The following is a 57412-nucleotide window of genomic DNA, read 5'->3' as shown; positions in this document are numbered from 1 at the left end:
GTCGAGGGCAGCGACCTCGACACACTGGCCATTGGCGCTGGAACGGCTGCTCTTCTTCCAGTTTGCGTCGTTGAGGTTAGGCAGGCAGAGGCCAGCCGGCGAACCACCCTGCTGACCGGTCAACAGGCCGACGACGATGCTGGCGGCTGGCAGTGCTGCGGCCTGGTCCGCTGGGACGGTCAGCCGCCAGTCTTCGCCACTCCCACGAGGTGCTTTCCGACGAGATCTCCGGCCTGCTTGAGGTTGTCCACACCCTCCTCAAGCTGAACGGGTGCCTGCCGGCAAGCGCGTACCGCGCTGTTGAGAAGGTTGTTCTCTCCGCCGCGACTGACTTTCTGGAAGTGGGCCTGGGCCTTGTTCACGGCGTCGATGGCATCGCCGACGCTACGGCCCACCTGCTCCAACAACCGTAGCGTCGTGATCAACTCCGCTATGACCGAGTCGATCGGGCCACCGCCGCCCCGTCCGGCAGTGATCCGGTCGAGCCCGGTGTTCATCGCGCGACCGACGAGTCCGCCAGCCTTCATGCCGGCGTAGGCCGCGCCAACCGCAATCAGCGGGGATGGGTGGTAGCCGGCAGCGTCCACGGCTGCCGTGGCCGCTATCGCCATCCCACCGCCAGTTGCCTTGCCGATCTTTTCGCTGGCCTTGCTAATGCCATCTCGCGCCGATTCGACGGCGGTGTCACGGAGAGCGCCCGCAACGGCGGTCAGGGCTCCGGCAGCCTTTTGCCGTGCTCCAGGTCTACCTAGATCGCTGGTGCGCCTTCGCTGGTAGCGCCCTCTCGTCCACGCCATCGACGCTACCGAACTTGATCCAGGAAGGCGCAGCCGGACGCGATCAGCATTGGCAAGATCCCAGCAGTTTCGCCTGCAACCTCGGCTGCGGTGGTCTCCGCTATAGCCTCGCCAGCCGCACGTTGTTCCTTGGAGCCTGCTTCAAAGTCGATACACGCGTCCCATAGAGATCCGATGCTTGACGAGTAGGCCCACATCCCATAGATGGTTGAGTTGACCTTGACGTGTGCCTGGCCGTTGTGGCCGATGTGGCGGCGGTCTGGTTCTTCGGGGGTGTTGCCCATCCCTTCGGCGAGTGGGTGGAGCTTGATGCGACGGAACGGCTTCTCCAGCTCCCCGTTCGGATCGAACTCAATCAGTAGGCCGCGGTCGAGGAGCTGGTCGATGACTGGTCCTGGGTTGGTGGGGCCGGCGCCGGCGGCGAGGAGGTCGCGTTGGAGGGTTTCGCGGGTGATCTCCAGGCGGGCATGGCGCTCGGGGTCGAGGAAGGCGCGCCCCCACACCTGGAATTCGTCGTCGGTGAGCTCCTCGGAGTCGTTGCCGAGCCGGACCTCCCAGAACTCCGGGTTGGGGTCGGGTGGGGTGACGTACCGGTAGGAGGGGCCGAGGTTGAGGCCGACGGGGACGATGACGGTGGGCATCGGGGGACCTTCCGAGGGTTCGGTGTCAGAGGACGGCGTTGTACTTCTCGGTCTGTGCGACGGCGGCCTGGATCAGGCCGGCGCCCTCACCGAACTTCTGCTTGGCGGCGGTGAGCTTGCCGATAGCGCCCATGACGGCGGGCTGCTGGGTGCCGGCGGCGAGGGCTTGGAGCACAGCGATGGCCTTGTCGACCTGGGCGTTGGCGCCGGCGAGCTGAGCGAGAGCCTTGTCCGCCTCAGTCTTGCCGTGGGCCAGGCCCGCCTTGATGTCTCCGATGGTGGCCATTGACTTTCCTCCCTGGGTTGTGGGGTTCAACGCCCTGCCGTCGGTCGCAGGTGCGCCTGGTGTCAGCCGCGGGTCGCGGCGATGAAGATGAACCACAAGATCGGCATGCCGACGAAGCAGATCGCGCCGCCGACTTTCCTGGACCGGGTGCCACCACCCCCGATGCGGGGCTGCCCGACGAGGCTGATGGTGAGATAGCCGGCGAAGAAGGCGAGCGCGGGCAGTCCACACAGGGACCAGGGCACCAGGTGCAATGGGATGCGACCGAGGTCCTTGTCGGGGCTGAGGGCAAACATCAACAGCGACGCGAAGGTGCCGACTATCGCCGCGACGGTGTAGACGAGGGCATTGCGGGCCAGCGGGGTGAACCCCGGCAACAACGGTGGCTGGGCTGCTCGCCGGTGGGCGTTCTCGGCGGCGGCGTCGGCGGCGTTGGCGGCGGTCGTCGCTCGCCGCAGCGCCTCGGCCGGGTCCGGGATGGGGCCGGGCGCGATCCGGCCGAACTGCGGGGCGGGTAGGCGCAGGGTGGCGGCGAGGTGGTGCAGGTGCTGCCGTTGCGCCGCCACCCGCTGGGTGAGCTGGTCCACCGCGGCCTGCCCGTCGCGGCTGGCGGCGGCCTGCTGCTCGCCGCGGGAGCGTTCCTCCTTCAGCAGGGCGGACAAGCGGCGGGCGTGATCGGTGTAGGCGGCCCAGCCGCCATCGCGGGGCAGTGGGGTGTCCGGTTGCTCAGTCATGCGTACTCATCGATCTGGTCGAGGGTGCCGGGGCGCACGTAGGGGACGATGAGGGCGCGGCGGTTGTCGTGCCGGTCGATCAGCAGCGCGCGGTTGGGGCGGGACTGCCACTCCGAGGCGTAGTCGCCGAGCAGGGAGCCGACCTCGTTGCTGGGCAGGTTGAGGGCGACGAGGCAGGCGACCTCGTTGCCGCCGGTGGGCCCGAGGTCGCTGCTGAACCGGCTCACCGAGCGCCACCAGCCGAGCAGGTGGACACCGTGGGTGGGGCCGTTGGCCAGCACGTCGCGCAGCTCGTCGTGCCCCGAGCGGTAGGTGGTGGGGTCGCTGGTGGCCAGCAGGCTGCTGGCGATATCCGCGCCGAAGATCACCAGATGGGTGGTCGGCCCACCATCGGAAACGGTCGGCTGGGCGAGCTCCGCCAGCCGCGCCCGAAGCTGGGTCGCGTTGATCGTCTCGTACGGGTGCCCGGCGGCGGCGACCGCCTCGACGGTGGCGTCGGAGGCCTCGTCGGCGGCGGCGACCAGCGGCGCGATGAGGAACCGGGCCGTGCCGGGCGCGTACTGGCGGGCCAAACTGGCCGTGGCCGCATAGAGCACGTCGGCCCCGACCGGGGAGGTACCCAGGACCGCCAGGTGACTGCCCGGGGTCGCGTCGAGGGTGAAACCCGCGGTGGGCAGGCCGACGGCCACGGTCCGGCCGACCAGGGCTCGCCGTCGCCTAACGTCGGGGGTCAGGGCGACGAAGGTGGGATCCTGGTCGGGATGCTGCTCGGCGTAGCCGGCGAAGACCGTCGGCGGGGTGCCACCCGGACGGCGGGCACTCCAGAGCAGGTGCCGCTGGGTGGCCACCGACCCCGCGTCGGCGTTCGGGAAGCGGATGACCCGGTTCGCTCCCGGAATCCCGGCCGCCGAGTTGATGACCGCCCCGCCGACGGGCAGGTTGTCCGCGCCGTCGTTGAGCTGGTCGAGGACACCACCGCCACCGGCGAGAGCGACCCGCAGCGGGAACTGGCCAAAGATCGAGTCGGTCTTGGTGAAGAGCGCCTCCACCCCGGAGATCGTCTGCGACGCCAGGATCAGGTGGACGCCGTACGAGCGGCCCTTGCGCGCCAGCTCCTCAAGAAGCGCCACCGCCTGCTGGGCCACCGCGTCGTTGCCCTCGAAGAGCACATGGAATTCGTCGATCACCGCCAGCAGCCGGGGCATCGCCACATCGGGGCGACCGGTCCGCAGATCGGCCAGCTTGGTCACGCCGGCCCGCTTCAGCTCAGTCGCCCGGCGGGTCATCTCCCGTGACAGCGTTCGCAGCACCGCCAGCCCGTACTCCCGGTCGGACTCGATGCCGACCGTGTGGGCGTGCGGAATCCAGGACGGGTCCACCACCGTCGGGGTGAACTCCGCGAACGACACGCCTTCCTTGAAGTCCAAAAGGTAGAGCGACAACTCGTCCGGCGAGTAGCGGGAGGCCAGGCCGTAGAGCACGTCGAGGAGAAACACCGTCTTGCCCGACCCGGTACGCCCCCCCACCAGCCAGTGCGGCGTCGCGTCGTCCAACGCCAGCACGCACTCGGTACGCCCCTCCCGGCCCACCACCGTCCGCAGGCCGTCGATCGACGACTGCTGCCAGATCTCCTCCGGCATCAGCATCGTGAAGTCTGTAGCCGTCTGCACCCGAGCCGACTTCGCCAACCGGCGGCAGACCGCCTCCACCAGCGTGTCCGGCGGGCCGGCGTCCAGCCGTACCGGCACCGCCAACCCCGAGTCGTCCGAGCTGAACCGGTGCTGCCCCGGCGGGTCGGAGACCGCGAACACCCCACCGCTCGACGCCGTCAGCGCAGTGGTGCCCTCCAGGCGCGGCGCCGTGTTCAGCCCGCCCGGATGTTGCGGCGGTGGGTAGCCGGCGAGCAGCAGGAACACCCCGGCCGCCGGTCCCGCGTGCGCGATCGCCGCCAACCGGGACCATTCCCTACGCCCGGCACCTTCCGGCATCGCCGCCACGCACACCAGCAGCACCGAAGGAACCGACTGGCCGCCCTGGGCGCGCTCGATCCGCTCCTCCGCCTCGGCCAGCACCTGCTGAAACCCCGCCAGGTCGATCGCCGGACGTGGCCACGCCTCCGCCTCCACCATCTCGCGGAACGGACCGAAAACGGTCCCGAGGGTCGCCCCATCCACCGCCGCGACCTGAAGCACGCCGTCCGGCAACGCCGCCAACACCCGCAGCAGTACGCCGCGTAGCCAGCGCGCCACCGCCGGATCGCGGGCGTCACTGTCGACCGTCAGGTGACCGGCGCCCACGAATGGCGTCACAACGCTGAACCCGCTCCCCGCCACCGGCGTCGTGTCACCCAGCCGGATCAGTATCGGACGCCCCAGTGCCGCGTCCACGCCGGTGGGAAGATCCGCAGCCGAACCGTCCAGTCGGCAGCCCAGCCAACCGGGCGTCAGCCCCTCGGCGAGCCGCTGCATCCGGGCCGTGAAACGTTGCGCTTCCTCGCGGGCCTGCGCCGAGACGCCGTTTTGCGCGGTGCGGTCGCGCAACCTAGCCCGAGCAGCCTCAATGTGAGAGACGGCATCCCGGTGCGCCGCCACCGCCCGACCGAACGCTGACGCCACCGACTCCAACGCACGCCCCCAGCTCACCGACCACGGCTACTCGCGCAGACCCTACCCAAAGTGGCCACTGCGAGTCAGCCCCCACGTCGCCCTCAGCTACGGCCGCCATCGGCGTACGCCGATGGCTGTGATCCCGCCAGGGGCTCAGGAGCGTCCGGACGCACGCCGACCCCCGGGACGCCGGTCATCGGCGTCGCGGGGGTCAGGGCGGGATCAGAAGCCGTGATTGATTCCGGTGAAGGTGTGTGTGACACCGCCGGCGATGGTGTAGTCATTTCCCCAGCCGCAGTACCAGGTCACTCCGTTGTCCAGGCAGAAGTGCATGGCGGTGGATCCTGGAATTGGGGTGCTGGTGTCGGTATAGGAATAATACTGATCGGCCGTACCGTATGGGCCGAAGCGGCTCTGCCACCCGTTTCGCTCGAACCAGACGGATGCCCGCCAGCCGGCATAGTTGCTCTTGAAGCCGCCTTGGTAGTAGTTGTTGTCATTGCAGGTGCCGGCGATCGGGGTCTCGACGACGGCGGCGGCTGAGCCGATGTTCAAGGTGCTGGTAATGCTGTTGCCGACGCCGTTGCACCGTGCCTGTGCGGCACTGGGGGACACCGCCAGTGACGCGAATGTGGCACCGACAAGCCCCAGCATCGCGGTGATCGCACGCACCTTCGTTTGTCGCCTGAGCATGAGTTCTCCTTTCCTGGCACGGTTCGGGAACCGTGTCGTGCCGGGCCTGACTCTCGATGCGTCCAACCAACGGCACCGCTGTTGCGCGGCGGTTGTGGCGCTGTTGTGGGGGTGGCCTGCCCGGTCCCTCGGTGGCGTGCCGCGGAAGCGGGACGGCACCACAACCGCGCCACAACAGGTAGGGGCTAATCCTGGAGGACACCCGTTCGACCGGCGCCGATCGGGCGCCAAGGAGGTGGACCCTTTGAAGGGCATGGCACGGCTAGTTGCGGTCGGCGCAACACTGGTCCTGGCGGTGGCCGCAATTTCGGTCGGTCCGGCTGCGGCGGACGACATCTGTGCGCCGCGCAGCATCGGCGTAAGCGACGCCACTCAGTTCGAGGGCGGGTTCTTCCCGGCGGAGATCACGTTCACGGTGACGTCGGCCGGCTGCGCGGGGGGAACAGTCCAGTTCGCGACGGGGGCTGCCCCCGGCGGTGGGATGCCGATGGCCGAACCCGGACTCGACTACACGCCGGTATCCGGTGAGTTGTCCTGGCTGCCGGGGGAAACCACCAACCACACCGTCGTCGTGGACATTGTGAGCGACTACGGAATCGAGCCGGACGAGGTGTTCACGCTAGAGCTGTTCGACCCGGTCGGGCTGGGAATTGTCGACCCGGTCGGGCTGGGCACGATCCGCAACGACGACGTCACGATCACGCCCCTTGGAAAGCCACATTGCCTGGAATCATGTGTGGGCTGCCGGCTGAGCGTGACCATATCGGAGCCAGCGCCGGTCGACCTGACCATCCATTTCGCCACCCAGAATGGTACTGCGACGGCCGAATCGGACTACACCGGGATCTCCAACGGGCAACTCACCGTACCGGCCGGGGCATCAACAGCGGAGCTCAGCATCCCAGTCCGGGACGACCGGGAGGTGGAGGGCGACGAGCACTTCTACGTTCACCTCTACGCACCCTCGAACGGGAAGATCACCCAGGATCAGGTGGCCATGGGCATCGTCGACGACGACTGACGAGATCGCGGGGAAACGGGGACGGCACCCAGGTCGGTTTCGTCGGTCAGCTTGCCGGCGAGCTGCTCCGCCTCATCGGTCGCGCTCGCCTCGTGGTAGAGGCGAACAGCCGTTGACCAGTGGCGTTCTGCGGCACCTCGGCTGCCGGTCAGCTCCGCGAGGTCGCCGAGGTTGCGGAGCACGTGTGCCTGCTCGTACAGGTCGGGCACGGCCCGCCGAAGGCTGGCGCTTGCCGTCAGGCAGCGGCGGGCCGCGTCAAGGTTCGCCAGGCGCAGATGCGCTTCGCCGAGCTGGTTGAGGGTGCGTGCCTCGATGTGTCGATGACCCAGGCTCCGACTCATCGTCAGTGCCCGCTCGAAGTGCTCCACCGCGGACGCGGGGTCGCCGTGGGCCAGGTAGGTGCGTCCGAGGTCGCCCAGCGCGACCATCTGGTAGCGGCGATCGCCGGCTTTGCGGCTCACGGCGAAGGCTTCGTGGAAGCAGTCGAGCGCCCGACCGTGTCGCAGCTGCTGCAGGTGCGCCTCACCGAGGCTGTTCAACGTGCTCGCCTCGAGCCGGTAGAGACCGATGGATCGGCTGGTGGCCAACGCCGCGTTCAGCGGGGCGAAGCTGAGATCGGCACAGCCCATCCGGACGTGGACGTAGCCGAGGTTGCGCTGGGCGGTCGCCGCGCCGGCCCGGTTCCCACAGTGGCGGTGCAGCCGCAGTGCGGTCTGGTACGCCTCGATCGCGGCGGTGAAACGACGCATCTCTACGAACGCCCCGCCGATGTTGTTGTGGACGTACGCCAATCCGCGGTTGTCCCCGAGCGACCGCAACAGCGCCAACGCGTGGTGGTGGCTGTCGAGCGCCTGGCTGAGCTGATGTGTCGTGCGGTAGGCCACGCCGAGCGCCCGATGCATCTCGGCTTCGAGGACCGGATCGCCGAGCCGACGGGCGGCCCGGACCGCGTGCTGGCACATCACCACCCGCTCGGACCAGTCGCCGTGCACGTCGAAGTAGCTGGTCAGTAGGTAGGTCAGCTGGCATGCCGCAGCGGGCTGGTCGTGCTCCGCCGCGTACCGCACGATCGGCAGTAGATTGTCGCGTTCAGAGTCGAGAAACGCGATCGCGTGCTCGCGAGTGGCGGAAAAGGGGAGCTCCGGAGCCGGGTGACGCAGCGTCGCGGCTACACGGTCGAGGTTGCTGTCGAGTACCTGGGTGGCCGTTGCGGCACCGACGAGATACCAGTCGAGCAACTTCTCGGCCACCTCGGCACGCGTACTCGCGGTCTCGTCGGCCAGCGCGCACCGCCGCGCGAAGAGCCGGACCAGGTCGTGGAACTGGTATCGACCGGGCCGTGGCTCGGCAACCAGGTGCGCCGCGACGAGCTCGGCCAACGCATGTTGCTGCACGTCGGCGGGCAGGCCGCAGAGCGCGGCAGCCAGTGCTGCGCCGAGGTGCGGCCCGGGATGCAGGCCGAGCAGCCGGAACAGCCGCATCGCGGGTACCGACAGCGATTGGTACGCACTGGCGAACACCACACTGACGTCGCGGCTGCCGTTCTCGATGGAGAGGTGGGCCAACCGGTCGCCGCCAGACAACTCCTCGACGAGCACCTCGATGGGCTGAGCCGGGCGCAGCGCGAGCTTTGCCGCCGCGATCCGTAACGCCAGCGGAAGCCGACCGCACAGGTCGGCGAGTCCGGCCACCGCATCGCACTCTCGGCCTACCCGCTCGGCGCCGAGCATCTTCGCCATCAGATCGGTCGCCTCGTCCCGGCTGAACAGGTCAGGGAGGATGGTGTGTACCCGGGTGTGCGTCACCAGAGCGACGAGGCTATTACGGCTCGTCACCACGAGCAGGCTCGCGGCGCTGCCGGGGATCACCGGCAACACCTGCTCGGTGGAACCGACGTCGTCGAGCACGACCAGCATGCGCTGGTCGGCGAGGATCGTGCGATACAGGGCGACTCGCTCGGCCAGCCCGGTAGGAAGCCGATCATCCGGTACCCCGAGGCACCGCAGCAGGACTGCCACCACCTCCGCCGGGGCAAGCGCATCGGCCCGGCTGTGGCCATGGAGATTGACGAAGAGCTGACCGTCCGGAAACCGGTCAGTGACGCTGGCGGCCCACTGCACCGCGAGCGACGTCTTGCCGATCCCGCCCTGGCCGCTGATCAGCACCACGGGCCGGACATCGTCGTGGCCTATTTCGATGACACTGCTCAGCTCACCCAGCTCGGCGAGGCGGCCGGTGAAGTACCCCACCGGTGCCGGCAGCTGCGCCGGTCGGGGCAGCGTCGCCGCTACCGAGTTCCGGCCTGTCGCCGCGACGGAGTTCCGGCCGAGAACCGTACCCGGTGCCCGCAGCTCACCAGGCGCGGCGCCACGGAGCAGCGCGGTGTGCAGATCTGCCAGTTCGGGCGACGGATCTACCCCGAGCTCATCGGCGAGCCGAACGCGTAGCCGTTGGTAGACGTTCAGCGCCTCGGTTGGCCGCCCGGATCCCGCCAGGGCGAGCATGCGCAGGCCCACCAGCCGTTCGCGGGTCGGGTCTGCTGCCAACAACCGCTCTACCTCGCCGAGCGCCTCATCCGATCTGCCGAGGCAGGTCAGTACCTCGCAGCGGTCCATCCGCGCGGCCAACCGCAGGTCCTCCAAGCGCGCTGCCTCGGCTGCCGTCCATCCGATCGGCTCCGCGTCGGCGAGTGCGTCACCGCGCCACAGAGCCAACGCCTGTTCCAAGGTGTCGGCAGCCCAACTGGCCATTCCGGCGGCCAGGCCGTCCCGGGCCGCCCTCGTTTGCTGTTCGAAGCGGCAAGCGTCCACCACCGTCGCATCGGTGGCGAGCAGATAGCCCGGCTCCCGGGTCTGCAGCACTCCGCCCAACCCGCTCACGTCGAGCGCGAGACGCAGCCGCGCCACGTGGCTGTGCAGCGACCGGACAGCGGTGCGCGGTGGACGCTCCCCCCACAGCGCCTCGACGAGCCGCCACAGCGGCAGCACCGCGCCGGGCCGCAGGGCCAGGGCAGCCGCCAAGGCACGGTGCCGTCGTCCCACCAACTCGGTCCGGCCGCGCGGTCCGATCACTTCGACGCCGCCGAGAATATTGACCTCAACACCCGACATCATCGACCTCTCCCGCTAGGGCAGCCCCGGCCGTTGCGGCTTCCGACGAGCTGGCATCGATACCGCGAATGATCTCTGGCTTCGAGACCAACCCTCGATCCAAAGGATAGGTAAGGAGCGGTTGGGGTGGGCGGCCAGCGCCGGTACCGGACAGTCCAGATCACAGCGGGCGGCACAGCACCTTGTGCTTGCCCCTCACGTAGCGGCATGTCCCATAGTCGACGCCGTGGCGGATCACCTGACTGTGGGGCAAGCGGCCGAACTGGCCGGCGTAACCGTCCGCACGCTGCATCACTACGACGAGATCGGCCTCCTGCGGCCGTCCACCCGGACCGTGGCGGGGCACCGGGCCTACTCGGCGGGTGACGTGGAGCGGCTGCGGGAGGTGCTCGCGTACCGGCGGCTTGGTTTCGGGCTGCGGGAGATCGCGGACCTGGTCAACGATCCGACCACCGACGCGGTCGCGCACCTGCGTCGGCTGCGCGGGTTGCTGCTGGACCAGCGGGACCACGCCGCCGCCATGGTGACGGCCATCGACCGGGAGCTGGAGGCACGGGCAATGGGAATCAGGACGACACCAGCGGAGCAGCTGAAAGTGTTCGGCGCGCAGTTGTACGACGCGATCGGGTCCGCCTATCCAGCGACGCGGCGCACCGAGCCACGGATCGCCACCCGGATCTGGGATGCGTTGGGAGACGCCCGTACGGTGCTGAATGTTGGGGCGGGCACGGGCTCCTACGAACCCCACGACCGTGAGGTCACGGCGGTGGAACCGTCGGCGGTCATGCGCGCGCAGCGTCCCGCGGGTGCGGCACCATGCGTGGCCGCCGCCGCGGAGAGTCTGCCGTTCGAGGACCAGTCCTTCGACGCCGCGATGGCGGTCAGCACCGTGCATCACTGGCGGGACCCCGTCGCCGGGCTGCGGGAGATGCGGCGGGTCGCGCGTCGGGTGGTGGTGTTCACCTACGACGCTGAGGACACCGGCTGGGCTCAGCGGTTCTGGCTCACCCGCGACTACCTACCCGAGTTCGGGAATCTGCTCGTGGGCTGGCCGTCCCTCGCCGACCTGACCCGTGCGATCGGCGGACGTGCGGAGCCGGTGCTCGTCCCATGGGACTGCGCTGACGGCTTTTTCGAAGCCTACTGGCGCCGGCCCGAGGCGTACCTGGACGAACACGTACGCCGGGCGGTGTCGGTCTGGACCAGAGTGGGAGCGCAGGCAGAGCAGCGGGCAGTCAGGTCGCTCCACGAAGACCTGTCGTCCGGCCGGTGGGCCGAGCGGAACCGGGACCTCGTCGCCCTCGACACGGCCGAGCTCGGCCTCCGGCTGCTCGTAGCCGACGGCAACGGCGGCGCCGGCACCTCGGCGCGGACCTGAGCTGATCTCGCCGCCGCCGCGACCCCCGCCGTCGTGATCCCGAGCCGCGACTGGCCCTCCAGAAGGTAGCCGTCCGGTGGTAGCTGATCAGCGGGGTGTGACGGACTCGCGCCCGTGCAGCGAAGCCTGGTCGGCCGCGGCCCGGCCGGACGCCCAACCGGCCCGGTTGTTGATGGTCGTTGTCTGCTGGGTCAACTCGGGAAACTGTTGGTTGAAGACATCGCGTACGGCGTCATCCCGGGCGGCGAGGACCGGAAGGAACTGGGCGGCCTGCGCCGACTCGGCCATCTCCTGGTCCACCCCGCCGGTCGCGGCCTCGAGTCGTTCGCCGATCCGCGACGCGTACGCGGTCAGGAACGACTGTCGGAACGAACGGGTCGTGTTGCGCCCGTACCGATCGGTGCTGGGCTTGGCCTGGGTCATCGCTCGCGTAGCCTGCACCAGCAGCGAGGTGAACAGCAGCTCGGTGGACTCCAGATCGGCCGGGAAGCCGACGACGCTGGTGAAGCCGAAGCGCTTACTCCACACCGCACGGCAGCTGTTGGCCTCGGCGACCACCTGCAACAGCAGGGTCTTCGGTGCCTCGTACGGATTGTCGATGCCCACCCTGCGGGTGGCCGGCTGCTCGCGTTCACCGCTTGCGGCGATGAGCAGGGCATGGTCGATGCGGTGCCGGGCCATCAGTTCCTGGGCCTTGGCGGTGAACGCCTCCGCCTCCTCCGGGAAGTCGGTGGACTCCGCCTTGGCCAGCAGGGCCCGAACCCGGTCGAGGATTCGCTGATCCAGGTCGGCCGGCGGTGCCGTCCTGGCCGGCCGGGCGGTGCCCGGCATCGGCCCGACCTGCTCGATCGGCGGTAGCGTCGCGAGCAGGTAACACACGTCGATCATGATTTCGATGACCGCGCTTCGGTCTAGGCCCTGCCGCTCGCCCCACACAGTCGGATAGTGGTCGTCGTGCTCCCACCACACCCTCGCGTCGAGGGAAGTTAGCTGCGACTGCCACCGCGGATCGACGGTCGCCGCAGCATAGCCGCGCATCTGCGCCGCGATTACATCGATCATGAGCCGTCCGTGTCGCGCGGCGTGTTCGCGGCGGGCCACCCGTACCAGCTCGGCCGGCTGCCACCCGCGCCGCCAGGCCTGCTCGACCTCGTGGAGCAGGTAGGTCAGCAGCGCCCGGTTGACGACCTGGAGCCCGGCGGCGCCACCAGGGCCGGTGATCAGTAGGCGGAGGCAGTCCTCGAATTCGGCGGCATCGTCGTGCTGCCGGGCGAACATCGCCTGGTTGATGATCTGGTCCGCGAGTTGCCGCTGCGTCGGCATGCTCGACCCGTCATACCTACCCAGTGGGTCGTCCTGCCCAGTCGCTGCGGCCCGCCGACGTTGAGCTGCCGCGGCGGCCTTCCGCTTGGCCTTGTGGCGCTCACGGCTGTTCTTGCCCATCGGTATCCTTCGGGGTCCGCGAGATCGAGCAACGGACGTTACCAACCGGACGGGCGGGGCCACGGGCGGCCCGCCGCACCTACCGGAAGGCAATCAAGGCTGCTCGCGGGACTCCGGATTGCTGCTGCGGCCGCGTATGGGCTGGGGTGAGAGCGGACATCTTATGCATCAGCTGATCCGCGGCTGGCGGAGTCTAGGGCGATGCGGCGTCGGATCTCCTTGAGGCTGACCGTGTCGCCGCTGAGTACGTCGGTGGTGTGCCAGAAGTCGAGCCCGTCGGTGGAAATCGTCGAATCCTGTGCCCTGGGCCCGCGGGCCGCCAACTTGACAGCTCGGCCAGCCGCTGACGGTGAGGGGTAGACGTGCCCGTTGCATTGGATTCGACCGTCGGCGAGCAACTCACCGTGGTGGGTTACGTCGAGATACGTTCCGCTGAGTTTGGCCCCCGGTTGGAGCCGGCCGGCGGCGATCATGTCGGTCACCTTGATCCGTCGCTCCGTCGAGGTCACTGTCGGTCTGGTCGCACGACCAGTGGTGGCGGACCCGGATCGCTCGGCTTGCGGCGGCACGGCCGAGGGCCGCGACGGTGGGCTACCCGTTGCGCTGGAGAGTGGAACCCGGCGTTCGGCTAGTGCCGGAAAGTCAAACCTGGCGTGGGCCCGGGTCAGGCTTGTCCGGATCTCGTCAATGGTCAGCCGGGGCAGGCGCTGGTTGAGTAGAGCGACAAGCTCGGCTGGTGGTTCGACGTCGTTGAAAACGCTGCTCAGCTCGGCCTGGACTTGGCGATCGACGAATAGCGTTGTTGCCAGCCGACCGATGCGATTGACTCGCATGTTGTCCTTGCTCAGTAGGCTGAGTATCTTGACCGCATCTTCCGGATGTAGCGGAGCGCGTCAAACTATGTGCGACTGGGGCAGGGTCGCGGCCTGCAGGTATGTGCTGTCTAGCCCATGGTGCGCCTCGCCGTGCCGAGGCTTGTCTGTGGGCCCCACCGCCGTGCAACGGTGCCGCTGGTGTCAACCGCCCTGCGGTCGGAACGCGCCCGGAGCTACGGCGTTCACCCGTACCACCCAGGCGGGCCCGGAGCGGAGCCGGCGATCGGGTAGCCTGGTGCCCCAGCGGGCCGTTAGCTCAATGGTAGAGCTGAGGACTTTTAATCCTTAGGTTCAGGGTTCGAGTCCCTGGCGGCCCACCACCAAGAAAGTCCCCTTGAGCTGGGGCTTCTGGAGCTTCGTCGATCTTCCTCTTCTGCGGGAGTCGATTTGTGTGGCCGATGTGAGCCCGAGGTGAGCCCGGGAGTGTATTGCCGTGCCATCGGGCGGTGGGAGCTCCCACCGCTTCAGGTGGCGTATCCATCGGTGCTAGTCGAATTTCTGGGCCCGGGTGAGCCGGGAGCGGTTCCGCCTGGGCACCAGACGCGCGGCGGCCTCCGCCGCCACCTCCGGCAGGACGGAGGTGTAGGTGTCCGACGTGGGCCCGATGGACGAGCGGCCCAATGTGTCCTGCACCACCTTCCGGTCGACACTGGCTGCAAGGGCGATCGTTGCGGCCCCATGACGAAGGTCATGCAGCTGGATCGGCGGTAGCCCAGCCCTACGGGTCAGCCGCTCGAATCGATCCGTCAGTCAGTCCGGTTCGATCCACGCTCCGGCGGGCTGGGTGAAGAGCTTGCCGAAGGTCATGCCCGCGTAGATGCGGACCGGCTTGGCGACGCGGACCTCCAGGGTCCAGCGGATCCCGTGGTCCTGGTGGCCGAGGGGTGCAGAGACGTGCACCCAGCTGTCGAGGGCTCCGATGGCGCGGTCGCCGTTGAGTATCTGCGCGAACGTCTCCGAGCCGGTCCGCTTGTGGGTGACCGTCAGATAGAGCAGCCCCGGCTGGGATGGTCTGTTCGGTGAACGCGGTGGGGGCGGCGGTGTCCAAGTCGCCGTCACAGACGCGCAGGGTGCTGCCGAGCCGCCAGTTGCTGGCGTTCGGGGAGAGTCGAGCGGGGGCCTAGGGGGCGATGGTGATCTCGCCGGTGTGGACGGCGACGGCGATTGCGGGACTGATGAGGACGACGAGGCCATCACCGTGCGGGCTGTGTCCCACCAGGCTCTCGGATCGCTGCCGGCCCGTCGCCCTCATGCATCATGCATCGGGTGGCGGTACCTCCTGGCCGGGTTCGAGGATCAGTTCGGCTTCCTCTGCTGGGGCGCCGTCCGCCGTTATAGGTACGGCGCCTCCGCGTTCGGTCACCAGCCAGCCGACGATTGCCTCCGTCTCAACGCCGGCAAGGGGGTCGCGCCAAAGAACTCGATACCCAGGAGTGGCCGGAATTGCGCTGACTACTTTATGTGCATAAATCAAGCGCTGAAAGTCTGGGTAATCGGTAACGGGTCGTAGAATTCCCTGCTCGGGATCGACGACCAGGGCTGTGCGCGTCACCAGGTCCCATCCCTCGACGTTTGCTTGATGATTCCCAAAGAGAGCGATCCAGCCAGAGGTGCTAAAGTCTGTCATGCTTCCCTTGTGTTTCTTTTGCTTGTCGCGAGGGGCGTGATCCACGCCCCTCGCGACGTACTTTATCTAGCCTTGACTGCCTTCGCTACTCATCGAAGATTTCCTGCCGATTTTACGAAGGGGGGTGTGCTGTCCGCAAACTTCCATACTCGTTGAGGGTGGCGTGCATCATTGTGGTGGTGGTCTGATTTCCGGTCAGGCCATACTCTTTGACCTCCCATGGTGAGAGCCTGTCAACCTTGTTGGGCTGGCCGAAATCCCAATCATATACCCATCCATCGCGCTTCGAACTATCTGGGTTGGTGCCCCAGTTGCGTTTTGGTGTCCCTCTGTTCACGGCTTCCTGGATTCGCCTTTTGAACCTTTCAGGTTTCTTGACGAAGTCGCCCTCAAAATTTCTTTCTTCTCAGTGGCGAGATCTCCGCCGTTGCGATGCTTCCCAAGCATGTCCAGGTAGTCGTTGCCAAATGTAACGACCGGGCGGAAACCGTAGGCCCCTCGACCAGCTCATCGCACCGGCGCGAGCAGTTGGCCGGCCTCTAGGGCCGCCTCGGTGCCGGTCCAGTGCTTCCGGAACATCCGGTCGTGCGAGACCACCACCACGGCGCCCGGGTACTCGGCCAGCGCCCGCTCCAACTGTTCGACCAGCGCCAACGACAGGTGGTTGGTGGGCTCGTCGAGTAGCAGCAGGTCGGCCTCGCCGGCCAGCAGGCGGGCCAGCACCAGGCGGCGCCGCTGCCCGACGGACAGCGCGTTGACCGGCTTACCGAAGTCGCCGGTGCGGAACAGTCCCAGCGATTCCAGCTGCTCGCCGTGCTCTTCAAGGGTGCCTGGGCGGCCGGATGCAAACGCCGATAGCAGGCTGTGCGCCGGGGCGCCGATCCTGCTCTCCTGCGGCAGGTATCCGAGACGCCCCCGGCGCTCCACAGTCCCCTCTTCCGGGGGGAGCACACCGGCCAACACGTCGAGCAGAGTCGACTTGCCAGCCCCGTTCGGCCCGGATACCAGCATCCGCTCACCCGCGGTGACGGTCAGCTCAGGCGCCCACAGTCGGCCCCCGACCCGCACGCGGTGCGCTGAGAGCACGGTGCCCTCCCGGACCGCCGCATCCAGCGGCGCGTTCAGGCGCAACGGGTCCGGCGGCCGGGGCACCGGCTCGGCGTGCAACCGGTCGAGCCGTTCGGCCGAGTTGCGCACCCGAGTGGAGATCGACGCCTGGACTCGGTGGCCGTCGCTGTGGTACTTGCACTTGTTGTTGTCCTTGATGGGGCGGCCCGGCGCCACCTGGTACGCCGTCGTCGCGCCCCACTCGGTCCAGTGCTTGATCTCGGCGGTCCACTCCGCGTAGGCCTGCTCCCACCGCCGCCGTGCCGCCTGGTTCTCGGCGAGGTAGCCGGCGTAACCGTTGCCGTAGCGCACGATGGCGGCCCGATCCCCGTCGACCTCCAGGATCGTGGTGGCCACCCGCCGTAGCAGCAGCCGGTCGTGGGTTACCACCACAAGCGTTCCCCGGTGCCGGTGCAGCCGGTCCTCCAGCCAGGCCAGCGCCGCCTCGTCGAGGTGGTTGGTGGGCTCGTCGAGTAGGAGCAGCTCCGGTTCGGCCGACAGCACACCGGCCAGCGCGAGCCGCGCCCGTTGCCCACCGGAGAGTGTGCCGAGCGTGCGATCTGGTGCCAGCTCGCCGATCCCCAGGGTGGACATCGCTGCCCGCACCCGCGCGTCGGCCCGATATCCGTCGCGCAGTTCAAAAGCGGTCAACATTTCTCCGTACGTGTTGAGTAGCTCCGCCTCGCCGGTGCCCAGCATCTGCTCCGCCTCGGTGATCCGGCGCTGGAGGTCGCGCAGGTCGGAGAGCGCCGCGTCGATTGCGTCTCCGACCGTGGCCGTGTCCGGTAGCTCGAGGACCTGGCCGAGGTAGCCGATCCCGCCGTCGGCGGTGGCCACGACCTCGCCCTCGTCCGGAAGCTCCTGCCCGGCAAGCAGCCGCAGGAGGGTGGACTTTCCGGCGCCGTTCTCACCGACCACGGCGGCCCGTTCTCCGTCGCGGACCGTGCCGGTCACCGCGTTCAGCACCAGACCGTGGGCGTACGCCTTGCTCACCGCGTGCAGTGTGAGTTGGGTAGACATGAGACTCCTCGTGATCAATCCCGGATACGGCCGTCGATAGAGGCCGAAGTTCGGGACCCTGCCGGCCACGGGCGCCGCCAACGGGCGTGGGAGGCGACCACGACGCCGTCCGGTGCGGCTGTGCAGCGTCCCGGACTAGGCGCAGCGGCAGCTGGTTGGTGGGTTGGTCGAGCAACAGGACACCGGCGGCCGGGCCACCAGAAACGCCAGGGCGACCCGTCGGCGGTGGCCGGTGGAGAGCTGCCCGGCCGGCCGCTGCACGTCGCGACCGGCCAGCAAGCCGATCCGGGACCAGCCGCCGTGCCGGTCGTACCCAATTGGTGTTGTCCGTGATCGACCCGGCGTGGTTGACGGCGTGCGCGGTTGGCCACGCGGACGCCGTTCGCCAAATAGAAAGATGAGGAACTGCCCGCCGGCGCTCAACTGGCACCAACAAGTGGGGCTGCGGTAGCGGGCTGGGTGCGTGTCAGTAGATCACCCACCCATAGTTACATGAACCTGACGCCCCGACAACCTGTTTGCTCTCGCCTCGCTCGGCCGCTACGCGTCGTGCCCAGGACCCGGGTATCGACCGAGTGCTCGTACTCATACCAGACGTTGCGGTTGGTGGCACCCGGGCTGCTAGCGTTCGGCCCCATGTGGACCGAGGAGATCGTGACCGAGCGGCCAGCCTGGCGGCACATCCCATCCGGCGTGGTCTTTCGGGAGGTGCCGGGCGGGACTTTCCGCATGGGTCTGTCCGAGGCGGAACTGGCGGCGGTACGCGCGATCGACGAACGCAGTGGGGGAGCCGAGGACGCTCTTGAGCCGTTCATCGCCGGTGCCGGGGACGCCCAGCCGACACGCGAGGTGCGGGTCGAACCGTTTCTGCTCGCCCGGCACCCCTTGACCGTCGCGCAGGTCCGGCACTGGTTGCCCGAGTACGAGGACGACTACGCCGACGCGGACTCCGGCACCGCCCGGCTCGAGGGTGACCTGGACGACCTGCTCGAGGCGATGCCGTTCCGGCTGCCCAGCGAGGCCGAGTGGGAGTACGCAGCCCGAGCCGGCACCACCACCTTGACCTTCCGCGGCGACGGAAGACCCGGCGAGGACCAACTACTCGACGACTTCGGCGATGGGCAGCGGACAGCTGCCGCGGAAAACGCGTTCGGACTGGCCGCCCTGGGCTCGGCGAACGAAATCTGCGCCGATATGTGGATTCCCGGTTTTGTGGGCGCCCCGGCGGATGCCCGCCCACGCACCGGTGACGGTCCCCGGACGGTACGCGGCGGTGCCGCCGACTGCTACCCGTGGCAGGGCTGTGGGGAATGGCTACTGCTGCTCGCCGCCTCCCGGCACGAGCACTCTGTGTTCACCGCAGTCCGCCCGGTAGCACCACTGCCACCCCAAGATTAGCCGAGCAGCACCGGCGCGACCGCGGTCAGAGCTGCCGGACGAGACGGATAGCCGCAAGGACAGCACGAGGTCGCCGGTCATCCCGTGCCCACAGCTCCGGCCCGTACCGGACAGCCGCTGCCATGTCGTCCGCCGCGGCCCGATACACGGCCGGACTCCAGCCGGGTGACCTTGTGCGAGACCACCGATGGGCTTCAGCCGACCAGCACACACTGATCTGCCTGTGCCCGAGGGGCGTTGTCGTAGCTGTCGCCGACGGAGCCGCTTCGCTCAGCCAAGGGGATGGATGCATATCCGCCGTTCGGCGTAGTGTGACCACCGTCCGGACCCATTTCGGCCCCGTCCGCCGTGATGGGCGACCGCCGATCGGGTGCCTACCTCTAATTCGAACTGCTGGTCATCCCCGATGTGACGGCTGCGTGCCAGCCGCCTACCGCTCACCCCTCACGGCCCTGGCAGTCCGTCACCATTGGACATCGCACTGTAATGATCAAGGGGGGTCGCCTATGATATCGCCAAATCCCGATGATAGGTGTGTTCGCCGTTTGCGGCGATCTCAAGATCGACTATGGCGGAGTTGCTGTGCGGGTGCTGGTGGTCGAGGACGACAGGCATCTTGCTGAGGCGATGGGCGAGGCGTTGCGACGTTTCGGTCACGATGTGTATCACGTGACGGGTGGACGACAGGCGTTGACCGCAGCCAGGGACGTCGAGTTCGTACTACTCGACCTGGGTCTACCAGACCTGGATGGGCAGGAGGTCTGCCGTCGCCTTCGGCAGCAGACGTGGATTCCGATCATCGTCGTCACGGGTCGTGACGATGAGCTGAGTCGGGTGCTGTTGTTGGATGCCGGCGCCGACGACTATGTGGTCAAGCCATACAGCATGCGGGAACTGCTGGCGCGGATGGAAGCGGTTGTGCGTCGGGGCGCGGTCGGTGAGCTGACCCGACCGCGGCCCGTAGTGCCGGGTGACGGCGGGGGTGGGCAACGTCGCCATGGTCCGTTGCAGGTGGATCTGCGGGTACGTCGTGTGGTGCTACACGATCGTGAGGTGCGGCTGACGCGGCGGGAGTTCGATCTGCTGGCGGCATTGCTGGCCGATCCAGGAGCGGTGGTTGGCCGGCAGGAGCTCATCGAGCGGGTGTGGGACGAGAACTGGCACGGCTCCACCCGGACGCTGGATGTGCACGTCGGTTCATTGCGTACCAAGCTGGGCGACCGGCGGTGGATTGAGTCTGTACGAGGGGTCGGCTTTCGGGTGCGGACCCCGGACGACAAGCTAAACCGATTGGCCGTCGCCGACGGATGACTTTCTCGGCGCTTGGCTGGCCGAGTTTAGGTGCCCGGGTGGGACACTCCTTCTCCTGCTCAATGGGTCGGCCGGTGCCTCGTCGACAGTCCGTATGGGAAAGCCACGTCGAGGTGCTATTCGCACGGAGGGTGCATCGTCGGTGTGTGCCGGGCGCATTGGCGCCGCTGTGTAGCCAGCCGGTGGTGGTCGATAGGCCCCGATGGATGCGACCTGGTGGCTCGCCCCGAGCCGGGGGAGTGAAGTTGTACGGTCCCGGCGTTGCTGATATCCCTGGCAAGTTGGTGTAGAGCCGCACGAATTGGATGCCCGCTTGGTGTCGCAGAGCCTTTTGCGTCGTATTTATGGTCAGGGAATGTACAGGGCAGATGCAGCAACGCCTGTAGGGGCGGGCGGATGTTTAGTAAGCATTGCCGCAGTCCTGCTGCTGACCTTGATACTCGTTGCAGCATTGGGCCCTAGCGTGACTTAAGACCTAGGGAGGGAGACCGGCCACATCAGCGGGCCGGCTCCACGGTCGCTCCCAGAACACATTTGCCGATGGGGAGGCTCAACCGTGCGGCTGCTCGAGAAGGCACGTGATGTCCTGGACGAGGTGTTTCCGGGCATGGACAAGCGGCTGGCTGAGGCGCCGCTGGCGGTCTGGGAGCAACCTGGGGGTCCGGGTCTGACGGTCTTCAAAGATGCCAGTGGGCCCGCGTTACTGGTTCCGGCCGCCCACGGTGGACGCGGGGCGAGTCTACTGACCGCGACCCGGGTGCAGCGGGCGATTGGGGCGCGCTCTCCGTCACTGGCAGTAGCGACCACCATGCATCACTTCTCGGTGGCATCGCTGGTAGAGGTCGCTGCCGCGTCCACTGGAATGGAGTGGATGCTGTTGGCCGCGATCGCACGCGACAACCTTCTGGTTGCCTCCGGGTTTGCTGAGGGCCGGGCCGGCCAGGGGATCCTCGCCCCAACGATGAGCGCGGTGGAGCGCAACGGTGTGGTCGTGCTCAACGGGACGAAGAAGCCGTGCAGCTTGGCTCGGTCGATGGACCTGTTGACCGCATCGGTCAACTTGCCTGGCGACGACGGTGACGCACGGCTCGCGGTCGCGGTCGTGCCCGCCTCCACGCCGGGGGTGTCAGTACAGCCGTTCTGGAACACCCCGGTGCTGGCGGGGGCGGAGAGCGATGAGGTTGTACTCACGAATGTGGAGGTTCCGCAGGACCTGGTCGTACGGACCGAGTTGGCTGACGGGGACCAGTTGGACCAGCTACAGACGGTCGGATTCGTGTGGTTTGAGCTGTTGATGTCGGCGAGCTATCTCGGTGCGGTCACGACACTGGCGGAGCGGTTGCTGGCGGCTGATCGCGCTGACACATGGGTGTCGGCACAGGTCGCCAATACGGTGCGGGCGGCGACGCTGCTGCTGGAGGGCACCGCCGCTGCCACCGTCGGGCACATCGGCGAACAGCACCTTGCCGACGCGCTGGTGTGCCGCTACGCCGTGCAGGACGCCATTACTCAGGTCCTCGACCTGGCGGTCGAGGGCTTGGGCGGGATGGAGTTCATTTCCTCTGGCGATGTCGCCTACCTCACCGGGGCGTGCCGAGCACTGGCGTTGCATCCGCCCGGACGCCATCGGATGGCCGCCGCCATGCGGGACTACTTCACCGGCGGTCCGCTGCGGGTGCCGTAGACCCGGACCTGTTCCCGCCTCATGTTGTCACCGGCCCTCCTCCGGCCGGTGCACGGCAGCGCCGTCGGCGCTGTCTCCTCACCCCACCTACTCAAGGTTGTGCTCATGACGGCTGTTCGAACGGTGCTGCTGACCGGCGCGTCCGGGGTGATCGGCACCGCCCTGCTCCCTCATCTGTCGCCCGCGCGCGTCGTGGCGCTGGTGCATCACCACACCTGTCCTGGGGCCACCGAATCGGTCACCGGCGATGTCACCGCGGCCCGGCTCGGCCTGGCTCCACCCGCCTACCGGGCGTTGGCGAGACGAGTCGACGCGGTGATCCACTGCGCGGCGCACACCGGCTTCTCGGGCGGGCGCCAGATGACCGAGGATGTGAACGTGGCGGGTACGCGCCAGGTGGCGAGGTTTGCCCAGGACGCGGGCGCGGCCTTGTACTACGTGTCTACGGCGTTCGTGGCCCGCGCCGAGTTGACCCGGCAGTCGTTGGGGCGTGACAGCGGGGACGCCGCCGCCCGTCCCGAGGAGTATCTGGATTCCAAGCGCGCCGCTGAGCAGGTGGTGCGTGACAGTGACCTGCCCGCGGTGATCATCCGTCCGTCGGTGGTGATCGGTGACTCCGACACCGGGGTGATCAGCCGATTCCAGGGGCTCCACGAGTTCTCCACGGTACTGCTGCGTAACCTCCTGCCGTTGCTGCCGATGCCGGCCTCGACGCGGCTGGACTTTGTTCCGCGCGACGTGGTGGGCCGGTCCATCGCCGAGCTGGTCGCCGCCGGGCAGACCGGTGGGGAAGCGTGGATCACCGCTGGGCAGGCCGCACCCACGGTCGACACCCTGGTCGACATCGCTGTGGCGACCGGGGCGGAGTTGGGGATCGGGGTGAACCACCCCCGGATGGTGCCGCCGGAGATGGTGGACCGCCTGATCCGGCCGGTGTTCATTGATCCTTTGCCGTCGGCGATGCGGCGCCGCTTCGATGATCTCCTCGCGATGACTGCGCTGTTCGTCGACGCCCCGGTGTTCCCCAGCACGCTGGGTCAGTTTCCGGCGCGGACCCCACCCCTGACGGCCGATCAAGTTGCCGGCGCATATCGGGCGTCGCTGTTCTATCTGGCACAGGCCAAGAAGCTCGGTGCACCCGCGTTTGCTCCGGTCCGGATGCCGGTATGAGCACCACGACCCGCATGTACGGGGTTCCTGATCCGGCGATCGATCCGGCGAAAGTGGTGGAAACCTACCGTCGACATGTCGGTCGGGGGCGCGCCCGTTTGGCGGCGATGACCGGTGCGGTGACCGAGGTGGCGTCGTTCGGCGCCCATGTGTGGGACTCGACCGGCCGCCAGTACCTGGATTGCGGTGGATACGGCGTCTTCCTGCTCGGTCACGCCCACCCGGACGTGACCGAGGCGGTAGTCACACAGATCCGCCGCCACCCGCTGGCGACCCGGATGCTGCTGGAACCGACCGTAGCAACGGCGGCGGCAACCCTGGCCGGGGTGACACCGGACGGGCTGGACTACGTGCACTTCGTCACCTCCGGCGCAGAGGCGACCGAAACGGCGATCAAACTTGCCCGAGCCCACGGCAAACACATCCTGGTATCGGCTCACGGCGGCTACCACGGCAAGACCACCGGTGCGCTCGCCCTGACCGCCAAGCCGGTCTTCCAGGATCCGTTCCGGCCGCTGCTTGCCACCATTCACGTCCCGTACGGCGACGCGGACAGCCTCGCCGACGTGCTGGCCGCGCATGCCAGCCGCGCGTGCGTGGTAGTCGAGCCGGTGCAGGGCGAAGGAGGCGTCATCGCTGCCCCGCCCGGCTACCTCACCCGGGTGCAGCAGTTGTGCCGGGCCCACGACGCGATGTTTGTCCTCGACGAAGTGCAAACCGGTCTCGGTCGCTTGGGCAGTTGGTGGGGTGCCGACCTGGACGGACTGCGTCCGGATGTGCTGTTGGTGGGCAAGTCCCTGTCCGGCGGGGTTATCCCGGTCGCGGCGGCGGTGGCCACCGCGGAGGCGTATGCGCCGTTCGACAGCGACCCGTTCCTGCACACCTCTACCTTCGCCGCGGCGCCGTTGGCCATGGCTGCGGCAAGCGCCGCCGTACGGGTGATCGCCCGCGACGGGCTCGTGGCCCGCGCCGCCGAGCTCGGTCAGCGGATCCAGGCCATGCTCGACGACGCATTCGCCGGTCTACGCGGCGATGTCGTCACCGATATCCGGGGCCGCGGGCTGCTGCTCGGCATTGAACTGGCCGACGAGGCTTTGGCCGGGCAGGTGATGTTGTATCTGCTGGAGGCCGGCGTCATCGTCAATCACTCCCTCAACGCCCACCGTGTCGTGCGGTTGACTCCGCCGGCGGTCATGACCAACCGCGACCTCGACGAGCTTGGCCAAGCCCTGATTGGTGCTGCCCGGCAACTCGCCCGCCACATCCCCGCTAATGGAAGGGCCGCCCGCCATGCCTGACGTCATTGTCGACGCCCTCGTTCCCGCCGCTGACGGCGGCGACGTCTACGCCAAGCTGCGTGACCTCACTTCCTACCCCCGCTACACCGACGCGGTCCGTGAGGTAAGGGTCGTCGCCCTCGACGAGCACCGTGTGCAGAGCCACTGGTCGGTCAACTTCCGAAACGGAGTGCTCTGCTGGACCGAACATGACGCCTTCGATGATGTGGCCCGCACCATCGAGTTCACCCAAACCGATGGTGACTTCCACCGCTTCGACGGCACCTGGACCTTGCGACAGGACAGAGGCGACGTGGTCGTGCGTTTCGCCTGCACCTTCGACCTCGGCATGCCCAGCCTAGCTGCCATCATCGACCCGATCGCCCGTGAGGCGCTGGTGGAGAATGTTCAGCTGATCCTGCACGGCCTGCTCGGTGACGACATCGCCTTCCTCGACCCCACCGCACCTCGGCTCGCCGTAGTGGCGGAACGGTGAGATGTCGATGGCAGCCCAGCATCTAGCCACTGCGGACGATCGCGCCGTGGCGGACGCGCTGCCGCCGATCAGCGTTTCTGCGCTGCGTAAGGCATTCGCTCAGCTGCCGGCGGTGGTAACTGTGGTCACTACGCTCGGCCCAGACGGTCCGGCAGGCATGACCGCCAGTGCCATCTGCTCCCTGTCGCTGGACCCGCCGCTGCTGCTGGTATGCGCCGCCAACACCTCCCGCACGCTGACCCGGCTGCGCGAGCATGGCCGCTTCGCCGTCAACGCGATCCCCGCGCGCCACGCTGCCATCGCACATGCCTTCGCCACCCCCGAACCCCACCCCGGCCACCGGTTCAGCCTCGCCCGTCATCACATCGTCAACGCCGTCCCCGTACTCGCCGACGCGCTGGCCACGTTCACCTGCGCCGTCGAGCAGACTCAGCCCGGCGGCGACCACACCATCGTCATCGGCCGGATCCTCGCCGTCGACACCAATGGCGGGCAGCCCCTGCTGTGGCACGCCCGCGGCTACCGGCAGCTCACCGACCGGTAGCGCCCCTGATATCCACCCCTACCCAGGAGGTTCTCACCATGGCAACGCGCTCCCTGCGCGGCAAGATCGTCGCGATCACCGGCGGTAGTCTCGGCATTGGCCGCGCTACCGCCGAGGCTTTCATCGCCGCTGGCGCCCAGGTCGCCATCGGTGCCCGCGATCTCGACCGCGCCACCTCGACCGCCCGCGCCATCGGCGCAGCCGCCTACCCCCTCGACGTGACCGACTCCAGCAGTGTGGAGAAGTTCTACCGTACGGTGGAGAAAGAACTGGGCCCTATCGATGTGTTTGTCAACAACGCCGGGGTTATGCTCGTCGGCCGGTTCGAACACGAACACGACGACGCCACCGCCCAACAGCTCAACGTCAACCTTCTCGGCACCATCAACGGCGTGAAGGCAGCAGTGCCGCGCATGCGTGACCGCGGGCGCGGCCACATCATCAACATGGTCTCCGCTGTCGGCATGGTCGGCCTACCCGGCTGTGCCACCTACTCTGCCGCCAAGCACGGTGTCGTCGGCCTGTCCGAAGCTGTTCGCGGGGAATTGCGCGGCTCCAAGATTCGCGTTTCCATCGTCCTGCCGATCCCCGCCCGCACCGAGCTGACCTCCGGCGTCGGCAAGGGCCGCTTCGTGCCCTACCTGCACAGCACCGACATCGCCAATGCTGTGGTGCGGACCGCTAGGCGGCCCCGCTACCACGTGTATGTGCCGGGCTGGACCAATCCCGTCACCCGGGTACTCGGCCTGCTGCCGCAGGGCTGGCGTGACGCCGCCGGCCGGCTACTCAAGGCCGACCAACTACTCAAGACCACCGACACCGACGCCCGGGTCCGCTACGAGCAGCGCGCCCAGGCGACGACCCGTACCCAGGAGGTGTGATCCCATGGCAAATCGGGGAGCGATCCTGCGCGGCCGTGGACCGTCCGTCTTCCCATCCTCCCTCATCGACCACATCGTCCACGTCCACCCGCTCGTTGCGGTGGCCCTCTACACCCCCGTCATTGTCCTCACCGCCGTGGCTTCCCTCGACCACGCCGCCCCCCTGGCGTTGGTGGCGTGGGCCGTCGGTGGCTACCTCACCTGGACTCTTGCAGAGTACTGGGGCCACCGCATAGTGCTGCACTTCGAACCCGAACAGGGCTGGGGTGCCTGGTTCCACCACATCGTTCACGGCTTGCACCACGAATACCCGCAAGATGCCCGTCGGGCGATCATGAGCCCGTTGCTGTCCATCCCAGTCGTGGCCACTGCGCTGGTGCTGTCGATCGTGGTGGTCGGCCTGCCGAGCATGTACGCGGCCGGTTTCGTTCTCGGCTACCTCAGCTACGACCTGATCCACCTCTATCTGCATCACTCGCGGCCGAAGGCCGGTCCGATGAGATGGCTGCACGAGCTGCACATGCGCCACCACTTCCGCGACGACACCCGCGGCTTCGGCGTCTCCGCTCCCTACTGGGACAAGGTGTTCGGCACGTCGATCACCCGCAGCAGGCGGGCCGCCCAGTGACATGTCCCTCTCGGCGTGCTGCCGATGTCGGCCCGCACGGCCCAGCCGAAGCCACGGTCGCGATATCGGGGGGAACTGGTGTGCCCGGCTACCGGGACACCCCCGTCCCCCGGTGGCACCCCGACGCCCCGATCGATACCGCCGAGGCCGAGGAGTTTCTGCACCTGTTTCACCGCGAACGCTCCGCTGCCGAGGAACTGCCCGCACGTCTGGCCACGGTTCGCGCCGAGATTGCCGCCACCGGTACCTACACCCACACTCCCGATGAGCTGGCCTTCGGTGCCCGCGTCGCCTGGCGGAACTCCTCACGGTGCATCGGCCGGCTCTACTGGCGCAGCCTGCGGGTCATCGACCGCCGCGACGTACACCAAGCCGACGACATCTACCGCAACCTGGTCGAGCATCTACGCGCCGCCACCAACGATGGCAACATCCGCCCCACCATCACAGTCTTCCCCCCGGCGCGGCCCGGACACCGGTTTGCCCGCGTTTGGAACGAGCAACTCATTCGCTACGCCGGGCACCGACGCCCCAACGGCGGCATCGTCGGCGATCCCCGCTACACCGACTTCACCGACACCGTCACCGCCATGGGCTGGATCGGCAAGGGCACCCCGTTCGACATCCTCCCGCTGGTCATCGACACCCCCGCCGACGGACCCCGCCTGTTCGACCTGCCTGAAGATGCCGTCGCCGAAGTCCCCCTCGCCCACCCCGAGCACCCCTGGTTCGCCGATCTCGACCTGCGCTGGCACGCCGTGCCCGCCATCTCCCACATGCGTCTGAGTATCGGGGGGGTGCACTACCCCTGCGCTCCGTTCAACGGCTGGTATCTGGGCGCTGAGATCGGCGCCCGCAACCTGGCCGACACCGACCGCTACAACCTGCTTCCCGTCGTCGCCGCCCGCCTCGGCCTCGACACCAGCACCGACGCCAGCCTCTGGCGTGACCGGGCCCTGGTGGAACTCAACATTGCCGTCCTGCACTCCTTCGCCTCCGCCGGGGTGAAGGTCAGCGATCACCACACCGAAGCTCAGCGCTTCTGCACGCACCTCGACCGGGAAGCCCGCGCCAGCCGCCTCGTCCCCGCAGACTGGACCTGGATCGTGCCGCCCGTCTCCGGCAGCGCCACCCCCGTGTTCCACCGCTACTACTACGAAGCCGACCTGCGGCCCAACTTCTACCTCGACCCCACCGCCCTCGACCTCGCCCTTAGCGCAGTGGCACCGACCCAGGCACCCATCGACGTCTGCCCCGTAACCGAAGCAACGCCGCCTTCCTTCGCAGTGCGCGCCGACACCACCTGACTCATCCCTTCACGATCTACATCCAACACCACCAGCAACAAATTCATCGCCATACCACGATTTCATCGGCTACATGCGATGATTTGTGCTGTTGATGCTCGCCAACACGTACAAAGGACTGACGCATGCTGAACTGGCTGGGCCACCTTGCCGTGCGTGCCCGAGCGGTCGTACTCGCCGCCGCAGTTGCTGTCCTCGTTGCCGCCGGCCTGATCGCCGGCGGTGTCATCGATCGGCTCGCTGGCGGTGGCTTCGACGATGCCGGCGACGAGGTCGCCGCTGCGGAGAGGGTCCTCGAAAGCGAGTTCAAGGCCGGCGAACCTAATCTCATCCTGCTGGTCGATGTCGGATCTGGTGGAGTGGACAGCCCGCAGGCCGCCCAGGCTGGTCTTGCCCTCACCCACGGACTCGCCGCCGAGGCAGGTGTCGCCGACGTCGCCTCCTACTGGAGCAGCGGCCTGCCATCGCTGAAGTCCCGGGACGGGACCAAGGCCATCGTCGTCGGCCGAGTCACCGGCGACGAGAAAGCCGTCGAGGCCCGTGTCGGCGAGCTGTCCGCCGCCTACGGTCGCGCCGACGACACACTGCAGGTCACCGTGGGGGGCAGCGCCGAGGTGTTCCGGCAGATCAGCGAACAGAGCGAGAAGGACCTCATCCGCGCCGAACTCGTCGCCCTTCCGGTCACCCTGATTCTGCTGATCGTGGTCTTCGGTGGTCTGGTCGCCGGTCTACTTCCCGTTGCCGTCGGAATCTTCACCGTCCTCGGCGCCCTGCTCATCCTCTACGGACTCACCGGCATCACCGATGTATCCGTATTCGCCCTAAACCTGACCACTGCGCTCGGCCTCGGTCTCGCGATCGACTACAGCCTGTTCATCGTCTCTCGTTTCCGGGAAGAACTCGCCGCCGGCCTGAATGTCCCCGATGCCGTGTGCCGCACGGTCAATACCGCCGGCCGTACCGTACTCGTCAGTGCCCTCGCCGTCGCCGGTTCCCTCGCCGTCTTGCTGGTCTTTCCCCAGATGTTCCTGCGATCCATCGCCTATGCCGGCATCGCGGTCGTCGCCTGCGCAACCCTCGCCGCCGTCATCGGTCTACCCGCCCTGCTCGCCGTGCTCGGCCACCGCGTCAACTCCCTCGCCGTGTGTCGCGCCCGTGGCACCGGATCCGGCTGGCATCGCGTCGCCCTAGCCGTCATGCGCCGCCCCCTGATCGTGGCAACCACCGCCGTGGTGATCCTGCTCATGCTCGGCGCCCCGTTCCTCAACATCCGATTCGGTGACGTCGACGACCGCGCCCTACCTACCACCTCCACCGCCCGACATGTTTCCGACCAACTCCGCACCGACTTCGACACCCGCGACACCGACGCCATCGCCGCCGTCGCCACCAACATCGCCGACCCCACCACCCAAACCACCGCCATCGGTGACTACGCCGCCACCCTCTCCCGGATCGACGGCGTCGCCCGCGTCGACGCCGTCACCGGCAGCTACACCGCCGGCCGGCAAGTCGCTCCGGCAGGACCCACCTCCGTCCGCTTCGCCACCAACACCGCCACCTGGCTTCAGATCGTCCCTGCCGTCGAACCGGTTTCTCCCGACGGCGAAGCACTCGTCGCCCGAATCCGTGCCACGAGCGCACCGTTCCCGACCAAGCTCGCCGGCCCGTCAGTCGAACTCGTTGACGGCAAGGCGCTCATCGCAGACCGACTGCCACTCGCCGCAGGACTCATCGCCACCGTCAGCTTCCTCGTCCTCATGGTCGTCTTCGGTAGTCTCTTCCTGCCGATCATCAGCCTGGTCCTCAACGTCCTCAGTCTCACCGCCGCCTTTGGCGCAATGGTCTGGGGCTTCCAAGACGGCAACCTCTCCGACCTGCTCAACTTCACCAGCACCGGCACCATTGAAATCTCCATACCGGTACTGCTGTTCTTCCTCGCCTTCGGTCTATCCATGGACTACCAGGTCTTCATGCTCTCCCGTATCAAGGAGGAGTATGACCACCGTCGCGACAACACCACGGCCGTCGCCGCCGGCCTACAGCGCACCGGACCCATCATCACTGCAGCCGCCGCCATCATCGCCGTCGTCTTCATCGGCCTTGCCGCAGGCGAGATCTCCATCATCAAACTCCTCGGCGTCGGTCTCGCCCTCGCCGTCATCGTTGACGCCACCATCGTCCGCGCCGCCCTTGTCCCCGCCTTTCTGCGACTCGCCGGGCCGGCCAGCTGGTGGGCTCCCCGTCCGATCCGCCGTCTGCACCAGAAGCTCGGGATCCACCACGCGCCCCACCCGGGACGGTCGTAACCGCACCAACAGCATTGCTACCCGCCCACAACAACAACACGGGCTAATATCGGAACGTGCCGATGGAAAGTCCGCCTAGCGAAACAGACACCACTGTCCTGAAACCCGCCGCCGCACTGTTCCGCAGCCTCGCCGACCCCACCCGCCTCGCCATCGTCCAACACCTCTCCCGCGGTGAAGCCCGCGTCGTTGATCTCTGCACCTCGCTCGGCCTTACCCAATCCACCGTCTCTGGCCACCTGTCGTGCCTGCGCGAATGCGGACTCATCGACTACCGTCCCGTCGGCCGGCAATCCTTCTACCGCCTCACCCGCACCGAACTCCTTGACCTCCTCATTGCCACCGAAACTCTTCTGACCGCCACAGGCAACGCCGTAGACCTCTGCCCCATCTACGGCAACCAGCCCGCCCCCACCGCTGACTGAGTCAGCTCACCAGGGCCCGGCCGCCTCGGGGAACCCGCTGTCGTCCTAGCCGCGGACCAAGGCATCCCACAGGTGGTCCATCCGCGAGGACATGTCCCCGCCAGGGTTCGCCTCAGTTCGAAAGCCACACTTCGACGACATTCTTGAGGACTATCGCGGGTTCTATCTCGGTCAGCCGGACCGGAGGCGTCCACCTGGCGACGTGGATCCGGACCGGTCTCTCCTGATCGGGGACTCGGCCCCCGACCAGCCGTTTGCGTTGGACTACAGACCTTCCTTGGCCGTCCCATCGGTGATCTATCTCAGCACAACGGCGGACCCGGAATGGCTCGAGGTCGCGCCCAACATCGAGACGCTGATCGCCCGCCTCGGGACCTGACTGTGCCGAAGGAACCCGCGCGCCTGTCTGATATTCCGCACCCCGTCATGTTCGACGAGGCAGACCCGCTCCTGCGGCGACTGCGGGCCCGCGCCCTGGCCTTCCCCAGTGCGGCCGAGAAGATCTCCCACGGCCAGCCCGCCTTCTGACGATGGCGGGGCCGCTCTCCGGTTACCGGCCGGGGCGGCCTCGGTGTCCCGACCGTTCGGGGCGGCCGCCGCGCCTGGCGCTACCCCGCCGGCCGTCCCCCGTCGGGCGCGGTGAGCGGCCTCGTGTGGGGAGGTTCCAGGAGGACCGCTCGAACAGGGCGATCCCGGCGCAGACCGAGACGTTCAGCGACTCCGCGTCCGGGTTGAGCGGGATCGACACGGTGCTGCTGGCGATGCTCTCGAATGACCGCGACGTACCCGTCTTCTCGGCCCCGAGCAGGAGAGCGAGCGGCTCATCGGCGTCACGCAGATCGCTGACCGCCAGCTCGCCGTCCGTGTCGAAGGCGATCAGTGGGACGCGGCTGTGCCGGAAGTGGTCGATCGCCTCGTCCCGGGACGCGAGCACGATCGGCAGTGAGAAGACGTATCCTCGGCTGGCCCGGACGAGGCGTCGATCCGCGACGGTGGCCAGGTCGCTGTCCACGAGCACGATGCCGGCGGCGCCAAGCGCGAAGGAGGTGCGCACGATGGCGCCGATGTTGCCGACGATCTTCACGCCGTCCAGGACGATGATGTCACCGGTCGTACGGGACAGGTCGTTGAAGCTCCATGGCCGTGGCGTGCGTGCCACACCGAACACCTTGGGCTTCTTGTCGGCCTTGAACAGGCTGCTCATGATCGGGACCGCCACCAGGCGAACGGGAATGTTCCGCTGCCGGCACGCGGCGAGCACCTCGTTGGGGAGGGGGATGCTCTCGACTCCGTAGACCTCGACGAAGTCCAGCCCCGCGCGGATGCACTCCACGAGCGGTTCGGCGTCCTCGATGAGAACGGTGCGGACGGCGGATCGCGAATGCTTGACGACGTCGCTGATCCGCTGTACTGCCGGATCTGACCGTTCGGTGATGACATCGAGGCTTACCACGGGCGCGACCCTAGCACAAGCCCCTTTCGCTTCCTCTGTCTGACTCGAGCCGGGTGAACCAGTTGTCGATCGAGCGCCGGTACCCGTCGGGCATGGGCAGGTCCGCGATCTCGTCGGCGCCGAACAGGCGAGCCTCGACGGATGGCCCAGCTGGCGCCGGGCCATCCGTCGAACCGCGGGGTTAGGTGATGCTGCGGAAGAAGGTACGGATGTCGTTCGCCAGCAGTTCGGTGGCGTCCATGGCGGGGAAGTGGCCGCCTTCGGTGAACTCGCTCCAGTGGCTGATTGCCTTCCATGGGTCCATCGCGCGGCGTACGAGGGGGTGGGTGTTGAACACGGCCCATCCGGTCGGTACCTGGGTGGCCATGACCAGGTCGAGGCCGGAATGTTCGGCCTCGTAGTAGAACTGTGCGCTCGACTCACCGCTGCGGGTGAACCAGTAGAGGCTGATGTTGGTGAGGAGTTGGTCGCGGTCGACCGACTCGTCCGGCGTCCGCCAGGTGCCGTTGGTTCTGGTCTTGTACTTTTCGGCGATCCACGCGAGCTGGCCGACCGGCGAGTCGGTGAGGGCCGCGCCGATGGTGTCGGGGCGGTGGTTGTGCATCAGGAGGTACCCGTGTTCGGCCGAGGCCTCGGTACGTGCCGCCTCGATCTGGGCGATTTCGTCTTCGGAGAGGCCGTCGGGGTAGGGGAACTTGTCGCCGACCAGCCCGAGCAGGAAGGGGTCGAGGCCGAGGTGCGTGCCGATGACCCGCTCCGGGTATTCGGCGGCGAGGCGGCCGGTGGTGCCCGAACCGATGTCGGTGCCGTGGGCGGCGAACCTCTCGTAGCCGAGACGCGTCATGATCTCGGCGTAGGCTTCCGCGGTCCGCGCCAACTCCCAGCCGGTCCCGGACAGCGGGGTGGAGAAACCGAAGCCGGGCAGTGACGGGATGACCACGTGGAACTCGTCGGTCAGCAGCGGGATGAGGTGCTGGTACTCGACGAACGAGCCGGGCCAGCCGTGGTTCAGAACCAGCGGGGTGGCCTGCGGGTTCGTCGACCGCACGTGGACGACGTGGAATGTCTGGCCGTTGACGACCGTGGTGACCTGTTCGTACTCGTTGAGCTTCGCCTCCTGTGCCCGCCAGTCGAACCCGTCGCACCAGTACTCGACAAGTTCTTTCAGGTACACCAGCGGGATGCCGCGGCTGAAGTCGGTGCGGTCGTCGCGGCCGGGCACCGGGTTCGGCCAGCGGGTGTGGGCCAGCCGGTTACGCAGGTCGTCGATGTCGGCCTGCGGGATGTTGATTCGGAACGGTGTGAGCGCGTTGTTCTCGTGCATGACACCGACGGTCTCAGGCAATGCGGCAGGTTAGCTTCCGCGATCGTTTGCGGGAGTGGGGAAGGTGAGGGAGACCTCAGGCCGGACGTCAGTCGAGCTGGCGGTCGACTTCGGCCAGCTCCTCGGTGGTCAGCTCAAGGTTGTCCAGCGCGGCGAGGTTGGCCTCGAGTTGGGAGACGCTGCTGGCGCCGATGATCAGGCTGGTCATTCGGGGGTCACGTAGTGCCCAGGCGAGTGCGAGCTGCGCGAGGGACTGGTCGCGACGTTGGGCGATGGCGGCGAGGCCGCGGATGGTGACCAGCCGATCCGGGCTCACGTCCCGCTCGGACAGGTGGACGCTGGTGCGGACCCGGGAGTCGGCCGGGATGCCGTCGAGGTAGCGGTCGGTGAGCAGGCCCTGGGCCAGTGGGCTGAAGGAGATGCAGCCGGCACCGACATCCGCGAGCGTGTCCAGCAGGCCGTCCTCCTCGGTCCAGCGGTTCAGCATCGAGTACGACGGCTGGTTGATCAGCAGCGGGGTGCCCAGGTCGCGCAGGATCGCCGCGGCCCGCCGGGTCTGCTCGGAGGTGTAGTTGGAGATGCCGACGTAGAGCGCCTTGCCGGCCCGGACGACGGCGTCGAGGGCGCCCATCGTCTCCTCCAGCGGGGTGTCCGGGTCGTACCGGTGGCTGTAGAAGATGTCGACGTAGTCCAGCCCCAGGCGGCGGAGCGAGGCGTCCAACGAGGAGACAAGGTACTTGCGCGACCCCCACTCGCCGTACGGGCCGGGCCACATCAGGTAGCCGGCTTTGCTGGAGATGACCAGTTCATCGCGGTACGGCTTCAGGTCCGTGGCGAGCATCCGGCCGAAGTTCTCCTCGGCCGCGCCCGGCGGTGGGCCGTAGTTGTTGGCGAGGTCGAAGTGGGTGACCCCGAGGTCGAAGGCCCGGCGGACGATGTCCCGCTGCCGTTCGAAGGGGCGGTCGGGCCCGAAGTTGTGCCACAGGCCGAGCGAGATCGCCGGTAGGCGGAGCCCACTGGCCCCGCTGCGCCGGTAGGTCATTTGGTCGTAGCGGGTGTCGGCGGCCTGGTAGTTCACGATCATGAGGATAGTCGTTGACCAGGTCAGGTCAGCTTGCGGGCGTAGCAGACGGAGAGTGATTCGTCCTGGTACGGGCCGAAGTTGGTGATGCGGTGGTAGCCCTCCCGTTCGTAGAAGCGGATCGCGTCGGGTTGGGCGGGGCCGGTCTCCAACAGCAGGTTCCGTACGCCGGCGGTCCGGGCGGCGTCCTCCAGGGCTTGCAGGATGGCGGTCGCCACGCCGGTGCCGCGGGCGCTCGGCTCGACGTACATCCGTTTGATCTCGGCGGATTCGGTGGAGAGGAAGCGGAGGCCACCGCAGCCGAGCGCGGTGCCGTCCTGGTCGCGGGCGACCAGGAAGACGGGGACGCTGTCGGCGGTAGGCGGGGCGCCGGGCTCGTGGTCGTCGCTGCGGTAGCGCGCGTCCAATTCGGCGCGTTGCGCGGCGCGCAGCCGGGTGCTGTCGGTGGATTCCCACGGTTCGGGGTGGACGGTGATCACGTGCCCTCCTGGTTCGTAACAAGCGTTACCGTAACGTACGCTACGGGAGTGGGGGTCGGCGCAGCGGGCGCGGGCCAGCCGGATGGAACCGGACCGGGGAGGGTGGATGGCCAACCGACGTGACCGCGTCGACCAGCGCCAACGACTGTCGGCAGCCACCTGGTCGGTGCTCGCCGAACGCGGCCTGCCCGGTCTCACCCTGCGCGCCGTCGCGGAGCGGGCCGGCTGCACCACCGGGATGGTGCTGCACACCTTCGCCGACAAACAGGCCCTGCTAGTGCACGCGCGCGAACTGCTCCACCAGCGCACCGGTCAGCGGGCCGACGCCGTGCAGGCCGCGGCCGGCACCCCCGGGATGGCGCTGCGCGCCGTGTTGCTCCAGGCCGCCGCCCCGACCCCGGAGCGCCAAGAGGAGGCGCGGGTGTGGGTGGGCTTCCTGGCCGCGGCTTTGGCTGACCCGGTCCTGGCCGAGCTGCACCGTGGCTACAACCGCCGGTTCGTTGATCGGGTTCGCGGCTTGGTCGCCACGGTCCGGCCCGACTGGCCCGCGGCGGACTGCTCGTCCACCGCCACCGGGCTGGTGGCCCTGGTCGAGGGGCTGAACACGCTGACCGCCATCGACCCGGCCACCTATTCCGGGGCGGCGCAGCGCGTCGCCCTCGACGCCGCGCTCGCCCGGCTCGGCCCGGCCGCCGCCGACCACCCGTCCGGGTGAAGACCGCGCCGGAACGCGACGCGGACCGGCGCGTCGCGGGTTTGACTGGCAGGCGTGGACAGCGCAGGGCTGGGGCGGGCCTACGAGGAGCTGCTTGCGGAGGTGGCCGCCGGCGGTTTCGGCCCGGCACCCCAGGGGCGGCTCGACGCCGAGCAGATCATCGCCCATCTCGTCGCGAACGACGAGCTGATGATCGAGGCGAGCGAGGCGGTCCTCGCCGGCTCGCCGTACGCCTACTACGACCTGGAGACGATGCACCGGCCCCAGGTCGATGCGCTGGTCGCCGAGCTTGGTGGCCTCGACGGGCTGGACGCTCGGTTGCGTGCCACCAGTGGCCGGCTGGTGGCCCTGGTCGACCGGCTCGGCCCGGCGGCCGGCACGCCGGTCGACACCCATCTGCGAGAGGGCTACGACCTCGTCGTGGACGGCCCGTTGCCCTGGGGGCGGGTGCTGGACCTGCACGCCCGGGTCCACCTTCCCAAACACCAGGCCCAGCTCAGAATGCTCCGGGTGGCCGAGTAGCCGGTCAGCCGAACTGCCACTGCTGGTCGGGGACGTCAACGCAGGTGATCTGCCGGACCTCGGTGCCGGCATCGGGTCGGCCGCCGTCCGGGTACGCGCACCGGCCGCTGTGTAGCGCCGCGATCAGCACCTGCCCACCGGCGGTGGGTACGAGCTGCCACTGCTGGTTGGCCTCGCCGTGGCAGGGATGCTGCTGAAGCCTCGCCCCGTCGTTGCCGTTGGCGCCCTCCACGTCGAGGCACATGTTCGAGGCCTGGTTGACCAGGCTCACCAGGCCCGGGCCGATGGAGGTGGGCAGCCATCGCTGCCGGGGGTCGTTGCTGTGGCAGTCCAGGAGTTTCGCGCTCGCCCGCGCGCCGTCTCCGTCGACGCCCAGGCATCGGCCCGACGCCACCTGACGAAACACCGTCGGGCCGGTGGGGATGGCCGGCGGGGAGCTGGCTTTCTCGGTGGGTGGGGCGGACGTCGGGGAGCTGGCTGCCACGGTGGGCGGGGCGGGCGGCTCCTGCGCCGACGGGGTTGATGCTTCGGTTGACGGGGTCGCCGCCACCGCCGGGACGGTTGGGGTGCCGGCGCCTCCCGGGCCGCCGAGGACGAAGAATCCCCCGAGTAGGAGGCCGGCCGCACCGATGAGCGCCGCCCCCCACATCAGTGGATCGCGGGGCGGCCGGGGACGGGTGGGGCCGGGCCGGCGGTAGACGGTGCCGGCCGGGTCGGGGCGTTGTGCGGAGGCGGACATGCCCGGCATCCTGACCTACCAACGGGGGGTGTGACCAGCCGCCCCGGTGGTGCTGCTGCGCCGCCAACGGCTCGCGCGACCCAGTTGACATTTCACTACCGGCCACCGTGGACATCCATTGCCTTGGTCCCACCGAGGCGTAAAGTGATCTCATGAATGCCGTGCGTGATCATGATCAGGCGGTGGTTCAGCTCCGGCGCTCGTACGCGGCGGTGCGGCCAGGACAGCCGGTTCGGCTTGCCAAGCGCACATCCAATCTGTTCCGCCCGCGCGCGGCACCGCGCGAGCCGGGCCTCGATGTCAGCGGCCTCGGCGGTGTCCTCCAGGTTGACCCGGCGGCCCGCACCGCCGACGTGCAGGGCATGTGCACGTACGAGGACCTGGTTGACGCGACCCTGCCGCACGGGCTGATGCCGCTGGTGGTGCCGCAGCTGCGCACCATCACCCTCGGCGGGGCGGTGACCGGCCTGGGGATCGAGTCCACATCGTTCCGTAACGGGCTGCCGCACGAGTCGGTGACCGAGCTGGATGTGCTCACCGGGGCGGGGGAGGTCGTCACCGCCCGGCCGGAGGGGGAGCACGCCGACCTGTTCGCCGCCTTCCCCAACTCGTTGGGCAGCCTCGGCTACGCGACCCGGCTGCGGATCGAGCTGCAACCGATCGGCCGGCGGGTCGCGTTGCACAATGTGCGGTTCAACCGGCTGGAGGAGCTCGCCGACGCGATCGGTGAGGTCATCACCACCCGCTCGTGGGCCGGCGCGGCGGTGGACGCGATGGACGGGGTGATGTTCAGCCCGGACGAGGCGTACCTGGTGCTCGCCACCTTCACCGACGATGCTGGACCGGTCAGCGACTACACCGGCCAGGAGATCTACTACCGGTCCCTGCAGCAACGCACCCAGGATGCGCTGACCGGGCACGACTACTTGTGGCGCTGGGACACCGACTGGTTCTGGTGCTCCGCGGCGTTCGGGGCGCAGCACCCGGTGGTGCGCCGGATCTGGCCGGCACGCTGGCGGCGCAGCGATGTCTACCACCGACTGGTTCGGTTGGAGCACCGGCATCAGGTGGCCGCGCGGATCGACCGCTGGCGTGGACAGCCGGAGCGGGAACGGGTGGTGCAGGACGTGGAGATCCCGCTGGCGCGTACCGCCGAGTTCCTACGTTGGTTCGCCAGCGCCGTGCGGATGACCCCGGTCTGGCTCTGCCCGTTGCGGCTGCGGGAACCGACCGGGCCGGGATCGGCCCGATCGTGGCCGCTATATCCGCTGCGGCCGGGGCAGGACTACGTGAACATTGGGTTCTGGGGAAGCGTGCCGATCGCCCGGGGTGCCGCCGACGGCGACATGAACCGGGTGATCGAACGCAGGGTGTCGGAGCTTGGCGGACACAAGTCGCTCTACTCCGACGCATACTACGACCGGGAGGTGTTCGACCAGCTCTACGGCGGCGACACCTGGCGGGCGGTCAAGGACCGCTACGACCCGGCTCACCGGCTAACCGGACTGTACGAGAAGGCGGTAGCACGAGCATGAGTCTGATCGATCGACATCAGCGGGCGGCGAGCGTCCCCACGACATCGTCGCGGGCGGCCCGAGGCCGGGGCTGGACCCTGGCCGACGTCATTCGGGCGCTGACCACCGAGCCCCTGCCGGTTCGGGTCACCGGATACGACGGCAGTTCGGTCGGCCCGGCCGACGCCGGCATCACCCTCGCCATCCGCTCCCCGCGCGGCCTGTCCTACCTGCTGACTGCCCCGGGCGACCTGGGCATGGCCCGGGCGTATGTCAGCGGTGACCTCGGCCTGTCCGGGGTGCATCCGGGCGATCCGTACGAGGCGCTGCGGGTCCTCAAGGACGAGTTACGGCTGCGAGTCCCACCGGTGCCCGAGGCCCTGGCCCTGGCCCGTGGACTGGGCTGGGAGCGACTGCTGCCGCCGCCGCCTCCACCTCAGGAGGCGGTGCCCCGGTGGAAGCGGGTGCTGGGCGGGCTGCGCCACTCCCGGATCCGCGACAGCAGCGCCATCTCGCACCACTACGACGTGTCGAACGCCTTCTACGAGAAGGTGCTCGGGGAGTCGATGACGTACACCTGCGCGCTGTTCCGCTCGCCGCAGGATTCGTTGGAGACGGCGCAGGCGGCCAAGTATGACCTGGTGGCGCAGAAGCTCGCGGTCAAGTCCGGGATGCGGCTGCTGGATGTGGGCTGCGGGTGGGGCGGCATGGTCCGGCACGCCGCCCGGGAGTACGGCGTCCAGGCGCTCGGGGTGACCCTCTCCAGAGCGCAGGCTGAGTGGGCGCAGGCCGCGATCGAGCGGGAGGGGCTGACCGCGTTGGCCGAGGTGCGGTACCTCGACTACCGGGACACGCCGCCGGAGCAGTTCGATGTGGTGTCCTCGATCGGATTGACCGAACATATCGGGGTGCGCAACTATCCGGCGTACTTCGGCTCGTTGCGGGACCGGCTGCGGCCCGAGGGCCGGCTGCTCAACCACTGCATCACCCGCGCCGACAACCGCGCGCCGCACCGCTCCGGCGCGTTCATCGACCGATACGTCTTTCCGGACGGCGAGTTGGCCGGGCCGGGCCGGATCCTCTCCGAGATCCACGATGTGGGCTTGGAGGTGCAGCACGAGGAGAACCTGCGCCGCCACTACGCGTTGACGCTCGCGGCCTGGTGCCGCAACCTCGTGGCGAACTGGGACTTCTGCGTCGGCGAGGTGGGCGCGGGAACTGCCCGGGTCTGGGGTCTGTACATGGCCGGGTCCCGGATGTCTTTCGAGCGCAACGCCATCCAGCTCCACCAGGTGTTGGCGACGCGGACCAGCGCCGCGGGGGTGACGAGCTACCCGCTGCGGCCGGACTGGCTGCCCTGACGTCAGTGCTGCCGGCGGTCGCAAGGTGACCGCCGGCAGCGGCTCCCCGTACCCGGTCCTCCGGGCCGGTGGCCGCTTGAAGCAGCGGCCACTAGCCTGGAGCGGCTTGAACGGAACGGGGGAGCTGTGTGGAACCGACGCGTGGTCGTGTTGTTCGCCGTCCTGGTGTCGACCTTCGCGTTGCCGCTCTCGCTGACCGGGGCCTCGGTGGCGTTGCCGGAGATCGGGCGTGATCTCGACGCGGAACTGGCCGGGGTGCAGTGGGTGGTCAACGGCTACAACGCCACCTTCGCCAGCTTCATGCTCGCCACGGGCGCCCTGGCCGACCTGTTCGGTCGGCGGCGGGTCTACGCCATCGGGCTTGCGATCTCCGCCGGAGCGGGGTTGCTCGCTGTCGTCGCCGGCGACATCTTTCTGCTGAATCTGCTGCGCGCACTCGCGGGTGTGGGTGCGGCTGCCGCCGCGACCAGCGCGGGGGCGTTGCTGGCCAACACCTTTCAGGGGCGGGCTCGGTTACGCGCGTTCAGTGCCTACGGTATGGCCATCGGCGCTGGCCTGGCTTTCGGCCCGACGACCGCCGGGCTGCTGATCGACTCTCTGGGGTGGCGGGCGGTGTTCGCCGTGCCCGCGTTGGTGGCGGTGGCGGTGCTGCTGCTGGTTCCGTGGCTGCCGGAGTCGCGTCAGCCGCACGCGGGCCGGATCGACTGGGGCGGCACCCTCTCCTTCACCGCCGCACTACTGCTGTTGATCTTCGGCTTCGTGCAGGGGCCGGCGTACGGCTGGGGCGACCCGCGGATTGTGGCCGCCTTTGCGGCGACAGTGGCTCTGCTCGTGGTCTTCGTCCGGGTGGAGCGATCCCACTCCGAGCCGATGTTCGACCTGACCCTCCTGGCCACCCCGCGCTTCGTCGGTATCTGTCTGGCGGCGGCCACCGTCGTCTCGGTCCTGGTGCCGCTGCTGGTGTATGTGCCGTCGTACCTCACCACGGTGGTTGGGTTGACGCCCAGCGCCGCTGGCCTGACTCTGGTTCTGCTGACCGCACCGACGGTGGCGTTGCCGCTGCTCGCCGGGGTGCTGACCCGGTGGGTGCCGGCGTCGGCGGTGATCGTCGTCGCCGTTCTGACGGTCGCCGCGGGGGCGGCGTGGGCGACGGTGATCGCCCCGACCAGCGGCCCGGCTGACCTGGCCGGCCCGCTGCTCGCTATCGGTATCGGTGTCGGATTGTCCATCGGGCTGCTCGACGCCCTCGCCATCGCTAGCGTCCCGCCGCATCGGGCCGGCACTGGTGCCGGGATGATCAATACGGCTCGGCTGGCCAGCGAGACCGTCGCCATCGCGGTCGTCGGGGCGGTGCTGGCGAGCACCACCGCGGGCCGGCTCGCCGATCCCGGCTTCACCAGCGGGCTGCGGTCCGTGCTCTGGGCGATGGCCGGTGCGGCGGCGTTCGCCGCGCTGACTGTCGCGGTGCTGGTTCGCCGCGATTCACGCCAACGCGATCAGCCGGGCTTGAGCGAGGGGGCGGGGCGCGGGCTCGGACGGTCGTAGGCTGGCTGGTGAGGTTCCGCCAGCCTAGGACCGTCGAAGACCGGCGGGCGGGATTTCGCCAGTGGATCACGAGGGTGGGAGGTCCGGCAGATGCTCATCGTCGCCGGAAGCATGTACGTCGACCCGGAGGATCGAGAAAGTTACCTCGCCGGATGCCTCGAGGTCGTGACGGCTGCGCGGGGCGCGTCCGGCTGTCTCGACTTCACGATCAGCGGGGACCTGGTCGAGCCCGGCCGAATCAACGTCTACGAGCGTTGGGAGACCGAGGAACAGCTGCTGACCTTCCGCGGTGCCGGCCCGACTGAGGAACAGCAGATAGCGATTCGGGACGCGAGAATCTTTCGATACGAGATTTCCGCCGTCGAGACACCCTGACGCGGCAGGTCCGCCTATCGTCTGAATCACTCCGTCGATCGGACATATTGTTCGCAGTAGGCCGTCCCTCGTGGGATTACACCGGAGTTATTCCTGGTGACACCCCGAATGGTGGCCTACGCGGCGGAGGGGTCGGCGTGGCGAAGACTGACTCGACGGGTTCGACGTGGCGGTACCAGTGGGCGTACCGGCAGAACGAACGGCGGCAGCGGGTGTTCCGCGCGGCCGACGGGGCGTGGCGGCAGCGGGACGAGGAGCTGCGGCGCCTGCGGACCCTGGCCGAGGAGTTCGGTGGCTCGGCCGACGCGGGCGCCGGTCTCCCGATCGAACTCGACCCTGGAGAGACGGTCTGTTGGGTGCTGCCCGCCGCCCAGCTGGTCGAGGTCCGGCGTGCAGCGGTGCTCCCCGCACCCGAGCTCACGGTTGCGCTGCGATCCAGTCCGCTACGCAAGCGGCGCCCGGACGGCATCCGGATCACCGACACCGGCATCGCCGTGATCACCAACCGTCGGCTGGTCCTGCTCGGTGGACGCGGTCGGCGCGACTGGGCGTACGGCAAGATGACCGGCCTGGCCCACGACTCCCGCGCGCCGGTGACGCTGATCCAGGTGCTCGACCGGCGGCGCGCCTCCGGCCTGCTGCTGCCGTCGGAGGCAGCGGCCGACTTCCGGTTCAAGCTGAGTGTGGCCTTCGCGGACGCGATCGAGCAGCGGGAGGCGGTGCTCGCCCAACTCGACGAGGCCCTCGCCGAGCACGCTCAGCGCAAGCCGCTGCGCCCCGCCGTTCTCACGCCCGCGCAGGCTCGACTGACCGGGCTCGTCCGCGGTAGCGCGCGGACGGTGGCGGTCGCCGTCGGGGTCGCCCTACTGGTCCCGGCGGCGTTGATCGTCTCTGCCCCGTCCGCCCCGTCCGATTCGATCCGGACGGAGGTGGCGGCGGCGACGGCCGGCAACGCGACGGAACCACCAGCCGCAACCACCTCTGCTGCCGTAGCCACCTCGGCTACCGCTACCACCCCGGCTACCGCAGCCACCTCGGCCACGGCTGTCGGCGCGGCTGCCGCCATGACTGGCTCCCCGGCACCGACGCCGATCGCGGCAGCAGACCTGTGCGGCGCTCCGACCAACCCACTGGGGTACGGCTTCTGCGCTGGTGACCCGATCCGGAAGCCGGCCGCCGAGGTGTGTGACTGGTTCGACTGCGTGCCCGGATTCTGGGCCGGCCGTGGATATCTGGTGCAGTGTGGAAACAGCGCGGTCAGTCTCGCCGGCGGCAGTCCGCGCGCCTGTGGCCAGCATGGCGGCGTCTGGCGCACCGTACGTGCGCTGAGCCCGCAGCCCGGGTGAACCCCGTTGGGGGGCCTGTTCCGCTTCCTGCCGAGATCGTACTCGTCAGTAGGGATGGCCGTATCCAACTGGGATGTGAAACGTTGTTCTGTATGTGACGGCGACCTCACCCCGCCTCGTGCGTGGTCCTCGACCGCCCTGGCGTTCCCGGTGGGCCAACCGGGAGAACGACCGGCGACAGCGTGTTCACGTGGCCGAGGCTGATGCCTGGCGCTGCCGTGCCGAGGAGCTGACCCGGCTACGGGTCGAGGTCGGCCTGCTTGGGTCGGGCCCGCCGCGGAGCGTGCCGGTGCGACTGGTTCCCGGTGAGGTGGTCCACCGCGTGTTCCCGGCCGTGGAGTTGGTCGAGGCCGTTACCGGGAACATCGGCCGACTACCCGTGCCCGGGCTGGCGATGGACCTGGCCGGCACCGACCAGCCGCCGCGTCCACTGCCGCCGGGGATCCGGGCGGTGGAGGTCGGCAGCGGCGTGGTGACCGACCGGCGCGTGATCTTTCTCGGCCGGCATCGACAACGGGACTGGTGGTTCGAGGAGTTGGTCGCGCCGGCCCACCATCGCCGTTCGCCGCTGACCCTGCTGCCCACCGTCGACGGGTCCTCGGTGGCCGGGCTGCTGGTGCCGCGTCCGGTGACCCTGACCTTCCGGTTTCACGTCACGCTCGCCTTCACCGATGGCCTCGGCAACCGAGATGCGGTCGCCGCCTGCCTGGATGAGCTGGTCGCCGCCCACGAGCGCAGCCGGCCGATGGCGCCCCCGGTCGCCCTGCCGGAGCAGGCCCCGATGCGGGCTCGACTGAATGACCGCCGGTGCGTCGGCGCCGTCGCGGCGGTCGCTGCCTCGGTGGTGGCTGCTTTCGTTGTCACCGCCGGGGTGACGCTGCCGCCGGCCGCGCCGCTGGCGGGGCTCGACCGGTCCGAACCCAGCGACGCGTCCGGCCCCGCCAGCCCCGTACCAAGCAACCGCCCGGCGCCCCCCGCGTCGCCGCAGTCCGATCCGCCCACCGTGGTGCCGCCGTCCGCCGTGGCGGTGCCGCCCGCTGTGGTGCCGCCGTCCGCCGAAGCGTCGCCCGCGCCGACCTCCGTTGATCCGTCGGTGTCGCATCGTGCTGATTTGTCGCACCGCGCTGATCTGTCGCACCGCGCCGATTCGTCGCACCGCGCCGAGTGGCCGCACCGCGCCGATTCGTCGCATCGGGCCGGGGAGGGGCGGGACGGCAGATGCGGGTGGCATTGCGGCCCGAAACGCTGGCACGACCGGTCGTCGTCGGTCGGTCCGGACGGTCGTTCCAGCTGGTGGGAGTCCGATCGCGACCGCGCCGCCGGGTGGGACGCGACGCCAGACCGGGGCGACGGACGCCCGGACCGTGCGACGAAGCTGTCGTAGCGAGCTTCCGGCTACTCCGTCACCGGGTGCGTGGCCTGCTCGGCCTTACCGGCTGACGGGGTGGCTACGCCTGACCCGGCGGCTGGTAGGTGACCGGCGTCTGTGCTGCTTCATCGATCTCCTCTGGCGTAATCAGCGGGATGACCTCGGCTCTCACTCCCCCCGTCGCCTGGGCCGCGATGCCGAGAGCGGCGGTGGTCATGTTGTCCGGCACCTCGCAGGAGACGAAGAGGTCGTGTTTGCCGATCGCGAAGTACAACGACTCCACCCGCCCGCCAGCGTTCTCGATCAGCGCCCGGACCACCTCTGCCCGGACCGTTCCACCCTGCTCACCCAGTCCCGCCACGCCCTGGGCGGTATAGGTCGCTTGGAAGAGATATTTCGCCACGCCCGTACCACCTTCCAGGGCACCCGCGGCCCGGCCCCTTGGTACCCGCTTGCCACCTGGATACGCCTCGACCGCCTGGCTGTTTCGCAGACCGGGTGGCCGTGGAGCTCACGGGCCGTGTCTGCAGTTCCGGACAACGTCGGTGCGGGTCGCCCGGGTGGGTCACCGCTGCGCGGATGGCTGCGCCACGCCGTACTGGAGTAGGACGGTGTCGAAGGTGTCGAAGGTGCGTACGCCCAGGCGTCGGAGTGAGACCGGGCGTTCGAACAGCGGGGTGCCACCGCCGAGGGCGGCTGGGCCGAGGAGCACGTGGAATTCGTCGATCAGGCCATGCGGGAGGAGCCCGTTCCAGGCGGCCCGACTGCCCCAGGTGACGATTTCCCGGCCGTCCTCTTCCTTGAGCTTGGCGATCTCGGTGGGGGCGTCGGCGCGGCTGATGATGCGGGTGTTGTCGGCCCAGGGGTGGTCGGCCGGCGGTGGGGCGGCGTGGTCGGAGACGACCACCTTCTCGACCACGTTGTAGATCTTTGAGAATTCGCGGTCGGCCTCGAAGGCGGAGCTGTCGTCGGCGACGCCGGGCCAGTGGTTGGAGAAGATCGCGTAGGAGTTCGCGCCGAGCAGTACGGTGTCGGCTGCTTGGATCCGTTCGAGGTTGTAGGTGCCGAAACAGTCTTCCATCGGCACGGTCACGCCGCCGCCGGGGCCGTCGTAGAAGCCGTCCATCGACACGGCACTGACCACGATGAGTTTTCGCATTTCGCTCCCTTTGGTGCTCGTTCTGCGGCTGCCGGGAAGGGCGTAGCTAGGCCTGCGCCCTCCGCTCGGTCGTCCTGATTTCGTGGGTGGGACGGAGCGGGGCGGGGATTTCGACATCGCCGCCCTGGGCGGCCAGGCGTGACGAGGAACACCTACCGACGGGCTTCGGGGAGCGTCAAATTCGACGGCGGGCTGTCGGTGGAGAGGGCTAGTCTTCCTGCGTTTTGCTCGTTCCTGGCCACCCGCTGCCCGTGGCGGGCGCCGCGGCGTGCCTGCAGCGACCTCCCTAGACCGAACCGACATCAGGAGAATCCGTGACACAACAATCGGTCGCGTCCCCCCAGCCGGGCGCGCCATCGGACAAGCTTGACGCCGCGGTGCTCAAGGTGGCGGGCGTGGTCGTGCTCGGCGCGATCATGGCGATCCTCGACGTGACGGTGGTCAGCGTCGCGCTACCGACCTTCCAGAGTGAGTTTGACGCGTCCTACGCCCGGGTCGCGTGGACGATGACCGGCTACACCCTCGCCCTGGCCACGGTGATTCCGCTGAGCGGGTGGGCGGCCAACCGGTTCGGCACCAAACGCCTCTACATGATCGCCCTGGCCCTGTTCACCATTGGGTCCGGTCTCTGCGCCACCGCCGACACGATCAGCGAGCTGATCGCGTACCGGGTGCTGCAGGGCCTCGGCGGCGGCATGCTGATGCCGATCGGCATGACGATCATGACCCGGGCGGCGGGGCCGCACCGAATCGGCCGGTTGATGGCCGTCCTGGGTATCCCGATGCTGCTCGGTCCGATCGGTGGGCCGATCCTCGGCGGCTGGCTGATCGACGTGGCCAGCTGGCACTGGATCTTCCTGATCAACGTGCCGATCGGGCTACTCGCCCTGGTCTATGCGCAGTTGGCCCTCCCGAAGGACGCTCCGGAGTCGTCCGAGTCGTTCGACTTCCTCGGCATGCTGATGCTCTCCCCGGGGCTGGCGCTCTTCCTCTATGGCGTCTCCACGCTGCCCGAGGTGGGCACCTTCGCCGACCCCGAGGTGTGGGTGCCGATGTTGATCGGCGCCGTGCTGGTGGTCTCCTTCGTCTTCTACTCGTTCAAGCCCCGGCACCCGCTCCTCGACCTGCGGCTGTTCCGGAACCGTCGGCTGGCTGTGGCGTCGGTGACGATGTTCGTGTTCATTATCGCGTTCATGGGCGCCGGTCTGCTCTTCCCGAGCTACTTCCTGCAGGTACGCGGGGAGTCGACCCTGCACGCCGGCCTCCTCATCGCGCCGCAGGGCATCGGTGCGATGGTGACGATGCCGATCGCTGGGACGCTGGCCGACCGGGTGCCGGTGGGGCGCACGGTGCCGTTCGCGTTGGTGCTGCTCGCCGCCGGGTTCTTCACCTTCACGCAGGTTGGCCCCGAGACCTCGTACCTGTTGATCTGCGGCTCGTTGTTCGTCATGGGCCTGGGCATGGGCGGCACGATGATGCCGATCATGACCTCCGCGCTGCGGACGCTGACCGGTCCGGAGGTGGCTCGCGGCTCCACCCTGGTGAACATCATCCAGCAGATCGGTGGTTCGGTCGGCGCGGCGGTGATGTCGGTGATCCTCACCAACGAGTTGAACGGATCCCGGCCGATCCCCGGCCTGACCGGTCCGAACGGTGAGCCGGTCACCGAGGCGGGCCTGGCGATCGCCGCCCAGCAGCAGCCGGAACTGGCCCAGCAGGTCCCCGATCCGACGCTCATCGAGCGCGGACTCGCCTTCGCCGCCGACTCCTTCGCCACCACGTTCTGGGTGGCCTTCGCGCTGGTGCTGCTCACCTTCATCCCGGCCGCGTTCCTGCCCCGGCGGCGGGAACGGTCGCGGTCGCACGACGACCAGCCGGGCAGCCAGCCGGGCGAACCGAGCACGCCGGCGGTTGTCCACTGATCTCCGGTGTCGGGGTCGCCGCGGCGACCCCGACACCTCGGCATCGCTCGGGTCCACCAGGGCCTGATCACCAGAACCGGCCGCGCCACCCGGCCCTTCGCGCCACACCAGGCGGTGATAGCTCGGCCAGCCGCCGGGCAGCCGGTAACGTCGGCGCCGCCGACGAGGGGAGGTGCCAGGTGGCGCGCGGTGGCGTCTTCTGTGTCGAGGGCCAGTGGCACCGTGACCTCAACGAGCGCGGTTCCGTCCTACCCACCCTGGAACTGCTGGAGCGACTGAGCCGGATCCGGTTCATCCACAAGGACGCGGCGACCCGGGATGAACTGTTCTACTTCGTTGACCGTTGGCTGCTCAAGCAGTACGCCGACTACCGGGTCGGCTTCTTCGCCACCCATGGGGAGCCCAGCCGGCTGCGCCTGACCGACTGGGAGTCGGTGGCCCTCACCGACGTGGCCGAGCTGATGGCTGGTCGCTGTGAGGGGCGGCGCCTCTACTTCGGCAGCTGCTCGGTGCTGCGCGCCAACGACGCCGTACTGCGAGCCTTCCTGGACTCCACCGGTGCGGCCCTGATCTGCGGCTTCACCCGGGAGGTCGACTGGGTGGAGTCCGCGGCCTTTGAGACCGTCCTGCTCGATGTGCTCGCTAACGGGCAGCGGCACAACGCGGCCGAACTGCGCATGGGCTCGGCGCATTGGGCACCGCTCGCCTCGTACCTCGGCTTCCGGGTGATCTACGCCAATGGCCGTGCCTGGCGTCCATCGGTCCGTCCCCGGGTGCCCGTCCAGCCTGCCCGCCCGCCGCGCCGGCCGAACACCAGGCCGGCGTTACCGGGTCAGTAGGCGGCGGTGAAGCGGGTGTTCTCGTGCCGTGGGTTCTCGATCTCGTCAACGATCGCGACGGCCATGTCCTGGTAGCTGAGGACAGACCGACCCTCGTGATCGGTTACCGGGTGGTCCCCGCCGGTGCGGTAGTGCCCGGTCCGGGCGCCGGGGTGAAACTCCAGCGGCGGTGGTGACACATACGTCCAGCGCACCCCGTCGGCCGCGGACCGGTAGTACGCCAGGGCGTCGGCCTGGCCCAGCGCCGCGTCCCGGTACTCCTGGGGAAAGTCGGGCTCGTCCAGGAACCGGCCGCCCTGCGGGGTGCAGAGTGTGGCCCCGCCACCCAGGTGGAGGATCCGGGGCGGGTTCGGTGTCTCGCGTAGCGCACTGATCAGCGTCCGCGCCGCGTCGAGCCAGAGGCTGCGTTCCCCGCCACCGATCGCCACCACCAGCGCGTCCGCCTCCGGGGCTAACTCCCGTACGCTCCGCTCGCTGGTCGCGTCCCCGGTCACCACCTGCACCCCTGCCGGTAGGTATGAGATGGCCTCCGGCCGACGTACCGCAGCGGTTACCCGGTGCCCGCGGTGGAACGCCTCCTGGGTGATCTGGGAGCCCGCGGTTCCGCCCGCCCCGAAGACGACGATGTTGCCCACGCCCTCAGGCTAGGGATGCTGCCCGGCCACCGCCCGGGGAACGCCGATCCCGACGTCGCCGCTGCTCCGGCTTGACCGGTCGTTGTTGTCGGTGTCGGTCAGTAGCCTGGCGTGATGTCGGATCAGTACGAAGGGCTAACCCTCCGCGACGAGGACTGGTATGGCGAGGAGATTGCCGACCGGCACTACATCGGCTGCCATTTCGAGCGGGTCGACCTCACCGAGGCGACCACCCGAGGGGCGCTCTTCACCGGGTGCACCTTCGGCAACGTCAGCTTCAACGCCTCCCGACACGTCAACACGGCCTTCACGCGCTGCGCCTTTCGCCGCTGCAACTTCTTTGCCGCCGAGTTCACCGGCTGCAAACTGGTCGGCAGCACCTTCGACCAGTGTGACCTGCGGCCGTTGACGATCGTCGGTGGCGACTGGTCATTTGTCGCGCTTCCGGGCGCGGACCTGCGGGGTGCGCGCATCGTGGACGTCCGGATGCGCGAGGCCGACCTGATCCGAGTGGATTTGCGCGGTGCGACGGTCACCGGAGTCGACCTGTCCGGGGCGCAGTTGCAGCACGCGAAGCTGTCCCGCGCCGACCTGCGTGGCAGCGACCTCACCGACCTTGATCCGATCGAGGTCGAGCGCGCCGGGGCAATCGTCAGCGCCGAGCAGGCGGTGGTGCTGGCCCAGGCGCTCGGCTTTCAGATCGGCTGACCCGGGCCGCTCCCGGCGCCCGCACCACGCCGTGCTGCGCTGGCGGGGTGAACCGGTGGAGCCGTCGCACCGGGTAGCGTCAGAGCGGCGATCGATCACAGGTGATGGGAGTTGTTGATGGCCGAGCAGGTGCAGGACAGTGCTACGGACTGGGTGGCCGACCACATCGCGCGGTACGAACGAACCGACGGCGCGGACGGGCACGAGTGGCGGCCCGGGGTGTTCACGCTGCTGTTGACCACCCGGGGGCGACGGAGCGGTTCGCTGCGGCGTACCGCGCTCATCTACGGCCGCGACGGCGACACGTACCTGCTGGTCGCCTCTCAGGGGGGCGCGCCGAAGAATCCTTCCTGGTACCTCAACCTGCGCGACAATCCGCAGGTCGAGGTGCAGGTCGGTGCGGAGCGGTTCACCGCCCGGGCGCGGGTGGCGAGCCCGGCGGAGAAGCCGCGAATGTGGGCCACGATGGCGGCGATCTGGCCGGATTACGACGGCTACCAGGCCCGGACCGACCGGGAGATCCCGGTGGTGGTCCTCGAGCGGAGCTGATCGACCGCCCGGCGGTAGCACGGTGGACCCGACCGGTGGGCTGGAGCACTGGTTTTCACCCGATCAGGTACGGGCTGGTGGCCCGGGATGACGCAGGCCCCGCCAAGGGGCACCGTTGGCGTGCGGGACCCATCGCGGTCCCGAGCCACGGCGGCGATCGCCGCCGGTTCCCCGGCCCCATCTGCGGCCGGTGGCGAATCCCAGGACCACGAGGAGCTCCGCCATGCTGACCATGACCGACAACGCCGTGTTGGTGATCCGAGACCTCGCCAATCAGCAGGACGTCGCGAATGACGGCGGGGTCCGGATCGCCGCCGATCCAGAGGAGGGCTCGCTCACGGTGCAACTGGTCGAGGGCCCCGTCGCCGGTGACCAGGTGGTGGACAACCAGGGCGCCCGGATCTTCCTCGACTCGGACGCGGCCCAGCTGCTCGGAGACGCCGCGGTGGACGTGACCGTCGACGAGGAGGGCATCGTGCAGTTCGGCTTCACCGAGCAGCCGTAACCCGGGCTCCCCTCGGCGCGGCGGGGCGCCGGACCGGAGCCGGCACAGCCCGGTGCCGGGCCCTACACCCGAGCGCCCCACCGCTGCGCAGGCGGCGGTGGGGCAACGAGCGCACGGTGCTGTCCGACCCAGGTCGGTACGTTGCCGCGCTCTGGCCGTCTCCCACCAGCGCAGCCGTACGGCGGTACACCAGCGGGGACTTGGCGAGACCGGAGCGATGCGGCCGGGCTGAGAGGCCGAAGGCCGGTCGGCAGACTCTTCCCGCCCAGCGTGGGCGCAAACGGCGAGCCCGCGGCGAATTGCGGGGCAGCATCGAAGCGGCCTGGCCCCTCGAATGGCGGCGCAGCGCCGAACCGGTCTGACCGTGCGGGTTCGGGGTATCCGCGGTGGGTGGACCAGCCGACGATCTCCGACTACGGGTTCCTCTCCGACTGTCGCTCCGGCGCGCTGGTCGGCCGGAACGGCTCCATCGACTGGTGGTGCCCGGATCGGTTCGACTCTCCTGCGGTCTTCGGGCGGCTCCTCGATCCCGAGGCGGGCCACTGGCGGCTGGCTCCGGTCGGCGCGGACCGTCCCGGGTGGCGGGTAGAACGCGCGTACCGGCCGGAGACCCTGGTGCTACGTACCGTCCACCACACGCCGCAGGGGAGCGTCGCGGTCACCGACGCGCTCGCCGCCGAACGCGGGGCGCGGGGACACCAGCTTGGCCTGAACTCGCCCGCGGTGTTGCTGCGGTGCGTCGAGGGGCTCTCCGGGCGGGTACGGCTGGCGTCGGACTTCGTGCCTCGTCCGGACCACGGACTGCTCACCCCGTACCTGCATGACCAGCCGGGTGGGACGGTGCTGGCCGTGGCCGGTGCGACGGTGGTGGAGCTCTGCTCGGATTCGCTCACCCTGTGCGCTGGGACGGACCGGGTGCAGACCGAGTTTGAGGTCGCTGCCGGAGAGACGGTCAGCTTCGCCGCCGGCTACCGGCCGGCGTACGGTGCGTCGTCGTCGGTGCGGCTGGACCCGTCGGCCATGCTGGCCGAGACGGTGCAGGCGTGGGAGGCCTTCCGGGAGACCCACCGGTATCAGGGGTGCTACCCGGAGCTGGTGCGGCACAGCGCGGTGGTGCTCACCGGGCTCACCTATGCCCGCAGTGGCGCGGTCGCCGCGGCGCTCACCACCTCCCTGCCGGAGGAGCTCGGCGGCGACCGGAACTACGACTACCGGTACGCCTGGCTGCGTGACTTCTCGATGACGCTGCGCGCCCTCTGGGTGGCGGCCTGCCCGGCGGAGGCGTCCCGGTTGTTCACCTGGGCGGCCCATTCGATCGGCCGGGTCGGTGCCGAGCCGGTGCCGGTGCTGTTCGGGCTGGCGGGGGAGCGGGATATCTCCGAGCACGTCGCGGAGCACCTGCGCGGGTACGCGGACAGCCGCCCGGTGCGGTTCGGCAACGACGCGTGGCGGCAGCGGCAGCTCGACGTACCCGGTGAGGTGGTGGCGGCGGTGTGGCGCCTGCACCACCTGCTCGGCGACCCCCTCGACTATGAGGTGCGCGAGATGGTGTGCGGGCTGACCGAGCAGGTCGCCGAGACCTGGCGGTTGCCGGACCGGGGCATGTGGGAGACCCGGGACGTGGACCGGCACTACCTGTCGTCGAAGGTGCTCTGCTGGGTGGCGTTGGACCGGGCGGTGGCGCTGGCGCCCCGGCTCGGTGAGCGGGCGGCCCCCCGCCGTTGGGCGGCGATCCGCGACGAGATCCGGGACACCGTGCTGCGTTCGGGGTGGAGTGCGCGGGCCGGCGCGTACACCGGGGCGTTTGGCTCCGATGAGCTGGACGCCTCCGTGTTGTTCCTGCCGGTGGTGGGCTTCCTGCCGGCTACCGATCCGCGGATGCGGGCCACGATCGACGTGGTGGAGCGGGTCCTGGGCGCCGGGGGTGGGTTGATCCGGCGGTGGGAGACCGACCCGGCTGGCTTCCTGCTCTGCACCTTCCTTCTGGTCGAGTGCCTGGTGCTGGCCGGGGAGCGGGAGCGTGCCGCGGCGTTGTTCGAGCGGGCGGCCGGGTACGCCAACGATGTCGGGTTGCTCAGTGAGCAGATCGACCCGCATACCGGCGCACAGCTCGGCAACACCCCGCAGGCTCTGTCACACATTGGTTTGATCAACGCCGCCTGGCGGCTGACCGACCCGACTACCGACTAGGGGTGGGTCGGGTGAGTTGCCGGGGCGCCCGGCGACAGCCGGAGTCTGGTGCGGGTCAATTGCTCCAAGTAATGTCTTGCCTCCAACGCGTGCCCCCGACCCCTCCCGGAGGCGTACACCACCATGGGTGGCTTCCCCCTGCGTATCCTCGTCGTCGGTGCGGGTCTCGCCGGTCTTGCCGTGGCCCGGGCGCTGCAGCTGGCGGGCTTCCGACCGGACCTCATCGACAAGCTCACCCCCGGTGACCTGGTGGACAGCGGCCTCTACCTGCCGGGCAACGCTGACCGGGCGCTGCGCCGGCTCGATCTGGACGGCCCGGTCCGTCCGCTCGGCCAGGTGATCCGCCGACAGTATTTCCGCGACGCCACCAGCGCGCCGCTCTGTGAGGTCGACCTCGACGCGCTCTGGTCCGGAGTCGGCCAGTGCCGGGCGTTGCTCTGGAGCGAACTGCACCGCGTTTTGCTCACCGGCGCCGGGGGAGCCGTGCGGTACGGAGTTGGGCTCGACGCCGTTGACCTCTTTCCGACGACCGTTGGCATCACCTTTGCCGACGGTGACGCCGCCGAGTACGACCTGGTGGTCGGCGCCGATGGTCCGCGATCCGAGGTCCGCGCCCTCGCCGCGCTGGGCGGCCCGCCCCGCCCCACCGGTCAGGTGGTCTACCGCGCCGTGGTGCGCGACGGCCCACCGGTAGCCGAGTGGACCGCGTTGCTCGGCCACCGGGCCGGCTTCCTGCTCGTTCCGGTGGGCCCCGGTCGGCTGTACTGCTACGCCGACGAGACCGGCGCCGTCGCGCCGGCCGACCCGCTGGCCCGGCTCGGTGAGTTGTTCGGCGACTACGGTGGACCGATCCCCGAGGTGCTGGACTGCCTGGAACAGGTGCACTCCACCCTGACCGAGGAGGTCGAGCTGGGCCGTTGGCACCGGGGTCGGGTGCTGTTGGTCGGGGACGCCGCGCACGCCACCGCACCGACGCTCTCGCAGGGTGCCGCGATGGCGCTCGAGGACGCCGTTGTGCTCGCCGAGTCGCTGCGGAAGTCGGCCGGTGACATCGAGGCTGCCCTGACGGCGTACGAGAGTCGGCGGCGCCCGCGGACCCGCTGGGTGCGGGACCGGACCCGGGACCGCAACCGGACCCGGGACGTCTCACCGGAGTTGCGGGACCCGTTGCTGCGCGGGCGGGGTGGGCGCATCTTCGGCGAGCACTACCGGCTGCTCCTGGGGCCACTGTGAGTCCACTCGGGTGCTCTCCCCGAAGCGGGTAACGGACATGCAACCCGGGTCCGGGCAGAGTACCCGGCCACCCCACGCAGCCGGGCCGCCTGTCGGGGACTATCCTCCTTGCGGATGACGGCCGCTTTCCGCACAGCGTGCCGAGCGGGACAACCCAGAACCGGAGGCCACTCGTGACCACCGTCGCACCCAAGCCGGTCGAGACCCGGCCCTGGCCGGTCCGAGAGCCGGTTCAGGGGTCGGCCCTCTCGCGGCTGCTGCGCACCACGGACGCGAAGCAAATCGGGATCATGTACATGGTCACCGCGTTCGCGTTCTTCATGATCGGTGGGCTGATGGCCCTGATCATGCGGGCCGAGCTGGCGCGGCCCGGGCTGCAGTTCCTGTCGCCCGAGCAGTTCAACCAGCTGTTCACGATGCATGGCACGATCATGCTGCTGTTCTTCGCGACGCCGATCGTCTTCGCCTTCGGCAACTACCTCGTGCCGATCCAGATCGGCGCCCCGGATGTCTCCTTCCCGCGGCTGAACAGCTTCGCCTACTGGCTCTTCCTCTTCGGCGGCACCCTGACCACCGCCGGCTTCATCACGCCGGGTGGCGCTGCTGACTTCGGCTGGTTCGCCTACACCCCGCTGAGCAGCGTGGAGCACTCGCCGGGCGTGGGCGCCAACATGTGGGTCGTCGGTCTGGCGATCTCCGGTCTGGGCACGATCCTCGGCTCGGTCAACATGATCACCACGATCCTGACCCTCCGTGCGCCCGGCATGACCATGTTCCGGATGCCGATCTTCACCTGGAACATGCTGGTCACCAGCCTGCTGGCGCTGCTGATCTTCCCGCTGCTGGCCGCCGCGCTCTTCGCGCTCGCCGCCGACCGCATCCTCGGCGCCCATGTGTACGACCCGGCGACCGGTGGGCCGCTGCTCTGGCAGCACCTCTTCTGGTTCTTCGGGCACCCCGAGGTGTACATCATCGCGCTGCCGTTCTTCGGCATCGTCTCCGAGATCATTCCGGTCTTCTCCCGCAAGCCGATCTTCGGCTACAAGGGCCTGGTCGCCGCGACCGTCGCCATCGCCGCCCTGTCGATGAGCGTCTGGGCGCACCACATGTTCGCCACCGGCCAGGTGCTGCTGCCCTTCTTCAGCTTCCTGAGCTTCCTCATCGCCGTCCCCACCGGGATGAAGTTCTTCAACTGGATCGGCACCATGTGGCGGGGGCAGATCAGCTTCGAGTCACCGATGCTCTTCTCGGTCGGCTTCCTGGTCACCTTCCTCTTCGGTGGTCTCACCGGGGTGCTGCTGGCCAGCCCGCCGCTGGACTTCCACGTCTCCGACTCGTACTTCGTGGTGGCCCACTTCCACTACGTGCTCTTCGGCACGATCGTCTTCGCCGTCTTCGCCGGCATCTACTTCTGGTTCCCGAAGATGTTCGGCCGGATGCTCGACGAGCGGCTGGCCCGGGTGCACTTCTGGCTGACCATGGTCGGCTTCCACACCACCTTCCTGGTGCAGCACTGGCTCGGTAACGAGGGCATGCCCCGGCGGTACGCCGACTACCAGGTCATTGACGGCTTCACGACGCTGAACATGATCTCCACCATCGGTGCGTTCATCACCGGTATCTCGACGTTGCCGTTCATCTACAACTGCTGGAAGTCGTACAAGTCGGGTCCGGTGGTCGAGGTCGAGGACCCGTGGGGGCACGGCAACTCGTTGGAGTGGGCGACCAGCTCGCCGCCGCCGCTGCGGAACTTCGACCGGATGCCGCGGATCCGTTCCGAGCGGCCCGCGTTCGACTACAAGTTCCCCGAGCTGGCCGCCGGTCAGTCGCTGGTTGGCCCGCCGGAGGGTGGGGCCAAGCCGCTGACCAGCGAAGCCGACGGTGGTGCCAGCTACCAGGAGGACGTGGCGAGCGACCGCGACCGCCACTGACGCTGCACCTACACGCGCCAACGACGGGCGCCGCTCCAGGAACATCTGGAGCGGCGCCCGTCGTTGGTTTCGGACCAGACCGCCCCACCACCAGTGGCTGCCGGATCACCACACCGGTCGCGGTCTCATCAGTAGCCGGTGATGAACCCCGCCCCCGGTAGCCCCACCAGTGCGGCCACCGGCGCCGCCGGCGTCCCCTCCTACCGGTGCGGTAGCCGGCGTCCCCTCCTACCGGTGCGGTAACCGGCGCCCCCGGCGTCCCCTCCCTGCCGGCTTTGTGCCGCCGGGATGATCACCGGTGGCTCAAGCAGCGTGGGTCAGCTCGGGCGTAGGAGCGGGGGTCGATGCTTCGGCTTCCCGGCGGTGGCGCAGCTGCACCGGGAGCACCGCCAGCGCCACCAGGGCGCCGACCGCGCCGGTTACGGCGAAGCCCCAGGCTGGCGCCGACGCGTCGATGACGGCTCCGGCCAGCGGGGCGCCGACCGCGACGCCGACGGTGATGGCGGAGCCGTGCAGCCCCATCACCTCACCGCGGGCGTCCGCGGGTGCCAGGCGACTCGCCGCGTCCGAGGTGGAGGCGATGGTGGGGGCGCAGAGCAGGCCGGCGGGGATCAGCACCAGGCTGAGCAGCCACCAGTTCGCTCCGGCCAGCCCGACCGGGATCGTGGCGATGCCCAGCGCCGCCAGCAGCACCAGCGGAGACGGGGACCGGGTGATCGCGCCGTAGGCGAAGCCGCCGATCAGCGAGGCGAGCGCCCAGATGCCCAGCACGACGCCGGTGAAGCCCACATCGCCGTTGTCGCGCAGGACCGCGATCACGGCCACGTCGGTGCCGCCCAGCACCACGGTGGCGGCGGCGCTGACCGCCAGCACAGCGACCATCCGGGCGGTGAGCCACTCCCGCCGCGGCACCTTACGTCGTGGGCCGGCGGCCTCGCTGGCGCCCCGGACCGGCGGGTTGAGCAGGAAGAGCCCGATGCCGGCGGCGACGATGGTGGCGCCCACCAGGTACAGCGTGGTTCGGGCGGAGATGGTGGTGACGGCGAGGGTGGCCAGGACCGGCCCGATCATGAAGGCCAACTCCACCGACACCGAATCCAGCGCGTACGCGGGCCGGCGTTTCTCCGCCGGCACGATGGCCGCGATGGAC

The 57412-nt window shown here is 68.9% G+C and carries 54 protein-coding genes, 1 tRNA gene and 1 pseudogene (2 of these 56 cut by a window edge); 31 read left to right on the top strand and 25 right to left on the bottom strand.

From position 1 onward, the window contains the following. The 7 genes from B116_RS0101580 to B116_RS0101550 all read right to left on the bottom strand — a co-directional run. Positions 1-84, bottom strand: partial view of a DUF397 domain-containing protein gene (locus B116_RS0101580; protein ID WP_027659010.1) — the 5' portion only. 114 nt of this gene lie to the left of the window's left edge; the window shows 84 of its 198 coding nt (coding positions 1-84); the start codon lies at positions 82-84; its stop codon lies beyond the left edge, outside the window. Positions 85-179: 95 nt separating this feature from the next. Then, complete coding sequence (locus B116_RS0101575) at positions 180-611, bottom strand: hypothetical protein (protein ID WP_018723236.1); 432 nt, start codon at positions 609-611, stop codon at positions 180-182. 191 nt (positions 612-802) lie between these two features. Beyond that, on the bottom strand, positions 803-1438 hold the full coding sequence (locus tag B116_RS0101570) for a hypothetical protein (RefSeq protein ID WP_027659009.1): 636 nt from the start codon (positions 1436-1438) through the stop codon (positions 803-805). A 25-nt stretch (positions 1439-1463) separates the two neighbouring features. Further along, complete coding sequence (locus B116_RS0101565) at positions 1464-1724, bottom strand: hypothetical protein (protein WP_018723234.1); 261 nt, start codon at positions 1722-1724, stop codon at positions 1464-1466. Between the two features lie 62 nt (positions 1725-1786). Beyond that, complete coding sequence (locus B116_RS0101560; protein ID WP_018723233.1) at positions 1787-2458, bottom strand: hypothetical protein; 672 nt, start codon at positions 2456-2458, stop codon at positions 1787-1789. Further along, complete coding sequence (locus tag B116_RS0101555) at positions 2455-4926, bottom strand: FtsK/SpoIIIE domain-containing protein (protein WP_027659008.1); 2472 nt, start codon at positions 4924-4926, stop codon at positions 2455-2457. Before B116_RS0101555 ends, B116_RS0101560 begins: the two co-directional genes overlap by 4 nt. Positions 4927-5286: 360 nt before the next feature. Further along, a complete protein-coding gene (locus tag B116_RS0101550) occupies positions 5287-5757 on the bottom strand; it encodes a hypothetical protein (RefSeq protein WP_027659007.1) in 471 nt (156 codons plus the stop codon). Positions 5758-6010: 253 nt separating this feature from the next. Here B116_RS0101550 and B116_RS0101545 point away from each other — a divergent pair, with 253 nt between their 5' ends. Next, the gene (locus B116_RS0101545; protein ID WP_027659006.1) at positions 6011-6778 is read left to right on the top strand and encodes a Calx-beta domain-containing protein; all 768 of its coding nucleotides are present in this window, start codon (positions 6011-6013) and stop codon (positions 6776-6778) included. On the opposite strand, the gene B116_RS0101540 is transcribed toward B116_RS0101545, so the two are convergent. Beyond that, positions 6745-9888, bottom strand: a complete 3144-nt coding sequence (locus B116_RS0101540; RefSeq protein WP_027659005.1) for an AfsR/SARP family transcriptional regulator — start codon at positions 9886-9888, stop codon at positions 6745-6747. The genes B116_RS0101545 and B116_RS0101540 overlap by 34 nt on opposite strands. A gap of 226 nt (positions 9889-10114) precedes the next feature. Here B116_RS0101540 and B116_RS0101535 point away from each other — a divergent pair, with 226 nt between their 5' ends. Beyond that, a complete protein-coding gene (locus B116_RS0101535) occupies positions 10115-11266 on the top strand; it encodes a MerR family transcriptional regulator (RefSeq protein WP_027659004.1) in 1152 nt (383 codons plus the stop codon). Positions 11267-11353: 87 nt separating this feature from the next. On the opposite strand, the gene B116_RS0101530 is transcribed toward B116_RS0101535, so the two are convergent. Together B116_RS0101530 and B116_RS0101525 are read right to left on the bottom strand one after the other, a co-directional pair. Beyond that, positions 11354-12589: a DUF2786 domain-containing protein gene (locus B116_RS0101530; protein ID WP_033667233.1), complete on the bottom strand. Its 1236-nt coding sequence runs from the start codon at positions 12587-12589 to the stop codon at positions 11354-11356. 281 nt (positions 12590-12870) lie between these two features. After that, a complete protein-coding gene (locus B116_RS0101525; protein WP_027659002.1) occupies positions 12871-13542 on the bottom strand; it encodes a restriction system modified-DNA reader domain-containing protein in 672 nt (223 codons plus the stop codon). Positions 13543-13829: 287 nt separating this feature from the next. Here B116_RS0101525 and B116_RS0101520 point away from each other — a divergent pair. Beyond that, positions 13830-13904 (top strand) — tRNA-Lys (locus B116_RS0101520). Positions 13905-14070: 166 nt separating this feature from the next. Here B116_RS0101520 and B116_RS24620 read toward each other — a convergent pair. From B116_RS24620 to B116_RS0101505, 5 genes are all read right to left on the bottom strand, one after another. Continuing rightward, entirely contained in the window at positions 14071-14280 is a 210-nt protein-coding gene (locus tag B116_RS24620; protein ID WP_263404852.1) for a hypothetical protein, read from the bottom strand. A 54-nt stretch (positions 14281-14334) separates the two neighbouring features. After that, complete coding sequence (locus tag B116_RS27745; protein WP_188115978.1) at positions 14335-14643, bottom strand: hypothetical protein; 309 nt, start codon at positions 14641-14643, stop codon at positions 14335-14337. Between the two features lie 61 nt (positions 14644-14704). Continuing rightward, the gene (locus B116_RS28575; protein ID WP_263404851.1) at positions 14705-14836 is read right to left on the bottom strand and encodes a hypothetical protein; all 132 of its coding nucleotides are present in this window, start codon (positions 14834-14836) and stop codon (positions 14705-14707) included. 3 nt (positions 14837-14839) lie between these two features. Next, positions 14840-15256: a hypothetical protein gene (locus tag B116_RS27280; protein ID WP_155255711.1), complete on the bottom strand. Its 417-nt coding sequence runs from the start codon at positions 15254-15256 to the stop codon at positions 14840-14842. A gap of 462 nt (positions 15257-15718) precedes the next feature. Then, positions 15719-17338, bottom strand: coding sequence for an ABC-F family ATP-binding cassette domain-containing protein (locus tag B116_RS0101505; protein WP_027659001.1), 1620 nt, complete (start codon positions 17336-17338; stop codon positions 15719-15721). 636 nt (positions 17339-17974) lie between these two features. Here B116_RS0101505 and B116_RS0101500 point away from each other — a divergent pair. The 12 genes from B116_RS0101500 to B116_RS24610 all read left to right on the top strand — a co-directional run bounded on the left by B116_RS0101500 (position 17975) and on the right by B116_RS24610 (position 30768). Next, complete coding sequence (locus B116_RS0101500) at positions 17975-18736, top strand: formylglycine-generating enzyme family protein (protein WP_027659000.1); 762 nt, start codon at positions 17975-17977, stop codon at positions 18734-18736. 525 nt (positions 18737-19261) lie between these two features. Beyond that, positions 19262-20047, top strand: coding sequence for a response regulator transcription factor (locus B116_RS0101495; RefSeq protein WP_223874489.1), 786 nt, complete (start codon positions 19262-19264; stop codon positions 20045-20047). 556 nt (positions 20048-20603) lie between these two features. After that, positions 20604-21731 (top strand): acyl-CoA dehydrogenase family protein, encoded by a 1128-nt coding sequence (locus tag B116_RS0101490; RefSeq protein WP_027658999.1) that lies wholly within the window; start codon positions 20604-20606, stop codon positions 21729-21731. Positions 21732-21836: 105 nt separating this feature from the next. Further along, on the top strand, positions 21837-22901 hold the full coding sequence (locus tag B116_RS0101485) for an SDR family oxidoreductase (protein ID WP_033667230.1): 1065 nt from the start codon (positions 21837-21839) through the stop codon (positions 22899-22901). Next, positions 22898-24199, top strand: coding sequence for an aspartate aminotransferase family protein (locus tag B116_RS0101480; RefSeq protein WP_018723210.1), 1302 nt, complete (start codon positions 22898-22900; stop codon positions 24197-24199). Before B116_RS0101485 ends, B116_RS0101480 begins: the two co-directional genes overlap by 4 nt. After that, the gene (locus tag B116_RS0101475) at positions 24192-24674 is read left to right on the top strand and encodes a type II toxin-antitoxin system RatA family toxin (RefSeq protein WP_027658997.1); all 483 of its coding nucleotides are present in this window, start codon (positions 24192-24194) and stop codon (positions 24672-24674) included. Before B116_RS0101480 ends, B116_RS0101475 begins: the two co-directional genes overlap by 8 nt. A gap of 7 nt (positions 24675-24681) precedes the next feature. After that, positions 24682-25218, top strand: a complete 537-nt coding sequence (locus B116_RS0101470) for a flavin reductase family protein (protein WP_223874488.1) — start codon at positions 24682-24684, stop codon at positions 25216-25218. Between the two features lie 38 nt (positions 25219-25256). Then, entirely contained in the window at positions 25257-26099 is an 843-nt protein-coding gene (locus B116_RS0101465) for an SDR family oxidoreductase (RefSeq protein WP_018723207.1), read from the top strand. 4 nt (positions 26100-26103) lie between these two features. Continuing rightward, positions 26104-26727, top strand: a complete 624-nt coding sequence (locus tag B116_RS0101460; RefSeq protein ID WP_027658996.1) for a sterol desaturase family protein — start codon at positions 26104-26106, stop codon at positions 26725-26727. Positions 26728-26807: 80 nt separating this feature from the next. Then, complete coding sequence (locus B116_RS0101455) at positions 26808-28034, top strand: nitric oxide synthase oxygenase (protein ID WP_027658995.1); 1227 nt, start codon at positions 26808-26810, stop codon at positions 28032-28034. Between the two features lie 125 nt (positions 28035-28159). Continuing rightward, positions 28160-30343 carry an MMPL family transporter gene (locus B116_RS28570; RefSeq protein WP_027658994.1) on the top strand — a complete coding sequence of 728 codons (2184 nt, stop codon included), beginning with the start codon at positions 28160-28162 and terminating at the stop codon, positions 30341-30343. A 62-nt stretch (positions 30344-30405) separates the two neighbouring features. Further along, on the top strand, positions 30406-30768 hold the full coding sequence (locus B116_RS24610) for an ArsR/SmtB family transcription factor (protein WP_033667216.1): 363 nt from the start codon (positions 30406-30408) through the stop codon (positions 30766-30768). A gap of 550 nt (positions 30769-31318) precedes the next feature. Here the strand turns inward: B116_RS24610 and nshR are convergent. From nshR to B116_RS0101415, 5 genes and pseudogenes are all read right to left on the bottom strand, one after another. Then, positions 31319-32221 (bottom strand): NshR/TsnR family 23S rRNA methyltransferase, encoded by a 903-nt coding sequence (nshR, locus tag B116_RS0101430; RefSeq protein ID WP_027658993.1) that lies wholly within the window; start codon positions 32219-32221, stop codon positions 31319-31321. Positions 32222-32231: 10 nt separating this feature from the next. Then, positions 32232-32357, bottom strand: a pseudogene (locus B116_RS26090) (NUDIX hydrolase); the annotation flags it as partial. A gap of 45 nt (positions 32358-32402) precedes the next feature. After that, positions 32403-33545, bottom strand: a complete 1143-nt coding sequence (locus B116_RS0101425; protein ID WP_027658992.1) for an epoxide hydrolase family protein — start codon at positions 33543-33545, stop codon at positions 32403-32405. Positions 33546-33633: 88 nt separating this feature from the next. Continuing rightward, on the bottom strand, positions 33634-34629 hold the full coding sequence (mgrA, locus tag B116_RS0101420) for an L-glyceraldehyde 3-phosphate reductase (RefSeq protein ID WP_027658991.1): 996 nt from the start codon (positions 34627-34629) through the stop codon (positions 33634-33636). 20 nt (positions 34630-34649) lie between these two features. Then, entirely contained in the window at positions 34650-35105 is a 456-nt protein-coding gene (locus B116_RS0101415) for a GNAT family N-acetyltransferase (RefSeq protein ID WP_018723197.1), read from the bottom strand. A gap of 106 nt (positions 35106-35211) precedes the next feature. Between B116_RS0101415 and B116_RS0101410 the strand changes: the two genes are divergently transcribed. After that, on the top strand, positions 35212-35820 hold the full coding sequence (locus tag B116_RS0101410) for a TetR/AcrR family transcriptional regulator (protein WP_027658990.1): 609 nt from the start codon (positions 35212-35214) through the stop codon (positions 35818-35820). 54 nt (positions 35821-35874) lie between these two features. Beyond that, positions 35875-36342 (top strand): hypothetical protein, encoded by a 468-nt coding sequence (locus B116_RS0101405; RefSeq protein ID WP_027658989.1) that lies wholly within the window; start codon positions 35875-35877, stop codon positions 36340-36342. Between the two features lie 4 nt (positions 36343-36346). Here the strand turns inward: B116_RS0101405 and B116_RS0101400 are convergent, their stop codons facing one another. Next, positions 36347-37081 carry an RICIN domain-containing protein gene (locus tag B116_RS0101400; protein WP_027658988.1) on the bottom strand — a complete coding sequence of 245 codons (735 nt, stop codon included), beginning with the start codon at positions 37079-37081 and terminating at the stop codon, positions 36347-36349. A 152-nt stretch (positions 37082-37233) separates the two neighbouring features. Here B116_RS0101400 and B116_RS0101395 point away from each other — a divergent pair, with 152 nt between their 5' ends. The 6 genes from B116_RS0101395 to B116_RS0101370 all read left to right on the top strand — a co-directional run bounded on the left by B116_RS0101395 (position 37234) and on the right by B116_RS0101370 (position 44606). After that, positions 37234-38616 carry an FAD-binding oxidoreductase gene (locus B116_RS0101395; protein WP_027658987.1) on the top strand — a complete coding sequence of 461 codons (1383 nt, stop codon included), beginning with the start codon at positions 37234-37236 and terminating at the stop codon, positions 38614-38616. Continuing rightward, positions 38613-39956, top strand: coding sequence for a class I SAM-dependent methyltransferase (locus B116_RS0101390; RefSeq protein WP_027658986.1), 1344 nt, complete (start codon positions 38613-38615; stop codon positions 39954-39956). The genes B116_RS0101395 and B116_RS0101390 overlap by 4 nt, the downstream gene beginning before the upstream one ends. A gap of 126 nt (positions 39957-40082) precedes the next feature. Continuing rightward, entirely contained in the window at positions 40083-41501 is a 1419-nt protein-coding gene (locus tag B116_RS0101385; RefSeq protein WP_027658985.1) for an MFS transporter, read from the top strand. Positions 41502-41591: 90 nt separating this feature from the next. Continuing rightward, a complete protein-coding gene (locus tag B116_RS0101380; RefSeq protein WP_018723189.1) occupies positions 41592-41876 on the top strand; it encodes a putative quinol monooxygenase in 285 nt (94 codons plus the stop codon). A gap of 137 nt (positions 41877-42013) precedes the next feature. Continuing rightward, positions 42014-43222 (top strand): hypothetical protein, encoded by a 1209-nt coding sequence (locus B116_RS0101375; RefSeq protein WP_027658984.1) that lies wholly within the window; start codon positions 42014-42016, stop codon positions 43220-43222. 94 nt (positions 43223-43316) lie between these two features. Beyond that, entirely contained in the window at positions 43317-44606 is a 1290-nt protein-coding gene (locus B116_RS0101370; RefSeq protein ID WP_188115977.1) for a hypothetical protein, read from the top strand. 64 nt (positions 44607-44670) lie between these two features. On the opposite strand, the gene B116_RS0101365 is transcribed toward B116_RS0101370, so the two are convergent. Then, the gene (locus B116_RS0101365; RefSeq protein WP_018723187.1) at positions 44671-44994 is read right to left on the bottom strand and encodes a GYD domain-containing protein; all 324 of its coding nucleotides are present in this window, start codon (positions 44992-44994) and stop codon (positions 44671-44673) included. A 162-nt stretch (positions 44995-45156) separates the two neighbouring features. Continuing rightward, positions 45157-45750 carry a dihydrofolate reductase family protein gene (locus B116_RS0101360; RefSeq protein ID WP_027658982.1) on the bottom strand — a complete coding sequence of 198 codons (594 nt, stop codon included), beginning with the start codon at positions 45748-45750 and terminating at the stop codon, positions 45157-45159. A gap of 314 nt (positions 45751-46064) precedes the next feature. Here B116_RS0101360 and B116_RS0101355 point away from each other — a divergent pair, with 314 nt between their 5' ends. After that, complete coding sequence (locus tag B116_RS0101355) at positions 46065-47672, top strand: DHA2 family efflux MFS transporter permease subunit (RefSeq protein WP_027658981.1); 1608 nt, start codon at positions 46065-46067, stop codon at positions 47670-47672. Between the two features lie 179 nt (positions 47673-47851). After that, positions 47852-48511, top strand: coding sequence for a DUF6642 family protein (locus B116_RS0101350; protein WP_027658980.1), 660 nt, complete (start codon positions 47852-47854; stop codon positions 48509-48511). Here B116_RS0101350 and B116_RS0101345 read toward each other — a convergent pair. Beyond that, positions 48505-49146, bottom strand: coding sequence for an NAD(P)-dependent oxidoreductase (locus tag B116_RS0101345; RefSeq protein ID WP_027658979.1), 642 nt, complete (start codon positions 49144-49146; stop codon positions 48505-48507). The genes B116_RS0101350 and B116_RS0101345 overlap by 7 nt on opposite strands. A gap of 114 nt (positions 49147-49260) precedes the next feature. Here B116_RS0101345 and B116_RS0101340 point away from each other — a divergent pair, with 114 nt between their 5' ends. The 6 genes from B116_RS0101340 to ctaD all read left to right on the top strand — a co-directional run bounded on the left by B116_RS0101340 (position 49261) and on the right by ctaD (position 56262). Beyond that, the gene (locus B116_RS0101340; protein WP_018723182.1) at positions 49261-49854 is read left to right on the top strand and encodes a pentapeptide repeat-containing protein; all 594 of its coding nucleotides are present in this window, start codon (positions 49261-49263) and stop codon (positions 49852-49854) included. A gap of 117 nt (positions 49855-49971) precedes the next feature. Continuing rightward, positions 49972-50403 carry a nitroreductase family deazaflavin-dependent oxidoreductase gene (locus B116_RS0101335; RefSeq protein ID WP_018723181.1) on the top strand — a complete coding sequence of 144 codons (432 nt, stop codon included), beginning with the start codon at positions 49972-49974 and terminating at the stop codon, positions 50401-50403. 223 nt (positions 50404-50626) lie between these two features. Continuing rightward, complete coding sequence (locus B116_RS0101330) at positions 50627-50908, top strand: adhesin (protein ID WP_018723180.1); 282 nt, start codon at positions 50627-50629, stop codon at positions 50906-50908. A gap of 390 nt (positions 50909-51298) precedes the next feature. Further along, on the top strand, positions 51299-53098 hold the full coding sequence (locus B116_RS0101325; protein WP_027658978.1) for a glycoside hydrolase family 15 protein: 1800 nt from the start codon (positions 51299-51301) through the stop codon (positions 53096-53098). 123 nt (positions 53099-53221) lie between these two features. Continuing rightward, a complete protein-coding gene (locus tag B116_RS0101320) occupies positions 53222-54331 on the top strand; it encodes an FAD-dependent monooxygenase (RefSeq protein WP_027658977.1) in 1110 nt (369 codons plus the stop codon). Positions 54332-54504: 173 nt separating this feature from the next. Next, positions 54505-56262 (top strand): aa3-type cytochrome oxidase subunit I, encoded by a 1758-nt coding sequence (gene ctaD / locus B116_RS0101315; RefSeq protein ID WP_018723177.1) that lies wholly within the window; start codon positions 54505-54507, stop codon positions 56260-56262. A gap of 303 nt (positions 56263-56565) precedes the next feature. Here ctaD and B116_RS0101310 read toward each other — a convergent pair whose 3' ends face one another. Further along, on the bottom strand, positions 56566-57412 hold the 3' portion of the coding sequence (locus tag B116_RS0101310) for an MFS transporter (RefSeq protein ID WP_027658976.1). Its footprint extends 371 nt past the window's final position; only the last 847 of its 1218 coding nucleotides appear in the window; its start codon lies off the right edge, out of view; its stop codon occupies positions 56566-56568.

Origin of the sequence: Salinispora fenicalii (genome assembly GCF_000514815.1) — a bacterium.
Taxonomy (GTDB): domain Bacteria; phylum Actinomycetota; class Actinomycetes; order Mycobacteriales; family Micromonosporaceae; genus Micromonospora; species Micromonospora fenicalii.
Note: the sequence above shows the minus strand (reverse complement) of the source record. Positions and strands in the feature narration are given on the sequence as shown.

Excerpts from the sequence above, each read along its gene's own strand:
- B116_RS0101575 (WP_018723236.1), bottom strand. The coding sequence starts at position 611 with ATGGCGATAGCGGCCACGGCAGCCGTGGACGCTGCCGGCTACCACCCA.
- B116_RS0101525 (WP_027659002.1), bottom strand. The coding sequence starts at position 13,542 with ATGCGAGTCAATCGCATCGGTCGGCTGGCAACAACGCTATTCGTCGAT.
- B116_RS0101555 (WP_027659008.1), bottom strand. The coding sequence starts at position 4,926 with ATGCAGCGGCTCGCCGAGGGGCTGACGCCCGGTTGGCTGGGCTGCCGA.
- B116_RS28570 (WP_027658994.1), top strand. The coding sequence starts at position 28,160 with ATGCTGAACTGGCTGGGCCACCTTGCCGTGCGTGCCCGAGCGGTCGTA.
- B116_RS24610 (WP_033667216.1), top strand. The coding sequence starts at position 30,406 with ATGGAAAGTCCGCCTAGCGAAACAGACACCACTGTCCTGAAACCCGCC.
- B116_RS0101360 (WP_027658982.1), bottom strand. The coding sequence starts at position 45,750 with ATGCGAAAACTCATCGTGGTCAGTGCCGTGTCGATGGACGGCTTCTAC.
- B116_RS0101330 (WP_018723180.1), top strand. The coding sequence starts at position 50,627 with ATGCTGACCATGACCGACAACGCCGTGTTGGTGATCCGAGACCTCGCC.
- B116_RS0101340 (WP_018723182.1), top strand. The coding sequence starts at position 49,261 with ATGTCGGATCAGTACGAAGGGCTAACCCTCCGCGACGAGGACTGGTAT.
- B116_RS0101470 (WP_223874488.1), top strand. The coding sequence starts at position 24,682 with ATGGCAGCCCAGCATCTAGCCACTGCGGACGATCGCGCCGTGGCGGAC.
- B116_RS0101545 (WP_027659006.1), top strand. The coding sequence starts at position 6,011 with ATGGCACGGCTAGTTGCGGTCGGCGCAACACTGGTCCTGGCGGTGGCC.
- B116_RS0101495 (WP_223874489.1), top strand. The coding sequence starts at position 19,262 with ATGATAGGTGTGTTCGCCGTTTGCGGCGATCTCAAGATCGACTATGGC.
- mgrA (WP_027658991.1), bottom strand. The coding sequence starts at position 34,629 with ATGATCGTGAACTACCAGGCCGCCGACACCCGCTACGACCAAATGACC.
- B116_RS0101570 (WP_027659009.1), bottom strand. The coding sequence starts at position 1,438 with ATGCCCACCGTCATCGTCCCCGTCGGCCTCAACCTCGGCCCCTCCTAC.
- B116_RS0101460 (WP_027658996.1), top strand. The coding sequence starts at position 26,104 with ATGGCAAATCGGGGAGCGATCCTGCGCGGCCGTGGACCGTCCGTCTTC.
- B116_RS0101410 (WP_027658990.1), top strand. The coding sequence starts at position 35,212 with ATGGCCAACCGACGTGACCGCGTCGACCAGCGCCAACGACTGTCGGCA.
- B116_RS0101425 (WP_027658992.1), bottom strand. The coding sequence starts at position 33,545 with ATGCACGAGAACAACGCGCTCACACCGTTCCGAATCAACATCCCGCAG.
- B116_RS0101400 (WP_027658988.1), bottom strand. The coding sequence starts at position 37,081 with ATGTCCGCCTCCGCACAACGCCCCGACCCGGCCGGCACCGTCTACCGC.
- B116_RS0101485 (WP_033667230.1), top strand. The coding sequence starts at position 21,837 with ATGACGGCTGTTCGAACGGTGCTGCTGACCGGCGCGTCCGGGGTGATC.
- B116_RS0101380 (WP_018723189.1), top strand. The coding sequence starts at position 41,592 with ATGCTCATCGTCGCCGGAAGCATGTACGTCGACCCGGAGGATCGAGAA.
- B116_RS0101475 (WP_027658997.1), top strand. The coding sequence starts at position 24,192 with ATGCCTGACGTCATTGTCGACGCCCTCGTTCCCGCCGCTGACGGCGGC.
- B116_RS0101465 (WP_018723207.1), top strand. The coding sequence starts at position 25,257 with ATGGCAACGCGCTCCCTGCGCGGCAAGATCGTCGCGATCACCGGCGGT.
- B116_RS0101395 (WP_027658987.1), top strand. The coding sequence starts at position 37,234 with ATGAATGCCGTGCGTGATCATGATCAGGCGGTGGTTCAGCTCCGGCGC.
- B116_RS0101390 (WP_027658986.1), top strand. The coding sequence starts at position 38,613 with ATGAGTCTGATCGATCGACATCAGCGGGCGGCGAGCGTCCCCACGACA.
- B116_RS0101480 (WP_018723210.1), top strand. The coding sequence starts at position 22,898 with ATGAGCACCACGACCCGCATGTACGGGGTTCCTGATCCGGCGATCGAT.
- B116_RS0101500 (WP_027659000.1), top strand. The coding sequence starts at position 17,975 with ATGTGGACCGAGGAGATCGTGACCGAGCGGCCAGCCTGGCGGCACATC.
- B116_RS0101320 (WP_027658977.1), top strand. The coding sequence starts at position 53,222 with ATGGGTGGCTTCCCCCTGCGTATCCTCGTCGTCGGTGCGGGTCTCGCC.
- B116_RS0101505 (WP_027659001.1), bottom strand. The coding sequence starts at position 17,338 with ATGTCTACCCAACTCACACTGCACGCGGTGAGCAAGGCGTACGCCCAC.
- B116_RS0101550 (WP_027659007.1), bottom strand. The coding sequence starts at position 5,757 with ATGCTCAGGCGACAAACGAAGGTGCGTGCGATCACCGCGATGCTGGGG.
- B116_RS0101565 (WP_018723234.1), bottom strand. The coding sequence starts at position 1,724 with ATGGCCACCATCGGAGACATCAAGGCGGGCCTGGCCCACGGCAAGACT.
- B116_RS28575 (WP_263404851.1), bottom strand. The coding sequence starts at position 14,836 with ATGAGGGCGACGGGCCGGCAGCGATCCGAGAGCCTGGTGGGACACAGC.
- B116_RS0101560 (WP_018723233.1), bottom strand. The coding sequence starts at position 2,458 with ATGACTGAGCAACCGGACACCCCACTGCCCCGCGATGGCGGCTGGGCC.
- B116_RS0101335 (WP_018723181.1), top strand. The coding sequence starts at position 49,972 with ATGGCCGAGCAGGTGCAGGACAGTGCTACGGACTGGGTGGCCGACCAC.
- B116_RS0101540 (WP_027659005.1), bottom strand. The coding sequence starts at position 9,888 with ATGTCGGGTGTTGAGGTCAATATTCTCGGCGGCGTCGAAGTGATCGGA.
- B116_RS0101530 (WP_033667233.1), bottom strand. The coding sequence starts at position 12,589 with ATGCCGACGCAGCGGCAACTCGCGGACCAGATCATCAACCAGGCGATG.